Below are 57,671 nucleotides of genomic sequence, written 5' to 3'. Positions count from 1 at the left end.
GACCATCTTTACTCGAGATCTCGCGCTGTTGCTCCGGGCGGGATCGCGCCTCAACGATGCGCTGGAGCTGCTGGCCGACGACGGCGACGTCGGTCGTCTGCACGCGGTCATCCTCAAGATCAAGACGGCCATCCTGTCTGGTGAAAGCTTCGCCGACGCGCTCGGCCGGCATCCGACCTTGTTTCCGGCGATGTATGTGGCCCTGGTCCGGGTCGGCGAAATGTCCGGCACGCTCGACAACATTCTGGAGACGCTCGGCAACGAGCGCGCGCGGGCGGAGGCACTTCGCCAGAAGGTGATGGGTGCTCTGCAGTATCCCGCCTTCGTCCTCTTCGCTGCGGGCGGGGTCCTAATCTTCTTCCTCGCGTTCGTCCTCCCTCAATTTTCTGCCGTTTTGCGCGACTTCAATGCGAAGACAGATCCGATGATCGAAGTCTTCCTCGTGCTTTCGGATCTGCTGAGAGGCCACCTTCCCGAGCTCTGCGTCGGTGGTGCAGCGATTGTCATAGCCGGCTGGCTCTGCTGGCGAAGGCCGGCGTTTCGCGCGGGCTTCATGACGCAGATTGCCAGGATGCCGATTGTCTCGACCATCTTCCAGTTTCACCGAACAGCGCTGTTCTGCCGGAACCTCGGCATCCTTCTGGGCAGCGGTGTGACGCTCACTGCGACCTTGCGTATCCTCATCGACATCATGACGACGACGGGTGATGTGCCGGTCTGGAGTGCGATGGCGGACCGGGTTCGCCACGGTGGCAAGCTATCGGACGCGCTGACTGCGTCTGCCGTGTTGCCGTCGGTCGCACTGCGAATGCTGCGTCTCGGCGAGGAGACGGGACAATTGCCAACGCTCTCCGCGCGTGTTGCCGAGTTCTACGAGGCGAAGCTGCAGCGACAGCTCGACCGTATTGTCGGCATTATCGGTCCCGCCGCGATCGTGCTCATCAGCGTCGTGGTCGGCGGCTTGATCGTTTCGGTGATGACGGCACTGCTGTCGGTGACACAGATGGTCGGATAGATGAAAGGCGAACGATGAGCGGGTTTGCAAAAGGACGATCTCTTGCGGCGCGGAGGCGCTTGCGAGGTGGTGGTCAAGACGGGTTCACCTTGGTCGAGATGCTGGTCGTCATCACGATCATCGGCATGATCATGGCCCTGGTCGGGCCGCGCGTGCTCAATTATCTGAGCGAGTCCCGGGTCAAGGCTGCCAAGATTCAACTTCAAAGCTTTGGCAGTGCGCTCGACCTCTTTTACCTCGATGCCGGTCGATTTCCCTCGAGTTCGGAAGGACTTGCGGCGCTGGTGCAACCCGGCAGCGGCATCTCGGCATGGAATGGTCCGTACCTGAAGGGCGGCAGCGTCCCGAACGACCCGTGGGGAAAAGCATATGTGTACAGGCAGCCGGGCGAGAAGGCGCCGTATGAGATTCGTTCTCTCGGCTCGGATGGCCAGGAGGGCGGTACGGGGACGGCCGCCGATCTCACGTCGGCTCCGAATTAACGGGAAGCGCTCACAGGCGGGTTTTACGCTGCTTGAGATCGTTTGCGTACTAGCCATCGTTGCTCTTCTGGCGGCGATCTCGCTTCCTCGCCTGCCGATGGCGACGTCCCGACCCAAGCTTGAGGCGTATGCGATCGAGATCGCTGCATTGCTGAAAGCCGATCGCAATGCTGCGCTCCTGCGGCATGGCTTGATCGAGGCCCGTGTCGATGCTCCGGCCCGGACAGTAAGTTCCGGGTCGAGTTCTCGCGCCGTTACGCTCCCGGGCGATGTCAAGTTTGATGCATTGCTACCGGAGCGCTGCAACGGAAGGCCCGCACTTTCGGCGATAAGCTTCCTCGGCACAGGCTTGTCGTGCGGCGGCGCCATCCGGCTGTCGCGTCCCGGCAGCATCCTCGAGGTGCGCGTTAACTGGTTGACGGGAGGCGTCGAGATTGTTGCGCAAGACATTCAGTAACAGGGAGTCCGCACACGGCTTTACCCTTATCGAAGCGATCGTTGCGCTCGCCTTGGTCGCGATCGTGCTAGCGGCCGTTGGATCCGTGATGGCCACAAACGCGCGCGGCGCCCGCAATCTGGCGCAGCACGTCGCGTTGATGGAAGCCACCCGCCAGATCGTATCCACCATACCGCGTGGAGGCGAGCCGTTGCCCGGCGAACTCACCGGAGAAATGCTGGGACATCGCTGGCAAATGCGCACATCGCCCTTTGTTGGATCGGTTCCCGGCGTGCCCGGGGCCCGCTTCGTGCCGCAGACGGTCGAGCTCCGTGTGCGTTCGCCGTCAGGCGCCATCCTTGCGCTGGAGACGGTGCGACTGCAAGAGGAGAATCCGCCGTGACGCTCGGCCGACCGAAAGACCGGAGGCCCCAGGCGGAGGCCGGCTTCACTCTGTTCGAGGCACTGGTCGCGATCGCATTGATGGCCTTGATCCTCGGCGCGCTGGCAGCCGTCACCGGGCAATGGCTTTCGAACTGGAATCGAAGTCTGCTTCGCGTGCAACGCGTGGAGCAGCTGACGATCGCACTCGATCGTCTGAGCGAGGATCTTGCGGTAGCCCAGTACGTTTCGCCGATTGGACTCAAGAACCCGCCGCTTTTTCGCGGCACGTCGTCCTCGGTCGTGTTCGTACGTTCGGGGCTCGGTCCGAACGAGCGCGCGGGGCTTGAGTTCGTGCAAATTTCAGAAGCGGTGGATGCTCAGGGGGCGGCCCTGGTCCGTACGCGCGCTCCGTTCGTGACCTTGCCGGATACGGACTCCTGGCCGGTTGCCGTCGCGTTCAAGGACCCTGTGGTCCTTCTGCGTGCGCCATTTCGTCTGGCGCTCTCATATGCGGCGGCAGACGGGGTGTGGAAGAGCAGTTGGAGCGATCGCAGCGGCCTGCCGAGGGCCGTGCGCTTCGAGCTGCTGGATGGCGAGACCGGGTTGGCCTTGTCGACAGCGGCGAGGGTGGAGATCAATTTGGAGCCGCCGCGGCCGGAGACGCCTGTTGAGCCATCACGCCTCGAGGGCAGCCGCGTCGCGTCGGATCAGGGCCAACGGTGATGAGCGTAGCAGCCAGAATCCTGGGATCGCGCGACGGCTTCATCGCGGTGACCGCAATGTGGCTGCTCGCCGCTCTTGCTGCGCTCGCCGTTGCAGCTTCGTTGTATCTTGCACAGTCTGCGAATTCGGTCGGTGCGTACGACGCATCAGTCGAATGGACCATGCTGTCGTCTGCCGGGGTTGAGCTGGCTGCTTACCAATTGTCGACCCCGATCAATGTTCGCCGCCCGACCCGAGGTGCCTTCAGGTTCAGGCTTGCGAGCTCGGACATTGCAGTCGAGTACGTTTCGGAGGCGGCGCGCATCAACTTGAATCTCGCGCCGCGCGGCATGATCTCGGGCCTTTTCGGTGCGGTCGGCGTGCCGGCCGAAACGGCAGCTGTGTTCGCAGACCGGGTGGTCGGCTGGCGCTCGGCTCCCAATCCGTCCGGCGTCGATGAGGAAACGACGCTCTACGCCAGCCTGGGCTTGAAGTATCCGCCGCGGCGCGGTCCTTTCAATAGCACCGATGAGCTTTGGCTGGTCGCTGGTCTGCCTCCCGCCGTGGTCGAACGTGTATTGCCGTTCGTAACGGTCTACAGCGACGTGGCTCAAGTCAATGTGCTGGATGCGGCTCCGGAGGTCGTCGCCGCGTTGCCGGGGATTACGCCCGCGGTGGCCGATGCTTTCCTGAGGGAGCGCGCATCGTTGCCGCGGGACGATCCGGCGTTCGTTCTCGGCGCGCTTGGCGGCAAGCCGACCGGTGCGGGCGTCTCTGGCAGCGACGCCTATCGGGTTCGCGTGCGGATTGCGCGCAGCGACGGCAGGGTGAAGATGGCGGAAGCCATCATCAGAATTCTCGGGATCGGCGAACGTGGTGCATTCCGGGTGCTCGCATGGCACGGCGACGTTGGGTAGGACGGGTCCGCGGTGAGGAGGGATTGATGGGTATGCTGGACGATGTTTCGGCTGGATTTTCCTTGTGGATCGGCGTCGCCGCGCAATCGGTTGGCCGGCTCATCGGAACGGTGAAGGCGCCTCGCCGGGTCGAAGCGTGCGAGGGCGAGAATGGCTTGATCACGCTACGCCTGGTAAGCAAGGCAAAGTCTGGAGACGGTGCTCTGCCGCCTTGCGAAATCGCGGTTGCATCAGCGGATACGACCCGATCGCTCCCTGCGGCCTGGGCAGCTATCCTGCGCGGCGCAGAGGTCGAGCTCGTGCTGCGTCGGGCCCGTTTCATTTTCAGGCCACTCGAGCTTCCAAACCGTGCAATGGAGTTCCTCGATGGTGTCGTTCGTGCCCAGATCGACCGGCTGACACCATGGAATGCAGCAGATGCGATCTACCATTGGACCCCACCGCAGCATGTCGGTGGCGAAAATATCGCTATGACGATCGTGGCCACGAATGAGGGGTCTGCGCTTCCGCTGGCGCAGGCGTTTCTCGATCTGGGTGCGGCCGGCATAGAGATCTCGACAAACGTATCCGACAGTGAACGGTTGGCGATCTACAGGCGGCGTGCTGTGGGGCAATCGGAGTTCGGCCGCGCGCGGTTCGCCATGATTGCGATCCTGGCGACCACCGGTGCTCTCGCTTTCCTGTCAGCCAGCGCAGGCGCCTATCTTGCCGATTCATACGATGCTGATTTCCAGCAGATGCAGCAAGAGATATTGAGCCGAAGGGCGGTCTTGCGCGCAGGTCGGAACGGTACCGGTAACTCGGCCCTAGATGTGCTGGTGCGGCGAAAGCATGAGACGCCGTCGAGCGTTCTGATCGTTGAGGCGCTGTCATCGCTGCTGCCGGACCACACATATGCGACGGAAGTACGCATCGAGGGCGACAAGCTCCAGATCGTCGGTCTGACCCGCGATGCGCCTTCTTTGATCCAGATTCTGGAGCAATCGCCTCATTTTTCGAGCGCCGGCTTTTTTGCGCCGACGACGAGATCCACCAACGAGCCTGGCGAACGGTTCCACATCGAAGCCAAGCTGAAACCGTATTTCGGGACGGGCTCATGAGCATGCTTCAGCGTGTCGATTCAATCCTCACCAGGTTTCCCACGATTGCGATAACGTCGTATCTGGCGCTCGTCGTTCTGTTCACGTTTGTGACCGGGGACGGCATCATCCAGCTGTTGCAGCGTCGCGAAGCGGTCGCGCAATCTGCCGAGATACTGGAGAAAATGGGCACGAAGGGGCGGATCCAGCACCCAGCCGCGCGGCCCGACGTGAGCATCCCGGCCGGGTCTCCGTTTCTTGAGGGAGCGAGCTCTTCGGTCGCGGGCGCAACGCTTCTGCACCGCGTGACGGCCGCGACCAAGCGGGTGAACGGCAATACGCTGTCATCGCAGGTCGACCTCCAGGGGACACGTGCCAAGACTGGCTTCATCTCGGCGACGTTCAGTGTCGAAATCGAACCGGCCGCGCTGCAACCACTTCTCTATGATCTTGAGGCGGGTATGCCGTTTCTATTCATCGATGAACTATCGGTGCAGGCGCCTTCCAGTGGTACCGATCCAAAGCTTCGGATCATTCTTGGGGTTTCGGCGCAGAGGCTGCCCACAAAATAGACGTCGCGCGCTGGTCGGTCGCCCCGGCATGACGAGCCTTGATATCGTTGTTATCATGATGTCGCATATGAATGTTGTTATCTCGGCGGCGACATTGTCACGGGCATCGGTCGATGATCCGGTCCCGTCGGGGCGATCCTCGCACGGACCGTTGCGTCCACACGGCCAGCCAGCGTCCAACCCACATTAGCCCCGCGACCAAGACGGTCTGCGGGCTCATGGTGCGAGCGCGTCGGCGGTCGGCGAGGTGCGATAGGCCGGCGAGCGCGCGGAACGGCTCGATGGACAATGTCTTTTGAATTGGAGTGTTTGGCCGTGAGCTACGCGACCTTGGGTGAGAAGCTTGCCGCGAATGCGGGACGGCCGACGGGCTTCGACTATCTTCGACTAGCGCTGTCCATCGCGATCGTCGGCGTTCACAGCGCTATCACCAGCTACGGCGAGGCCGCCGGCGCTATGGTGTGGCAGTTGCCAGCGCGACCGCTGGTCGGCCTGCTCTTGCCGATGTTCTTCGCATTGAGCGGATTCCTCGTGGCTGGGAGCCTTTTTCGTACGACTTCGCTCGTGCACTTCCTCGGACTGAGGGTCATCCGGATTTATCCAGCGCTGGCCGTCGAAGTGCTGATTTCGGCGCTGCTGATCGGCCCGGTACTGTCGAGCTTTTCGCTCCGGCAGTATTTCAGTCATCCGGAGTTTTATCTCTATTTGCTCAATGCGACCGGCGACATTCATTACCTGTTGCCGGGATTGTTCCACGACAATCCTTACCCGAACATCGTCAACATGCAGCTTTGGACAGTCCCGTTCGAGCTTGGATGCTATGTCGCGCTCTCTCTGCTCGCCGCCTTGGGTATCCGGCGACACCGTTGGATGGCACCGCTCGGAACGGCATTCCTGATGGCGGCGTATTTTCTGGTCAGGGTTTTCGTCAAGAAGGAATGGGCGGCCATTGCTCTCGTTGGTGGGCTGCCTGGTCCGCTGCTCGTTGCGTCCTTTCTCGCTGGCGTCTCGCTGTTCCTCTACAAGGATCAGCTGCCCTGGAGTCGTTCACTTTGTATCGGTTCGGGCATCTTAAGTATGTCGCTTGTCGGCTTCATTCCGTTTGGCGATTTCGTCGTTGCCCCCGTCGTTGCCTACTTCACGGTGACCCTTGGTGTTACGAACGCAACCAAGATTCGTCTGCTGCAGGGCGCCGACTACTCATACGGCGTGTATCTCTACGGCTTCGTGTTGCAACAGGGGCTCGCTGCGGCCTTCCCGGGGGCTCGAGAGTGGTGGATCAACATCCTGTGCTGTGTTCCGGCGGCGGTCGGCGTGGCCGCTCTGTCCTGGCACGTCATCGAGAAGCCGGCACTTCGTCTGCGTTGGGCTTTTCAGCCGAAAATGAGGACCGAGCGCGATCTGACCGGCGCGGCGTCCTCGGAGCCATCGTTGCAGGTCGCGCAACGATCCTGACGGCGAGCGTGCGTACCCAGCGCACGGGCGGCCTCAACCTGCAATTCGAACGTGGTGCGGCTTGAGCAAGGCTGCGTAGACGCCAAGCTGCGCGTTGGCGTGCCGTCCGAAGGAATATAGTTCGGCAGCGAGCAGGGCGCCCTGTTGCAGTTCGTGATATCGGCGTGGCTCGAGCCGCGCGCAGCGTCCGAATGTTTCCGACAAGCGGCCGGCGTTGCCTTCGACGACAAAGCCGCCACCGATCTCCCGGACGTCGTCTGCAATGCCGACCTTCTCGCTCACAATCACGGGAATTCCCCGCACCAGTGCTTCCGCGGCCGCCATTCCGAAACATTCGTATTCGGAGGCGAGAACGAGAAAATCGATGCTGCGGAAAAAGTCTTCCTTGTCCTGCCTTCGCACGAATCCAAGCCACTGAATCCGATCGTCGTCCTGGGCGACGGCGCGAAGCCTCTCCTCATAGTCCTTTGGGCCGGTTCCGGCGAGAGCCAGCTCAATGTCCGGAGTGTCGAGCACGGCTTCGACGATCGTCTCGACTTTCTTCTTGGAGTGGAAGCGGCCCAGATATCCGAAGCGAATTGTTCCTGAGTTGGAAAGCCCATGGCGAAGCGGGACCGCCGGCTGGCCTTTGCCGTCGTCGAAGACGGGATGGGGGATGACTGTGGCGTTGGCGTGGGCGAGCGAATCCCGTAGCTCGAGATTTGAGGAGTAGACGATGCAGTCCGCCGCTACCCGATAATACTGCCGCAGTAATCGCTTGATGGTGAGCCGGAATGAGGATCTCGTTCTCCGCAATTCTTCTCGTGTAAGGGATTCGTGAGGTGAGACGACGGTCGCGCGGCCGGATATCTTGGCGAAGAGGACAGCGAGTATGCAAAGAGATTGCCAGCAGCCGTCCACGTGGACGACGTCGAAGGTCCTGGCGGATCGCAGTAAATAAAGCGCGCCACGAGCTACGCCTGAGAAGGCATGGACCTTGATCCCGCGCGCGATCATCCGCTCATAGTCCGGAAATCGCGTGATGTCCTTGTCGCCCGGCCGCAATGTCAGACATTCTATGTCGACATCGGCGCCGAAGACCGACACGACAGCGGCGCTGAATACGCTCGCGGGACCGCCGGTTTCCGGGTCTAAACTGGAGAGGACGCGGAGAACTCTCATAGGGCGATGGTCATGGCTTTGCACGACAAGCGGCGAGTCTCAGCCCATAGCCACGCAACCGCGCCGATTCGAACGGCCTCCATGCTGGCTGAAACAGCAACAGCATGAACGGGACGCCGTGAACGTCTCCGAGATTGAACATCTGGGGTTGAAAGAAGGTGGCGAACGCCAACGCAACCAGCCCGGCGGCCCTGGCGCACGCAAATCTGCGAAGATCGTCGTCGTGATTGGGACCGGTGAGCGCATCGTAGAGAGCGCCAAGGACGATGCTCAGCACCAGGGCGATAATGAGGCCGCCGCCGACAATCCCGAATTCGAGTATCACCTTAAGGTAGCCGTTGTGTCCGGCCGTTTCGTAAGGCGGCCGCTTGAAGCCCATCCCGAACGGATTTTGCTCGATCAACTCCAGAGCGCCAAGCCATTCGTCACCTCGTCCCGTGAAACCGGAGTCGAGGTTGCGCGCGGGGTCGTTGAGGGCAAAAATTTCTGAAATGTGCTGATGGAAGACGGCTAGGCCGGCGGCGACCATCACGGTCAGAGCGAGTAGCTTCAGGCTGAAGCGCTTGGAGGTCACTTCGAATACAGTCAACGCCAGCAGCGAGCCGATCAGTGCGAAGCGGGAGCTCACGGATGCGGCGAGCAGGAAGCTGACGATCTTCACGACAACGAAGACAGCATCCTTGCGAAACTGCGATAGGATGAAGGCGGAGAGCATGACCGTGCCGAAGGAGTTGGGATGAATGGGACCCAGGTGTCGCTCGCTGGGCCAGCCAAACAGAGCGACTGCGGTTACGCCGAATCCGGCAAATATGATCGAGGTCTGTGCCAGGCACTTTGCCACGAGTTCGGTCGGCATACTGTAGAGCACGGTCAGTGCGATTATGCTGACAAGCAGCGCCACGGTGTAGGCAATCCCGGTCAGGATGGCGCTGGGATCATCGTGCAGTTGCAGGGAGAGAGACAGATAGATGATGAACAGCAGGGCGAGCTGGGCCGGGCTAAGTCGTCGGACAAGATCGGACGAGGGACCGAGCAGGAACGCGATGGCCAGGTAACAGATGCCCCCCGCGACCTGAAACAGCAGAACCTCGTTTCCGCTGCCAAGCGCCGCAGAGGCGCTCAGCAGCGGGAAGGTCAGCAGGAACGCCCATGTCAAAAACGATCCGGCCATGATCGTGTCGCGGTACCGGGCCAGGTTCATGATGAGGCCGTCCGGAGGGCCGCTTCGGTGTCGCGTTCGGCCGTCATTGCAGCGGTGGCGGCTATTCGACGGCTTGTAGCGGCGTCAGAGGTGGCTTTGACAAACAGGAAATCGGCCTGAGTGGGCCCTACGCCGGGGGCGACCGAGTGGTTGAACACGCCGCGCAAGGCGAACCCACGGTCCGCCAGGAACGCGATGATTTCGCCGACCAGGGGTTGGTTCTCATAGAGGCTCACGAAGGATGCCTCGGTGTAGATCGTATCGATGTATGGCAGGATGTCAGCCGCACCGTTTAGTACGTCCAATTCGCCACCCTGCACGTCGAGTTTCATCAGAACGGGTCGGGCGAGCAGGCGGACATCGATGACGTCGGCTAAACGCTCGACCGGAACGGTTTTCGACGAGGTGAGCTCGACGCCGTACATCTCCTGGTGGTCCCGGCCGGGTTTGAGGAGGGACGAGGAATCGAGCCTGGACGTGAGATAGAATTGGGCCTGGGTGGTCTTGGCACCTAGAGCTACCGGGTAGTATTTGACGGGTCCCGTGACGACCGACTTGAATACCTCGAGCTCGCTCTCGATCGGCTCGAAGGCGTGAATCTCGACGTCAGGAAAGAGGGATCGTGTGACGAGAGAGAATTGACCCTTGTTGGCGCCGACGTCGATGACGCTTCCGACATTCACGCAGCGAAGGGCCTGCCCGTGCTCGATGCCGGGCATGACGCCTCTCGTGAGCGCGGGCCAGAACCTGGGCGAGAATACCGCCCGCAGGTACTTTGCGATATGTAGAATGATAAGACCCTCTTTCGTGATGATATTGCTATCGCACCGGTATGTCGCTTCGGTGACATCGCTGCATGACGGTTTGGACGAGAGGGGCACGGTACCGGCGGTTGCGCGGCTCCGCGAGTTTGGTTCAAAGATCGATCAAGCGTTTGCCGGGGCGTTCGATGCTTTGGCGCATGAAAACGAACCCGAAAATGTGGAAGGCAAGTTCCCCGATCAAGAAGGCGTAGAGATTGGCATAGGACACGAGAAGATAGCTGATCGCGGTGCCAACCGTGCAGGCCGCGGCCGTTATCGCGGCGAGGCGGGTATATTGCCCCAACGCCAGCATGGCTTGTGCCATCAGCAGGGATAGCGAGATGGCCAGGATCGTCGGCGCAAAGATCAGGAGCGTCTGGCCGGCGGCGCTGAAACGATTTTGTGGGACCAAGTACGATAGGGACGAGACGATCACGGCGCCGGCAGCCAAGGCGATCGCAGCGTGCAGTGACATTTTCTGCGCCGCAAAAGCCATCGAAAGGTGCAACTCCGACCTCCGAGAGGTCCGCTCGACCAGACCCGGAAAGTCGACGCGCAGGATGACGGCCACGATCATCGTCAGGGCTGCGATGATCTGCCTGACATAGGTGAATACTGCCGTCATCTCGTGCCCGAGGTAGGTTGCGCTGAGCGCAAGCTGGGCACGCAGCAAGAGTTGTCCGGGCAGCAACTGGAACAGCATGGCGGTTCCATTCTTGAATGCCCGGGCCAACCCGCCGGGGGCGACGCGACTGATTCCGATCATCCAGCCGCAGCGCCTGAGCGCTATCCACTGCGTCAGCACCGTCGCGAAATAGCCCGCAGAGAAGGCGCTCCCGAGTAGCCATCCGGCTTGTTCTGGCGGGATCACCCGGGCAAAGGCCAAGGCCGCCGCCGAGGCGGCGTATGCCAGTGCGCTCGAAATTCCGCTGACGCCTGACCGCCCCAGTCCATCGAGGAGGCCAGCCACATTCGATGCCCAAAATAGCAGGCCGGGGAGGGCGCATAATACGTATGCCCGCGAGAAAGCGCTCGGCTCCATCATCATGACGTAGACAGCTGCCGCAATCGCCATCAGCGCGACCATCGCGAGCCTGAACGCGATGGCCTCGGTAAACGATCGCCGTAAGTCTTCGGTGGTGCTCTGGCCACCGGCACGGCGCGCCATGTCGCGTGCCAAAATCGTGCTCGTGCCGCCATCCGTCACGATGATGCCAAGCATCGCGAAGGAATAGTGGGTACCGAACGCGGAAAGTAGATCGAGCCTGCCCTGCGCAACCAGCAGGCTCTGCACGGCGAAGATCATGCCCTGCCCACCACTGAGCCCGGCGATAAGCAGCGCCATGTTTGTCAGATGTGACGGGCGATTGATCGTGTGTGCCGGTTGTACCGCTGATTCTGCGGTGAGCCGCCGCATCCGGCGTCCGATCAGCATGCTGTTCTGCTCTTGCATATCATATTGGCAAGACATCGCGACGGCCACCCGAGGTGGCCGTCGCTGACTGCAGGATGCTGTTGTAACCTTGCTGTGTGACCAGGATCAGTTTTCGCTTCTGTTGTTGGTCTGAACAGGCTCTTCCTTGTGCTCGATCTTCGCCTCGGCGCGCAACTTTTCAATGAGCTCGATCTGCGACTTTCGCATCACTATCTCCTTGACCCGGCCGCGCATTTGCTCGAATTCAGGCGGTTGCCTCGTGCGACGATCCTCGAGCTTGACGATGTGCATGCCGAAAGCGGTCTTGACGAGTGGGGTGACTTCGCCAGCCTTCAACTTGATCACGGCATCGGCATATTCCTTGCCAAGTTCGTTGATGCCGCGCCAACCGATGTCTCCGCCATTCGCCTTGGCCATCGTGTCTTCGGACACGTCGGCGGCAACCTTCGCGAAATCCTCGCCCTTGGCGATCCGGTCCATGGCTTGGCCGGCCTTTCCCTCGATCAACTTGATCGCGTCTGGATCTTTCGGAGCCGAAAACCGGAAGACGATCTGCCGCAACTTCACCTCGACTTCAGGGGACTTCTCCACAACATCGTCGTAGGTCTTGCGTACGACATCGTCGGTTGCTGCCCGCGTCGCCGTCACGGCGAGCAGCTGGTTCATCAGTCCCTCGTTCCTGGCGTAGGTCATCCGGCGCTGAAGTTCGGCCTCGTCGCCGATCTTCTGGCGCGTCGCCTCCGCCGACAGCAGCGTGGTGTCGATGAGCATGGAGATCACCTGCTTGCGGCGCTCCACGGGATCCATCATGGGCAGGTTGCGGCCGATTTCGATGTCAGCGATGATCACGTCGCTCTCGCGGATCTCGGCTCCGTTCACGGTGACAATCACCCGATCCGTAGTTTCGGCACGGCTGTTCGCGGTCGCTGCCAGAAACGCCAGGAAGATCACGGCTGTCGCTGTTCGGATGCCGGTGCGGGCCTTTGCGCCGGGCGCAAGTGAGATATTCACGGGAAAGTCCTCCTCGATACGCATGCAGGGCGGAGGCCCCGCCTGCGAAAATTGAAATGCCGGTTTACGGCAATCCTGCCAGCAGCAATTGCTCGTTGCGGGACGAAGCCATGCCTACCTCGCAATTGTTTAAAGGGCGCAACGTCACGCGCGTATGTATCTCGCAAGACATCTCAGTGACGGTTGTTGCACCTATCATATTGCATCATAGAGAAAGGCGTATCACGAGATTGGCCGATGCGGTGCGCAGGATGGTGTGATGCGACAACGGTGCAGTTCTGTCTGCATCGCCGCCGACTCGCAGCCAATATAAATATCCACAAGGTAATTTCCGCGACGATCGCAATCGGGTTTGCGTGATGTTGACTAGGCTACATCGAATATCATGTTTCACAAAATGCAGATCAAACGATCACATAGTTACGTTATCTGTTCGCCGCCACTTAACACCTCGCCATTGGCCGGTGTTGTGGTTCAACAGGAGGTTAGGACATGAGACTGAAAGGCTATTTCCTGGCGGCCGGCGCCCTCGTCGGTGCTGCTGCTGCAAGCCAGCCTGCCCACGCGCAGTTCGCGTACGGCGCCGGTGCGACGTTCCCAGCAGTGGTCTATCGCAGCATGATGGACTGCTTGTACAATCAAGTTCAGGGCTCGGCCGGTTTGCCGGGACCTCAGGCAATTTCGTCGGCCTGCCCGGGCGTCAACGGGTCAGGCTTCGGCGGCCTTATTCTCTACGCGCCGGTTGGTTCGGGTAGCGGCAAGACCTCGCTGCGCAACAACGCTGCTTCGGGCACCGTGTCTGGCAGCAACACCGTTCCCTACACCGACGCGTCGATCGGCGTGACCGGTCTCGGCAGTTACGATGGCCTGCAGTTCGCCGGCAGCGATGACATCATCACCCCGGCGGACGTGGCCGCCTGGAACACGGCCGGCAACCCGGCCAAGTACGGCAACCTGATCCAGATTCCGGCTCTGGTTGGCCCGGTCGGCATCGGCTTCAACGGCAAGGACGGCACCGGTGCGACCCTGAACATCGTCAACTCGATCCCGACGGGCGGCTCCAGCGGTCTCAATCTGTCGCGCACTGCGCTGTGCGGCATCTTCTCGGGCCACATCACGAAGTGGAGCAACTCTGTCCTGACCGCGCTCAACGGCGGCACCAGCCTCGGCAACGGCACGATCACCGTCGTTCACCGCGGCGATGGCAGCGGCACCACCTTCCTGACCTCGAACGCGCTGGCGGCCCAGTGCCAGTTCGAATTCGGTGCCAACAGCGAGACCGACGCTACCATCGTCTCGTACGCCTTCCCTTGGACCGACAATAGCGCCGCTGCCTGCCCGTTCCCGGTGGCGCATGGTGCTAACGCGTTGAACTGGCCCGATACCATTGCCGCCAACAGCGGCAAGGATCAGTGCGGAACCACTGTCACCGTGACCGGCTCCGGCACCTACGTGTCGGCCACCGGCAGCGCGGGCGTTGCGACCGCTGTCAAGACCACCAACGGTGCCATCGGCTACGCCTCGCCCGACTACTGGGCTCCGGTGATTGCCGCGAACCCGAAGACGGCGAACCTGCAGGGCCAGTGGGACCTGACCGCCAGCACCGGTCAGTTCCACCCGCCGACCTTCCAGGGCGCTCAGACGGCGATGGCCTCGTCCAACCCGGTGTTCGACTCGACGACGATCCTCAACCCGCTCGCCTGGAGCGTGCAGGGTGTCGTCCCGAATCCGACGCTGCCTGGTTCGTATCCGATCGCTGGCTTCACCTGGCTGGAAATGTATCAGTGCTACAAGCAGCACCCGAACTCCGTCAACTCGCTGACCTGGTTCCGCACGTTCATGAACTACATGTACGGCAGCCCTGATGCGCACAACATCATGAACGCGAACGGCTTCGGCGAACTGCCCTACCCGTGGCTCAATCAGGTCAGCGCCCTCCTGACCGATACGGTCCATGGTCCGAACTTCGTGGCGGACTCGACTGGCTGCACCGGCAAGGTCGGCGCCCTCTAATCGATCTCCCGTCTGATCGAACAGCAACGCGTGCGCCCGGCAATGCCGGGCGCATTGTCTTTCGGGGACGAGAAAGTTCATCGGCAGCGAAAGTGTCGGTGCCGGAGAGGGGCTTGACCGAGATCTTCGAGGTCGGCAGCGTGGCGCCACGCAAATCGCGGATGGTCGATCCGTCGATGAAGGCCAGGCGGCAACGTGGCGGAATTGAACATCGCCGTCGTGATGAAAACGCTACGCCTTCCGCTTGCCTCGAGAAGGAGCCAACTGCATCGCGCGAAAGCGTAGGGCTATCGCATATGACGGCTGGAGGCTTCCGGAAAGGCTCGGCCTGAAACGGCGCCGAGAGGCGGACTAGCCGGTTTTCTCGCCGCCGATCTGAAGCGGCCGCTAGCGTGTACGAATGTTGCTGTTTGCCGGGGCCGCGGCTGGTCGGACCGGCGGAGCATCACTCTGCGCTCGGCCGAATGCGGACAGCAACGAAAGCTCGTGTTCGAACGTATTGATGATCGCGACGCGATCCCAGTTTTGCTCGGCACGTCGCCGCGCGGTGTCGCCCAGCCGGGCACGGAGAGCGTCGTTGATGGCCAGGCTCTTCACGGCTTCTGCCAACTCGTGAGCGTCTCCCGGTTGGGCGATGAGACCTGCGCCATTGACTTCGGATGCGATCCCGCTTCCCGCGCTCGCCATCGCGACGATCGGCCGGCCGGACGCCAGCATGCCCGCAAGCTTTGATGGCATGACGAGATCGGCCGCCTGTGCCAATTGCGGAAGCAAATGAATGTCTGCGGTGCTTAGCAATTCGGGCAGTCGCTCCACGGGCTGCAAGTCCAGGAAATGAACATTGCCGAGGCAAGCGGCAGCTTGCAAAAGCCTCTCCTTATGCGGTCCGTTACCGCACAGGAGGTACTTGATTTCCGGGTGCGTCTCATGCGTCGCCGCTGCGGCTTGTAGCACGAGCTCGAGGCCCTGCTTGTTCGACATCGCGCCCGAGTAGAGTGCGACGATATCGGTCGGATTCAAACCGAGCTCCGTTCGAAACGACGTCTGCCGGCTCGCAGGAACGATCATGCTCGTGTCGACCCAGTTTCTCAACTCGCGCAGGCGATCGGCGCTCAGGCCCTTTTGCAGGAGTCGTTGGACCATCTGGGGCGAAATGGTCGAGACACGGTCGAAGGCCCTGATCACCGTCCGCTCGAAACCGAGCAGCGCGCTCTGCAGCGCAGCGTTCTTGAGCAATCCGAGCTCAAATGCCGCGTCGATCTCCAGATCCTGAACATGCAGCCACGACCTGGCTCCAAACATCCGTGCGGCGACGATCGCTGCCGACGCGGAGAGAAGAGACGGCGCCACCGACAGGACGACGTCTGGTCGCCAGAACGCCATCTTCGAAAGCAGCGGACCGCAGCTCGACACGAGGTACGAAGCGTGGTGAAGCAACCGTTTGCTTCCCGAAGGTTGCTCCGGCACGTAGATCGGCGCGCGCGTGACGATCACGTCGTGAAGCGCCTCGCTGCTATACCAGCTCGAGCGATACTCGGCGGGGATCTGCCATTGCGGATAGTAAGGCGGTGCCGTGATAACCTGGAGCTCGTGACCGCGCGCGGCAAGTCCTTCGCACAGTTCTGTGGTATATTTCGCAACCCCGATGACATCAGGTGCGTAATTGATGCCGACCACCAGTAATCGCATTAACGTGTTTCTCTCAAGGGTGGGATGCAGGGGTTGGCGCCCGCCATTCCTGAGAGCGTCAGTTAATGCAGTGTGAATTGAATGTTTCGATATCATAAATCGCGTGACAATATGATAACAATGATATCACATTCGGTGTCTCGCCCGACTGTGTGAAGTGCGAGGCGGATGACAGGCGGGATTGTCGCTGCGGACGAACGATCGTCGCGCCGGACGATGGTGCTGCCTGCGCTCCGCGCAAGATGTCAGGAGAGAACCTGCCGCACGGCTTCGGCGAAGCCCGCGATCGGAGGGCGCCCGGCGGCAGCGAACCTCATGCGGCCTCCGTTCTGAGATATCGTCCTCTGGCGGCGAGGCGCCCGGCGAGGCGCAATGCCAGCGCCACAGCCACGAAAGTCGGATTGGCCTGACCCGAGGATGGCAACACCGAGGTCGATGCGACGTGGAGATTCTCGATGTCATGAGCCCGGCAATGCGGATCGACGACGCTGTGCTGTGGAGAAGTCCCCATGCGGGTGGTGCCGATCTGGTGGAATCCATCGCTGGCCTGGCGAGAAATACTGGCGATGCGCGCCGAAATGTCGGTGTCGAAATATTCCAGTTGCGCCAGTCCGGCACGGCGTAGCGATTGATCGAGCAATTCATGCGCAGCTAGTGCGGAGCGTGCATCCGCTTCCGTATACCGCAGATCGATGTCGAGAAAGGCGAGCCCAAGCGCATCGGTACGCTGCGAGAGCGTCACCCGGGAATCGTCGTGCGGTGCATGCTCGGCGTGATAATGCAGGCAGTAGCGCCCGTCTGAACTGCGCATCAGGAATCCCGGCTTGCGAGGCCGCGAGAGAGTGCGCGCCCAGAGGATGGTGCCGATCTCCCGGGCAGTCGACGCAGGCGAGCCCAGCATGTTCGCAAAATGTCGCATCCACGCTTTCGGCCGCGGGCCGACATGGCTCTGTCGAACGGCTTCGGACACGAGTCGTCGACCGATCGGGGGGATGGCCAGCGCAAGCCAGACCAGTGATAGTGCGCCGTTGCCGTGACCAGCCCAATGAAATGGCGGATTATCCGCCCAGAACGCGATGTTCAGCAATTCGTGCCGCTGCTGTGCCTCAGGCCTGATCGTGAAGCGGCGTCGCGCAAAGGCCCCGTCGTCCAGGAAGAAATCGTGATGGGGCGCGGTCGTCGGATCAGCCAGCGACAGGCTCGAGATCTTGCCGGAGATATGCCCCATGTAGCCGCGGCCGAGTGGGCCATCCCGGCCGCCAAGCGCATCGGGCCATCTGCGCTGGACAGTCAGCAATAGTCGCGTCGTCTCGAGTCCGCCGCATGCAAGAACGACATCGTGCGGACGAAAGAGAACGGTCTTGCCGGGAGCCGATACCATCAAGTTCGCGACGTAGCGACCATCATCCGACAGCGTGATTGCCGTGACGGTTGCTCCCAGCACGACCGTAATGGCCGAAGAATTCGCCAGCTCAAAACGTTGTCGCTGCCCCATGTTGATCTCGGGGGTCCACCGCTCCAGTTGGTCGAACCGGACATCGCCAATGTCGGTCCAGCCAGCCGCAGAAGATTCGAACCGCGCGGGCCCTACGCCGAAGAACTCCGCTGCCGCCGAGTACCATCGGCTGATCTCGTCATGCGGAATCGGCCACGTTGCCGCACTGGCATGCGGCCGCTCGGCGAAATCGATTTCGTCGAAAGGTACGCAGCGTCCACCCCACCAGCGAGACGTCCCGCCAAGGCCGCGACTGGCTGCGACATTGGGGGCGGCGTGCGTCATCGTGGTACGGTGGCCAGTCCCCAGGGTCGCTGCAAACCGGTCGGGATGTTCAAAGCCGGATTCGAGTAGCAGGACCGAAAGCCCTTCACGCGCGCAGCCTTGGGCCAGCGCAATGCCGACCGGACCGGCTCCCACCACGCAAACATCGCACGCAGGGAGTTCGCTCAACTGGGAGAATGGGATCAGCATGACATTTGGCCAATCGAGCGGGGAACGATCGAACTGCTGGCGCAACGCTTCGCCGGGGCGCTAGGGAGGATCATTGTGCTCGCACTGGCTACGATAGCTAATGATATGGATGACTGCAATGCCTGTGCAAGCTTCGTACGAATAACGTGGATTAAGACCTCTCACCTTATCTCCACTTGATGCGGCGTACTTGTAGTTTTGACGACTTTGCAATTCTCAACGGAAGATGTCGTGGTCTCGATCTCTCATGAATAACATCATTCAAGTGTTACATTGGCTTGCTAACCACGTGACATACGTCCGACCGTGCGTTCACGACGAATAGTTGTTCGGCGGTCTGGTGTTTTCCAGATTCTGGTATCAAGGGCAGGCGGTGATGGCGTTCACAGAGATCGGTTCGGATGGACCGGTGGCCCGTAGCAGCGCGGTTAGCGCAGTCGGATCCGCACGTTGGCGTCGTCCGACTGTTACGTTTGTCGGATTATTGCTGCTCATCTGGCTGATCCTTTACGGCCTGCATGCTCTGCTGCCGGAGATTCAGTCCGGCGCGATGGCCATCTACGCGGCCAAGTCGGGTCGCTTCGTCAAGCAACAGATGTTCGGGCCAAGCGATCGCGTTCGGATCATGATATTCGGCGATAGCAGGGTCATTACGGGCTTCTACCCGGGTGAGTTCGACAACTCCTTCGGCGAAGGCGTTCGATCTTACAATATGGGTTTGCCGGCCGAGCGACGCTTCCTGCCTCAGCTCGAGGCCGCGCTGGCTCAAGGTAATGTTCCGACGCACGTCCTTCTGACCTACCCATGGGGCGACGAGGCCGAGCCCGCTCCGCGTTTCGCGTTGCTTCGCGACGACAACAAGCTGATCAATGCGCTGCTGCCCTTTCGCGCGTTTCCGCGCGACGTGGTGCTTTTTGCCTACAATTACCGTTTCAGATTTGCTGAGGGCATTCGCTACACCGGGGCCCAGATCGATCAGATGATCGTTGATCGCGGCTGGTATTTCATCCGGTGGCAAAGTCATTTCGCGAATGACGCGCTCCCGGACGACTTCGCGATCCCATCGGATCGGTCGCGGCAGATCGACGCGCGAGAAGTGCCAGCCCGTTCGCTGGTGCGCGATCGGTTGATGCAGCTTGCCAGTCAGTACGGCTTCAAGGTCTTGCTGGTTCCCGGTTATCACCGCGACCGCGAGTTCGCTGCGGCGCCCGCTACGGATGCCGATCGCGACACTGTCGTCTTGAACTCCTCGCCGTTGGTGCGGGTCATCGGTCCGGACTATTTCACCTATCCCACCCGGTTTTTCGCCGATCCCGTGCATCTCAATCCACGAGGGCGGTCGATCTACACGGCGGAGCTCGCGGCGCTGCTGAAGAAGCATCAGGCGTTCTGATGCTGTTCAACTCCTTCGAGTTCGTCGCCTTTTTCGCGGCCTTCCTGGCGGTCTTCTTCACGGCGCCGACCCGCCTCCAGCCGTACACCCTTCTGGTCGCGAGTTATGTATTCTATATGAGCTGGAGGCCGTCCTTCGCGTTGCTTCTGGCGTTGACGACGGTCGTCGACTACACGACTGCAGTCGTGATGGTGCGAAGCCGATCTCAGGCGGCACGGCGAGCCGCGATGCTGACCGCATTGACGATCAACCTCGGCATCCTCGGCACCGTCAAATACCTCGACTTCATGATCACCAACGCGATCGGTGTCATGGGACTGCTCGGCTACAATCTGTCGCACGAGACGCTGGGGTTGGTGCTTCCCTTGGGAATCTCATTCTACACGTTTCAGTCGATCTCTTATACGCTCGACGTCTACCATCGGCGCGTCGAGGCGGAGCACAATTTCCTCACCTATGCCCAATATGTCAGCTTCTTCCCGCAACTGATTGCCGGACCGATCGAGCGGGCCGCGCACATGTTGCCGCAATTCCGTATCGGGCATCGGCTCACCTACGACAATCTCACCTCTGGTCTGTTCCTGGTGGGGTGGGGACTGTTCAAGAAGATGTGCATCGCCGACGCGATCGGGCCCGCGGTCAATAGCATCTATACAAGCCCCGCGGACTACGCCGGGACCTATCAGATCGTCGCTGCGGTTCTGTTTGCAATCCAGATCTACTGCGATTTCTCCGGCTATTCGGACGTCGCCCGCGGAACGGCACGGATCATGGGCGTCGATCTCATGATCAACTTTCGCCAGCCCTATTTTGCGACCAGCCTGCAGGAGTTCTGGCACCGCTGGCACATTTCTCTGTCGACTTGGTTCCGGGACTATTTGTTCATTCCTCTCGGGGGTAGCCGCGGCGGGGAATTGAGCGTTGCGCGCAATCTCATGATCGTATTCGTCGTCTCCGGCATCTGGCACGGCGCCGCCTGGACGTTTGCCGCCTGGGGGACGATTCACGGCGCGGGCCTTGTGATCGAGCGCGCCGTGATCAGGCTTGTCCGACCGGAGATCTGGCTGGCGGCGCCGGCGCGGCGGCTCATCGGCTGGTGCTGGATGATGATCGTCGTGCTCGTTGGATGGGTCTTCTTCCGCTCATCGAGCATCGCGAACGCGATCGATGCGCTGCAAAGCATGACGCAGCTCGGCGCCGTATCTTATTTTACGTTCAAGATGCTCAATCTGGCCAGCGTCGAGATGATGATGCTGATGATCTCGCTGACCGTACTTCTCGTCGTCGATTTTCACCTTGCATTCCGGGCCGGGCGTCTGGAGGCGCTTGGCTGCCGGCGCTGGGTCTCGACAGGCGCAGGCATCGCAATCGTCTATTATATCCTGTTGTTCGGTGTTTTCGGCCACCTCGAGTTCATCTATTTTCAGTTCTGACGCGACGGCCCCGCCGGCTACCTCCCGATCCGCGGCCTGATGTCGTTTCGCCTCGAAAGCGATGTGGCGACGCCGCCGTCGACTTGCAGTCCGACGCGCGATGGCCCGATGGCATTGGCTTCGACGACGACGTCCCGGATGCCGGGCGATGCGGAGGAGAAACCTTTGAGCTCGATATGGGCATCTTCCTCGAGCTTGTTTCCGCGAATGATGATGGCGCGGGCCAGCGGTGGCCAGCCGGGCCGGCTTTCCGTCTGATAGGCGTGAACACCGATCGCGGCTTCTTCGGAGAACGCCTCGCGGGCGGGCCCGGCGCGATAGACATTTCCTTCGATAATGCGGTTGCCGAGCAACTGAACTTGCCAACTCGGCTGAAGATGACCGTACGACAGGCCGATTGCGAAGAACCCGCTGCTTCGCGTGGCGCGATTGTCCGCGATCACATGGCCGATCGCGGTGCCGAAGCTCTGGGCGGCCACTCCGGTGTCCTCGAACGTGTTGCCGATGATCAAGTAGTTCTGCTGGGCCTGAACGATCGTGACCAGGGATGTGCTGTCCAGGGCTGCGGCGAGTGGCCTGTCGAGAGTTATCTCGCTTTGCGGCGTAACGGTCGTCTTTTGCGGCGCCAGGATTCGGGCATGCTGCCCTGCGCCGCGACCGCCGACGACCATGAGCAAGGCGCCCGCCCATTCGGGGCTGACCGGAGTGCCCTTCCACTCGTCAAGGAGCGTAAGCCGGTCCTTGCTGGAGGTCTGCGCGTGACCGAAATAGAAGCCGGCAGGGCCATCTGTGGTCAATGCCTCGCGGTCCCATCCGTATATGCCCATGATCGCGTTGCCGCCAAAGAACACGTTTTCCGACGACGCGATCCAGTTCGAGACTGTGCTGATGGCCCCGCCGGTCGCCTGGAGGTCGATCGCGGTGATCCGGTTGTTCTCGAAGATCACGCGACGGGAGCCCATGATGGAGTAATTGCCATTCCGGCCGTTACCCAGCGTGTTGCCTACGACCGTGGCATCGCTCGCCTTGAACAGCAGGAGCGAGCTGCCGGATCCGACGACGTCGCAGTCGGTCACCTCGAGTTGCTTGCCGCTCAGTCGTATGGAGACAGGGGCGGACGACCCCGGAAAGATGCGGTGCCAATCCGCCATCCGCTTGTAGGTTTGCTCTGGCGTCATCAGGCCACGAAACGCGTCCGCACGAATCCTCACCCGCCGGATCGCGATATCGGACGCATTTGGTGCCGCGAAATCTCCCTGCACGAAACCGCCCGATACGACGTGCAGGTGATTTGATGCATATATCGTCAGGTCCTCGATCGCAAAGCTCGATGCTCCCTTGATCAGGGAATCGGGAGGGCTTTCGAAATCGGGCCATACCAGATTGACCAGATCGGTCCGCTCGCCCCGGAGCGTGATCGTTGGCGGAAGAACCAGGCCTTCCGTTATCAAATAGCGCCCGCGTGGGATGTAGACGGTTCCGCCGCCATTGTCGCGCGCCGCCTCGATCGCCTTCCTGAACGCGGACGTGTTGTCCTTGCGGCCGTCGCCAATCGCGCCGAAGGCGCGCACGTCGAATTCCTGCGGCGGCGTGTCCGGTCCGATTGCCTGGATGATCACCTGGCCGGCATCACTCCATCCGCTGTTGCTGCCGTCGCCGTTGAACAGCCGCAGGCGATACGAGCCGGGCGGGGTTGGACCCGGAATCTGGAACCGGGCGCGCCACATTCCGCCCTCGGCCAGCACCGCGGTCACAGCGGCTCCGCCGGCCTCCGGAACCAGCAGCAGGCGGGCGCGGCCCGGATGTCGCACGATGTTGCGACCGAAGACTTGCAGCCAGCCGCCGGGCACCGTGGATTGTCCGAGCTGGCCCTGAGTCCAATACACCGTTGGCCTGTTGACGCTGATCGTGATCGATCCCTCGGCATAACGCAGTGTCATCAGATAGATGCCCGACGCGAACTGCGCGGGCACGACCACCTTCAACGATTGCGGATTTGCCTGAAGGATTTCGACGGCGGTTTCCACGGGGGCCGGCGAGGCCGTGCCGGCGTCGGGCTCGCGGGAGACGGTGACCGCCGTGACGGCATCGAGTTCGGCACCGGTGACGAGAATGGTCTCGTCGGGTCCAACGGGATCGTTGAACCAGAATATCACCGGCTGCGCGCTCACCGGCTTCGCCGCGAGGAGCAGCATGATGATCAAAGACAAGAAGAGTCTGGCCAGCATATCGATTGTCTTCAGCCGGCACGCGTATCCGGCGGCAAGGTGTCTTCGCCTGTCAACCGTCGATCGCCAGGCCGGTGAGGCGGCGGAGCTCGGCACGTATCAGTTGGGGATCCTCGATGCCTGAAATCGCAAGTTCCAACTCCTCCACCTTTGCTCCGACCAGGAACCTGTACCAGAGGCCTTGGAGCCCGTGATAGACGAGGCCTTCTTTTCCGTCGAGAAATCCGAGCTGGAAGATCACGCGAAACAGGAAATAGCCGGGCGCGCTAATCCGATAGGAAATGTGATTATAGATATTTTCCTTGATCCAGCGCGTAACAGCCGCGCGCCGCGAACCTTCCTGGGTGACGAGGTCGACGTCGCGCCGAAACAGCTGCCGACGTTGATTGATGACGTCGATCGCCTCGCGCGTCGCATATTTGTTGTGTTTGTCGATGAAGAACGTCAGGTCGTTGAGATTGCAGTCGGCAAAACCGCCTTCGAAAGTTACGGCCCGACCGCCTGATAGGATGATGTGCTCATCCATCCAGCGGTCCTCGATGCGACCCTGGCCGCGGCGCCAGATGCGCAGGAGCACGAGCGGGTAGCGGCCGCCATGGCGAATCCAGCGGCCGAGGAAGATGTGCTTGCGCTTGAGATTGACCCCGGCGATGTCCGGCGCGAGCTTCGGAAGCTCCTCGCGAATGGTCGCCGCGAGATCGGCTTCGATCACCTCATCGGCGTCAAGGCGCATGATCCATTCCGCAGTGATCGGTGCGTTGTCCAGAGCCCATTGAAATTGTCTGGCGTAGTTGATGAACTCGTGCTGGATGACGGTCGCGCCCGCAGCCCGAGCAATGTCGACGGTGTGGTCGGTCGAGAGGCTGTCGATGACGAATACCTCACGGGCGATCCCCGCGACGGAGGCGAGGGCGCGCGAGATGTGTCGCTCTTCGTTGCGTGTCAATATAACAACCGCCAGATTCATATCATGTTACACATGGTTTCTCACAGGCGCGTTGTAACGCCCGGCGTCTGCCACTGGAGGGCCGATGGTGGATGAAGGACACGACGGACGCCCTAACATTCGTGCTTGACCATTTGGTGACGTATCTCGAGAGTGACAGGATTTTCGCCCGGCGGATCGACACTGCTGTCACAAAAGTAACAACGAATGGAGTTAGTAGCCTCCTCTGGCCAGTTGAGCGTGGCTGCTCGTCGCCTCTGGAGCAGATTCAAACGCGAGGACGATTGGTCAGATGAGCCTGGGCGAGCGATTTTCTGAGCCGCGCAGTTGGGCCTTCGAGGAAATGTTCGGGCGAGGGCAGTGCGCCAGCAGACCGATGGCATGCTGGGCCGTTGTGCTCGTCGGTAGCCTCGTGCCAATTGCGATCTCGGGAGAAGCAGCAGCTCAGCTCTTCACCGCACCGGTGATGATCGACCATTTTCAGGATGTTCCTTCGCCCGTGCCGCCTCCTGCGCTTGCGTCGCCAGTGCCGTTTCCGAAGCCGGCGGCCCCACCTCCAACGCCCCAGGCGGAGCGTGACACGAGCCCGAATCCGCTATGGACCATCCCGGTGCTGAACCTGAAGGCGACAAGGGAGCGGCCGTTGTTTTCTCCGACGCGGCACCTCGCGCCGCTGGCAAAGGCTCCGCCGTCCGCTCCGCCTGCGCCGCCCCCACTCCCGCGGCCGCCGGAGCCGGAAAAGCTGCAGCTAACGCTGATCGGCACAGTGGTGGGTGAGGGCGGACAAAGCCTTGGCTTGTTCGTCAATTCGGCCGACAACAGTTCCGTCAAGCTCAAGATCGGCGACAGTCACCAAGGCTGGGTCCTGCGTGAGCTGTCGCCTTATCGCGCCAAGCTGGACAAGGGTCCGCAGAGCACCGCTCTCGAATTCCCTCGCTCTGTTCCGAAGCGAGACGTCGCCGCCGTAGCCCCGCCTGTTCCCACTCCTCCGGCGGCGATCGGACAGCCGTCAACGGCAGTCGCTCCGATCAACATCGTCAGACCACAGCCGCCGGCGGCGCCACAGGTCAATCCATTTCAGAAGTTCTGGTCTCGGTAAAAGCGCGCGCCGAAACGCCGCGGGGCTGCCGATCGGACGCTCCCCGATCGTAGCGGGATTGACGATTTTGATCGACCGATCAAATCGATATCATGCGCTCAATCGTCGCACTCGTTGACCGAGTCATCTTAATCATGTAACTCGAGAAATGTTAAATGTTGTACAACGATACATTTCCGACATGATTATGTTAGTAAATAATCGGTAAAGGCGGTGCAAAGCTGCGGCCTCTCAGGGGCGCGCGTACCGCATGTGGTCTCTCGGCGTGTTCGAGTCCGGCCATGAGGAGTCGATCGCACCGTGACCAGTCCCAATCTCCCCCTGCCTCAAGGCGGATTTCGTCGCGCTCTGAACAAGTCGCTGCTGGGCAGCGCCAGCCTGCTGGTCCTGATGCTGACCGGTCCCGGCGAAGCGCGAGACCTCACGTCCGCCGGCAGCGCGATCTCGGCGACGGCGGCCGCACAGCAGGCGGCGATGGCCGCCGCACAACAGGCCGCGGGGGCGGCGAACCAGGCTCAGGCTTCGCTCGCACGTGCCGCCGCGGCGCTGGCTGCAGCGCGGAAGGTGCAGCAAGATGCCGCTGCCGCCGCGCAGGCCGCAGCGTCGGCGTCGTCCGTTCGGAACGGTCTCGGCGTAGGCGGGCTTCTGCCGGGTGGCGGCACGGCTGACGATCCACTGGCCGGAATCAAGGCGGACCTCAAGAACGGGACAACGACGACTTGGCTTGCCGCGGGCTTGCCGATGCAAACGACCACCGCCTCCGGCGTGACCGTCGATATCACGCAGACGCAATCGAGAGCGATCCTGAACTGGCAGACGTTCAACGTCGGTGCCAAGACGACCGTCAACTTCAATCAGTCCGGAACCGACTGGATCGCCCTGAACCGGGTGACCGATCCGACCGGATCTCCCAGCCAGATTCTCGGTCATATCAACGCGATCGGTACGGTCTACGTCATCAATCGCAACGGCATTATCTTCGGTGCCGGATCGCAGATCAACACGCATTCGCTGATCGCATCGACGCTCGATGTCGGCAAGCTCGGCAATACCCGGGAACAGCGCGACGATTTCTTCGTCAAGAGCGGCATCGCCGGCGCAAGCCCTCCCAACTCCTTTTCGATCTTCGATGACCAGATGGGAGCTCAGACCACGAAGATCGGCGGCGACATCGTCGTCGCCCCCGGCGCCTCGATCACGACCTCCGTGGTGAGCCTGGATGATCCCGGCTTCATCTACCTGTTCGGCGCCAACGTGACCAATGCCGGACGGCTCAGCTCGCCGGCCGGCGAGGTTGCGCTGGTGGCCGCGCGCGCCATCGATCTCGTGTCCCACGGCTACTCGGTGTTGCCGACATCCGTGGTCGGCTTGAATCCGGACGACGCAACGGGTCAGACCAAGCTCCCGATGAACGGCACCGAGTTCAGGATTTCGCCGTTTGCGGCATCTTACGCGGAGGCCGGTAAGGGCATCCCGGAAGGGTATCCGACCAGCTTCAGCTATTTGGCGGGAACGGGGCAAGTCAGGCACGAGGGCCTGATCGAAACACCGCGCGGCAACACCGTCATGGAAGGGGACCGGATCACCATCGGCAGCCTGCATGCCGATCCCACCGATCCCTCCAGCCAGCTCGTGCACGGCGCTGACGGCAACCTCGTGCGCGGCGTGATCTCCGCCGATACCAGCATCGGCCGCAACAGCCTGGTGCTGCTGCGCGCGGCGACCAGCGTCGATATGAACGGCGTCATCAGCAGCCTGCCTTATAACGACGGCACGCAACTATCTAGCGGATCGACGACCGGCAGCACCGTCCAGTCGTTCCGGCCGGCTTATATCGAGATGTCCGCACAGGCTGCGGTCACGCTCGGTTCCGATGCGCTCATTTCAGCTCCGTCCGCCTATGTCGCGCTCCGTGCCATCAATCTGGGCAGCGCCAACTCCGCCGTGTTCACATCGGGAACGATGTTCACCCAGGGTGGACTGGATGCGACGGCCAGCAACATCCAGGCGGGCATCGCCGGTCAGCAGGTGCTGTTGCAGCCCGGCGCCACGATCGACGTCGCCGGTTTGGAGAACGTGGAGCTGCCTGCCAGCTATAATTATGTCTCGTTCCAGCCACGCGGGCTCGAATTCGCCGACATGCCGCTGCAGCGCAACGGCGCGCTGTTTGGCCAGACGCTTTATTTCGACATCAGGTCCTCGGGCACGCGCAGCGACCAGACGACATGGGTCGGCACGCCTCTGGCGGACGCCAGCGGATATGTGGCCAAGGTCGGTCGCAGCATCGACCAGCTGATGACCACCGGCGGGACAGTCGCTCTGACGACCGATCTCGTCGCGCCGCCCAGTGGCGGGCTTCCGGGCGTGACCCAGAGCGCAGGATCGGTGATCAACGTCGCAGGCGGGAGCGTCAAGTTCCTGCCGGGCACGGTGCCATTGACGCGATTGATCGGCGCGGACGGTCGCATCTACAGCATGGACAAGGCCGATCCGAACATGACCTATGTCGGACTTGCCGGTCAGTTCACAGTGGACCATTCGCACTGGAACGTGAAGGAGACCTGGTACACCGGGACGACACAAAACGTGGCCGGCTATGCCGAGGGGCACGACGCCGGCAGCCTGACCGTCACGACCGTCACAGCATCGTTGCAGGGAACGACGTTCTTCGGCTCGGTCGCGGGCGATCGGCAGATCGCCTCCGGACAATTGCCCTTGCAGGGGTCCCTGGCTCTCACGACGCCGTCCAGCGTCGTGATCGGAGCAGGTGGCTCCAATAATTTCGCGAGCCAGAGCCAGGTTCAGACGACGCTGTTGGCCGATACCCTGTCGGGCTACGGATTGAGCGCCTTGACAGTGAAGTCGAACGACTTCGCGCTCACGTCGGGAAGCTCGCTCAGTCTGGCCGCGGGCGGCTCACTTTCGGTGACCGCGGGGCTGATCGACGTTGCCGGCGACGTCACGGCGAATGGCGGCAAGATCAAACTGACCACGGATCAACTCAACCTGGCCAGCGGCGAGTTTTCTCACTTTTTCAAGGCGCCCACCGCCACGTCGGGCGGCATCCTTGCCGCCAACATCTATGTCGAGGGAGCACTGGACGTCAGCGGACGGTTCGTCAACGACACCGGTCGTTTCGACAACAGTGGCGCCGGACCCGCTTTCATCGATGGCGGCAGCATCTCGCTCACGACAAACAAGAACAGCAATGGAATTAAGGATACGACCGGCAGCATCAAGCTCGCGGCTGGCAGCTCGCTCGACGTTTCGAGCGGCGGTTACATCTCCCCGCAGGGAAAGCCCAAGACCACCTCGGCTGGCATCCGGGCCGGCAAAGCCGGAAGCATTTCGCTCAAGATCTATCAGGGTTACGAGTTTGTCGAACCGAGCGCATCGGGAGTGCCCATCCGTCCGACGTCGGGATCCGTGGCCACGATCCAACTCGACGGTGCGCTGCGCGGTTACGGGTTTGAGAACAACGGCAGCCTGACGCTGGGCAGCGTCGACACGCTGCGGATCGGTGGCGCGCTGCAAACGGGCGAAGCGTCCTCGATCTGGATCAACGGCAAGCCGTCAGTCGTGCCGGTGTCGCTGTTCAACGATGGTGGTTTCGGCTCGTACACGTTGCAGTCGATCTCCGACGACTGGACCGGTGCGTCCGCGCGCATCATTGTGTCGGCCGGAACGGGCGTGAAGCTGCAGCAGCAGAATCTGTCGAGCTTTGCCGACTTCAGCCAGGTCCCGACCGGCGGAAAGCCGACCGTCACCGCGTCGCTGCCCGACAATCTGCGCCAGCCTGTGAATCTCACTCTTAAGGCCGACAATATCCTGCTCGATCAGGGCGCATCGATCGAGACGGATCCGAAGGCCAAGATCACGATCACCGGAAGTCCGAATTTCAAGGGTGGTTCTGAACAGGCGACCGCTGCTTCCCAGGTTCTGCTGCTCGGCCGCATCACCGATCACGGCGGCACGGTGTCGATCAACGCGCAGAAGACCTGGCTCGGCTCGCAGGCGCGGATCGACCTGTCGGGGACCGTCGTCGCCAATTATGGCTTCGGCACGGTCAACGCGGTTGCGGCCAGCGGAATGCTGCTGGCAGGCGGCACTTTCTCCGTCGATGCCGCCGATCCAGCGACGACGGCCAACCCGTCGCTGTCGGGAAGCTATGTCGTGGCCGAGAGCGGGGCGGTGGTCGACGTCTCGGGCTATGCCGGTGCAATCCAGATCGCGAACTCCGGCGCGACGTCGTCGGTCTGGTCCTGGAGCGACGCCGGCACGGTCAGCATCAACAGTGGCGCGCTGTTGTGGGGCGGGAGCTTCCTCGCCAAGGGAGGCGTGTCGCCGACGACAGGACAAAGCGATTCGCGCGCGAACGGCGGGACGATCCTCCTGGGTGGTGGCAACGTCACGCTGGCGCAGGACTCGCAGCCCGTGATCGACGCCTTGAACGCGGTCGGAACGCCTAGCGCGTCAGGCAATTTGCCGACGCTCGCGAGCAACCCGTCGCTTGCGAAATTCGACAACGTCATCTACGCGTCGGTCCGTCGATCGAGCGCGCCCTCCGGCTCGGGTTCCAACGACGCTCTCGCCGCCTTCGATAACATCTATCTCTACAGCGGATCCGCGTACGGCGGCGCGGCGCGGATCTTCAATGATCTGCCCGGCAATTTCTACGGATCAGTTGCGGTACCGGCGCTGGGCGTGCTTTCGATCCTGCCGGGTGCCAACGGCACCTTCACCTGGGACGTTGCGAACCGGCTCCACATCGCAGCCTCGACGATCGGCGTCGCTTCGAACCAGGCGTCCGACGTCAAGATCGACGCGCCCTATGTGCTCCTGACCGGAGGAGGCGGAGGCGCAAGTTCCGGCAAAGGCAGCCTGACCGTCACGGGTCAGACGATCGACGTCGTGGGCGCGGCCTTCCAGGGCTTCAGCAACGTCGCATTGAAGAGCTCGGGTGATCTTCGTCTGGGCACGCCCAAAGTAGTCGACGGCGTGGCCGATCCCAGCAACGCGGGCGCCACGCTCGACGCGTCACGATTTGCCGGGAAGCTGGTCGCCGGCGGTGACCTCTTGCTCTCCGCCCAGCGCATCTATCCGATCTCGGCGGTCGATTTCACCATTCAGACGCCTGGCAAGGTGACGTTCGCAGCCCCGGCCGACAGCCATACGCAGATCCCGCTTTCGGCGGGAGGCAGCCTGACCGTTTGGGCTTCGACCATTCTTCAGAACGGCAATTTGTTCGCGCCGCTCGGCAAGATCACGCTGGGAAATCTCGATTCCACCGTCTCGTCGATCATAACCTCGCAGGTCACTCTCGGCGCCGGTAGCCTGACGTCGGTCAGCCTTGCCGACACCGTCGTGCCATACGGAGCGACGTCGGATGGCGCGGCCTGGTACTACAACGCCAGCGTCAATCCTTTGGCTACACCTCCCTCCAAGGGATTGGTGCTTGCGGGAACGAATGTCGTTCGGGGCGACGGTTCGACGATCGATCTGCGCGGTGGTGGCGACTTGCAGGCGATGGAGTGGATCCAGGGTCGAGGCGGCTCGCGTGACACGCTGACGACGACACCGGCCGGACAGACGGTGTATGCTCTGGTGCCGTCGACCAGCGACGCAATCGCCGCATTCGACATTCACTTCGCCACCGCACGCAACGGCACGGCACCGGGCGACACCATTCCATTGCCGGGGACCCAGATCACCATAGCGGGCGGCAACGGCATCCCGGCGGGCACCTATACACTTTATCCCGCGCATTATGCGACCCTGCCAGGTGCGATGCGTGTGGTCTATTACGGCGACAATACCGCGGGAAGGGTCGCCAACGGCACGAAGCTGCCCGACGGAACGGTACTCGTCAGCGGCAACTACACCCAGTCGACGGTTCCCGGAAAGCAATCGTCCGGTTCATCGCTGTTTGCCATCCAGACCGAAACGGTTTGGAAGCAGTACAGTGAGTTCAGCCTGAATGGCGCCAACAGTTTCTTCACACAGCTCGCCAGGAAACAGAACGCTGTGGTGCCGCGCCTGCCGATGGACGCAGGGCGCCTTTCGGTGATCGCGCAGCAAACCATCCTGCTCAACGGCGTTGCCCTGACGCAGCCGGGACGCGATAGCAGCGGCAATTTGGGCCGTGGCGGCGAACTCGACATCAGTGCGCCGCAGCTCGCCGTGGTCGGGCATGCCGACTATGCCAAGGGCGGCATCCCCGCCGGCTATGTCGGCCTCGACGTTGCCCAGCTCAACGGTTTCGACAGTATCCTGATCGGCGGCCAGCGCAGCGACACGTCGAAGGGCACGCTGATCACGCCGACGGCGAGCAACGTTCTCGTCGATACCGATGGCGAAGCCTTGACCGCGCCGGAAATTCTCCTGGTCGCCCAGGTCGCCAAGCCGACCCAGTTGCAGGGAGTCCCCCAAGATCTGGATGCCCAGGGTACCGGCGGGACGATCGCGATCGAGAACCAGATCTACGCCCCGTCGCCGACCAGCGGCGTCGTGAAGATTGCGGCAGGCAGCATCGTGCAAGCGACCGGGACAGTGAACTCCGGCGCGGGTCGGTCGTACTATTTCGCTGATCCGAAGGCCGATTTCGCCGGGTCGAACGGCAAGGCGACGACGGCGCAGGACATCGCGACGGCGCTGGGCGGTACGCTCGATGCGAGCGGCACGGTGATCACCGGAGCCGACCTCTCCAAGCTCAGCTACTTCCTGAAGAACGCCGACGGCAGCTTCCTGACCAATCCCGACGGGAGCCTCTATCGCCACGGAGGAACGATCGGCGCGGACGGCTTGAGCGCCTTGCAGAACTACTCCTATCAGACCACCGGGCTCGGGGCGATGTTTGTCGCCACCAACGACAGCACGCTGAAGGTCTCGGGCCCGAGCGGTGTGGCGCCCCAGTCTCTGACCATCCGGTTCGCCGCAACCGCCGATCCTCGCGCCGCGGGCGTCGTCGGCGGCGAGATCGTTCTGCCGGCAGATGCCGGCAGGGTTGCCATCGAATCCGGCGTCAGCATCACCTCCAAGGTGCTTACGCTGCAGGCGACTGCTTCGACCAGTTCGGTGGTGGCCAACAGCAACGATCTTCACCTCGGCCAACTCAACATTGTCACCCGAACGATCGGCCTTGGTCCGGCAGTTCCGGTGTTCGACAAGAGCGCGGTGCTGTTCAACCAGCAATTTGCTGACGTCAAGTCGCTGTCGCTCAAGTCTCTGTCCGGTGTCATCACGATGTTTGGCGACTACAACCCCGGTGCGGTTACCAACCTCACCTTGGACACGGCCAAGGTGGTTCGTGCCGAAGGCGCCGGTAGCTCAACCGTTTCTGTCGCCAGTGGAGGCACTGTTCAGCTCATCAACAGCAGCGCGACGACCAGCGACGACAAGACGGTATCGCCGGCCAACAACAGCTATCAGCTGACGGTTGATGCCGCGAACATCGTGCTTGGCGGTGGCGACCAGTCAATTCTCGGTTTTGGCGGGGTCAACCTGAATGCAAGCAACCAACTGCTTGTCGCCGGCGTGGGAAGCATGACGCTTGGCGCCACCGGAGAGGCAGTCGACCTACACGTGTCGACGCCGAGCATTCTCGTCGCGAGCGCCAGCGGCGCGGGCGGAAAAACCTTTGCGTTCTCTACGTCGGGCAATTTCAACCTCGACAATGGCGGATTGATCGGCCCGATTCCCGATCGGCCGACCGACAGCGCCGAGATTAACGGCAGCGTGACGATCAAGGCCGCGAGCATCGCGGTCGACAGCATCATCCAGGCCCAGGCCGGTAGCATCACCCTCCAAGCAACGTCCGGGGATGTCGGGCTCGGGTCAGGTGCGCGTCTGGCGGCCGGCGGATATGTTAGCACGCTGGTAGACGTCACGACCTATGTGGCAGGCGGCAAGGTCGTGCTCCAGGCAGACTCTGGCAACGTTGCGGCGGCTGCAGGCAGCATCGTCGATGTGTCGCAGCCGGCACTCGGACAGGGATATGGCGGCGAGATCAACGTAGCGGCTCTGGGCGGCACTGCAAATCTTGCCGGCGTGTTGCGTGGTGGCGGCGGATCCGGCCTGGGTGGCCGTTTCAAGCTGGACACCAAGGGCGCGGTCGACCTGACCACGCTTGCAGACACGCTGCTGACGGGAGGTGTGACAGGGGCGATCGACATCCATACCCGAACCGGCAACCTCGTATTGGCGCAGGGGCATACGCTCAAAGCCAACGCGGTCACCCTGACCGCGGATGACAAGACATGGTCGAGCCCGGCTAAGCCGTCCGATCCCAACTTCGGCCAGGTGATTATCGCCGGCCGGATCGACGCCAGCGGCTACGCAGGCAAGACACTCGACGGTACCGGCCAGGCCGGAGGGCAAGTGGCCCTCTATGGCGCCAACCAGGTCCTGCTGACCGGCAGCAGCGTGATCGACGCCTCGACGGCGCACACGGATGAGCGCGGCGGCGACGTCACGATCGGAATCGCTTGGGCTGCGAGCGGGAAGATCTTGCTACAGACGGGTGCTCTGATCGACGTCTCGGGCGGCTCGAAGGGGGGCCTGTCCGGCGGCACTGTGACGTTCCGCGCGCCGCGCGACGGCAACGATGACGCGAAAATCGCAGCGATCGACGGTGCAGGCAACGAGCTGCCCACTATCCAGGGCTTTACGATCAAAGGCGCCCGCGCCGTCAACGTTGAAAGCTACGTCGCCTTCGATACGACGAGCAGTTCAGCTGGTCTCGACGGCTCCACCCTCGGCTGGACCGGTATCATCGATCCGGCCGGGTGGTACAATCCCGATGGTAGCCTGGCGACGAGCGGAGCCTGGACGAACATCACCGGCTGGCAGATCTCCGGCTTCACCACGAACATCGGGTTCAGGGCTGTACCCAACGTTGGCGTGGTGTCTGGCGGCGGAGGATCCAATGCAACGGCCGTGGCCGTGATGGGGGTCAACGCCAACCAGACCGGTTTCTTCAATCCGAAGCTGAACGCGGCAAATCCCTCAAATTCGGTGATGCCCGCCAATAGCAGCGGCATTCCGGTTGTATTCCCGACGCCGCCCGGGGGCGTAGCGGCCAAGGGCACCGCTTCGACCGATGCTGCCGGCGTGATCACCATCACCATCACCGATCCCGGTAGTGGCTATACCAGCATTCCGACGAGTGTGACCATCGGAGGCGCGGCCACCAGCCTTTCAGGCGGCTCGCTTCAGGTCGTTTCGGTGACCATCACGAGCCAAGGAAACAAGGCTTACGACACAGGTTCCGCTCCGACCATCACGTTCACCGGATTGGGAGCCAACACGTTCGGCGTCGCCGGCAACGCTACCGCCAGCTTTTCGCAAGGGTCGAACTTGGCGGGAACGACAGCAAACAACGTCTTCACGCCGGCCACGCCGAATTATCTTGCGTGGAAATCGAGCGGGGTCTTCCAGCAATTCGACCCGAGCAACCTGGGAAGCGCGACGTTCGTACCGGACACTCCAAACGGAAAATTCTTTGGGACGACGTTGCCTCAAGTCGTCAGTGGGCTCGTCCGCAATGCGGATGGGAGCTTCACCAAGCAGGCCTGGGCTTTTGGCGGTAAGAGCTACGGCTTCGACAATCTGTTCAACCGCCTTCAGCCGCTGGTGTCGGAGCTTGGCGCCGACGTCGTGCACGTCCAACCGGGCGTCGAGCTCGTGAATTCCACCGGCTCGATCACGGTCAAGGACAACTGGAACCTCGCGGCGGTATGGCAGGTCGGAGGTCTTCAGACGGCAACGAACGCGTTGACTGGGGCGACATTCCAATATTTCGATCCCGCTCAGAGCTACGCAAATTTCATCTATCGGTTGGCAACGCCGTGGGGTGGTCTTGATGCCGGCGCATTGACGCTCCGCGCCAAGGACGACATCAAGGTCAACGCCTCGATCTCGGACGGCTTCCTCCAGACCGGCAATTATCTCGATCCCAATTACCAGAACTGGGTGGCGTCCTATGTGAGCAAGTACGGCAGATCCATCGGCGACAAGTCCAAGGCGACGTATTACCCGTACTATCTCAGCACCGCGTCCGCCGATCTCGTCCCGATCGCGCCGTACAATGCAGGCGGCAACGTTATCAGTCCTACGGCCAAGGATCTCGCGGTGGCGGATCTGTTCCCGCACTCCCTCAACGTCTGCACGATCGATTGCAGCCAAGGAAACGTCGAGACGATCGTAAATCCCTCGTCCTGGACCTATCGGCTTGCCGCGGGCATCGATGCCAGCGCGCCCAGCGCCAATCCAGTCGCGACGATTTCGCTCGCGAACGCATTGAAGGGCAACGGCGGTAACGGGACCGGAAGTGTCATCGTCGACCAGCACACCAGCTACTCCCAGGGAGCTCTGGTTGCCAACGTCACCTCGCAGGCCAGTTCGGTTTCCGTCAATCTCCCGACCATGGTGCGGACGGGGACTGGCAGCATCGACGTCGCGGCCGCGTTGGACGTGAAATTAGCCGATCAGACTGCACCGGGCGTGATCTATGCAGCTGGCGTCAACACGGCAAAGGCAGCGAACCCCTACAGCGTGACGACGACAGCCGCAGGATCGAAGCTCACCGTCGTCGATCCGGACGGCTTCTTCGAGCCGCAGGTCTTGACCTACGGTAATGATGCCGTTGCCATCGCTGCCGGCTCGACCATCTATGGGGGCCCGCCGACCGCGGCGGCGTTCCCGCAGAATGGCGGCGATGTGACGATCGATGCGCAACATGACGTCATCGGCTACAGCGGCAGCGGCAACAAGACCTTGCAATACTACCAGCCCTGGCTGCTTGCGGTTGCCGGGCTGACGCCGGCCAACAGCGCTGCGTCCGGCGCGGCGGTCAGCCTGTACGGCGCGGGCGTGTTCACACCGTCAGGAACCGGCATTGCGTCGCAGACGGCCTGGTGGATCCAGTACGGTAGCTTCGACCAGGGCATTCTGAGCGCTGGTGGTAATGTGACAGTCGCCGCTGGGCATAACCTCGTCGATGTCTCGGTCTCGTTGCCGACGACGGGACGCGTCAGCGGTGGCCTGTCGGCGAATAGCGTGCCGGTCACACATCTCTACGGCAGCGGCAACATGGTCGTCCGCGCGGGCGGCGATATTCTTGGCGGTTCGTTCTACGAAGGCTCCGGACACGCCAGCATCATCGCAGGCGGTTCGCTCGGCCAGAACGCAACGATCTCCCGATTCGCCTCGAGCAAGCTTCAGCTCGCAGACGTGCCATTGCTGGCGGTCGATACCGGGCAGATTTCGGTGACGGCAGGGGCGATCGCGATAGCCGGTGTGATCAATCCCGCCGCGCTGAACGCGCAGAGCCCGACCTTCGCAAATCCGCTGGAGCAGGGGACACCGACCCAGCCCCTCTACATGACGACCTACGGCCCCGACAGCAAGGTGAGGGCGGTGGCCACGACCGGCGACCTCACGATCAGCATCGCCCCGACCGCTATCCGTGACGGCACCGCCGCCGCGATCGTCAACGCGGCGCCGTCGACATACCCGGCGAGCTTCGAAGCGCTGGCCCTGAACGGAAGCCTGGTGACGACGGGAATAGCCCAGGCGCTCAAGGTCAACGGTGTGGTCATCCCGATGCCCGGCATCGTGCTGAGCCCATCCGAGCAGGGCACGTTCGAATTGCTGGCAAGGAACAACGTCGACCTGACGTTCGGTTATCCGGACAACACCTTCCTGCTCAACTCCACGCCCAGGCCGTTCATCTCGGCCGGTCCGGCGCTGCTGGACGCCGCCTTCGATCCGTTCCAGCCGAACTTCGCCATCGACGGCCTGCTCGACAGCAACAGCCGCGCGCGCACCAATCCGGTCCTGGCACACAAGGACGATACGACGGATACAACGGCGCGGATCTATGCGGCGACCGGCGATATCAAGGGGACCGGAACTTACGGCGCACGTTACCAGGGCGATGCGTTTGCTGGATACCAGCGCGCCGAGTTCAACCGACCGACCAAGATTTACGCCGGTCACGATGTCGTCGATCTCAACATGATCGTGCAGAACATCCATCCCTCCGACGTGAGCTCGGTGGTTGCCGGGAACGATATCTACTATACCGGCTATAACAACGCCGGCGGGTTGCAGGTCGCCGGTCCCGGATTCTTCGTGGTGCAGGCGGGCGGCAATCTCGGCCCGTTCCTACCCGCCGCACATGACCTCGCATCTCAGGCGGTCGTTCAGGAAGGCATCGCGTCGGTCGGAAACGGCAGCACGACGCCGGTCGGCGACATCTATATCCAGCGCACAAGCGGCGGCTCGGTTGGCCTCTACAATGCGGGGCTATACGGCCCGATCAGCAATCCGCGTCGCAACACCTTGCTGACGGCCGAGGCCGGTACGAACCAGGGTGCAGACCTCATCGTGCTATTCGGTGCCAAATATGGTGCCGACTATCAGGCTGTGATTGACACCTATATCGATCCGAGCAACGCAACCAACATAGACCATAACTATCTGACCGAATTGCGAGCGTTCCTCGCACGGATCGGTATCGCGACGAGCAGCGAGCAGGATGCCTGGAACGAGTTCATCAACGCCGACAAGCTCCCGGTTCCACCGGTTAGCCAGGATCTGAAGCAGGTATTCGTCGATCAAGTGTTCTTCGCCGAGCTGAATGCCGTTGCGACGAGCAAATTGTCCCGCGCGGAAAAATATCCGATCGGCTTCAAGATGATCAATACGATGTTCCCGGCGAGCCTCGGCTACACCGACAACCCGCTCGATCCCGACGTGAAGCCGGCCCAACTCGTAAGGACGGGCGACCTCAACCTGCTGCACGCCACCATTCAGTCCCGGTTGGGTGGAGATATCTCCATCTTCGGTCCGGGGGGGTCGATCCTGGTCGGGCCGCTCGCCATCGAGCCCAATCCGAATCTCAAGCTGCGCGATCTCGGCATCCTCAGCCTCGGCGGAGGCGCTATCCGGTCCTTCACTGACGGCAATGTCCAGGTGAACTCGAGCCGCGTGCTCACGACGCAGGGCGGTGACATTCTGATGTGGACCTCCAATGGTGATCTGGACGCCGGCCGCGGCTCCAAGACCACCGTATCGCAGCCGCCGCTGCAGGTGCAGTTCGACTCCAACGACTACCAGACCGTCGATCCCGGTGGGTATGTCAGCGGAGCCGGCATCGGAACCCTGCAAGCCTCGCCCAAAGTGGCCGCGTCGCCGCTCAGGCTGCTGACGCCGCGCGGCAGCATCGACCTTGGTGACGCCGGCGCTCGCTCGTCGGGAGACGTGCTCCTCGACAGCCAGCAATGCTTCAATTGCAATAACCTCGCCGCATCAGGCCAGGTCACCATCACGGCCCAGCCAAATGTGTCGGTCAACGTCGGCGCGCTCACCTCAGGCTCCAATACGGCCGGGGCGGCAGCCAAATCCGCCGACACGCCGACGGCGGGCGGCGGAAATCAAAACCGGGCCACGATCTTGATCGTCGAAGTTGTCGGCTACGGTGATGGCGGCAACAATCAGGACGCGCCGTCCGGCAACGAGAACAAGCCTTCGGACGGCCCATCCGACAATAGCCGCAAGAAGGATGATGGGGGAACTTGATCGACAGATGATCGTCTTGGGGACATTGCTGGTGGCACGGCGCTGCAACTGGCCGCCGCGCACGGTCATGCCGAGGTCGTCAGGACGCAGGAATGGCGGGCGGTCGGCAGAGCCTTTACCCGCGTGATCTCGTCGCAGCTCCGGCGACGGCGTGCATGTTCCGTGGATCACATTGCAATAATATCGCCGGTCGTTGGTAAGTTAACCAGATTTAGGCACGCGCAGGGCCACCCAGGATGATCGAAATCCATCTTTAATTCGGTTTCTAAATTTTATTTAAGCTTAGTCACAGTAACGATAAGAAACGCCTTTAGATGGTCTGACACTCGCTTCGATGTTTCCTCTGGGGCTACGGAAGAAGTAGTAAGCGAGGCCTATTGGGGGCTGGCAATGCGTTTAATTCGTTCGTGCGAACGATTTGATTTGGATTCTGTACGGTCCGAGAGCTGTGCAACAGTATACGACCTGAGCGAAAGACAAGATGCTAGCATCCGCTTTCGCCGGATCGACACGTTGAGGCAGGAGAACGAACTCCTGATCAGGATGATTTCTGTCACCCGTGTCGAGATTGATCATCTTCGGAAGCTGCTGAACGGCTCGTGAGGACCCGCTGATACCCTTGATGGGGCAGAGCGGGCGGGTCGTGATCGCGATCGAATTGAGGCCGGGTTCGTTCGGCCGGTTGCGGTCTGCTGTTTGCGCCACGCCAGGACGCCGCCATCGCCGGGCTGGGATCATCCTCACTCCATGTTTTCGTGACAGCGGCGTGTGCGACGTCTTCTAGAAGGGGCAGGACATCAGGCTCGGCTGGATCGCCGGAGTGCTGCCGCCGCCGGCGTCGCGAGGCGCACGGCCCCCTTTATTCAACTTCGGTTCGAACGCGTTATGATGCGGTTGAAGAGCTTTCTTGCGATCGCATGCAGCCTCGCCTGTTCGGTGATGGCTGGCGGGTGTGGGTTCATTCCGATGGCGGGACCTGCCAGCCTCGACGTCAAGACGGAAAGCAGCCAGACGCTACCGTTTTCCGTCGTGAAGCTGACGCCAGCCATATTGCAAGTGCTCGAAAAATATGAGCCGGACGGTCTTCCGGGTGCTCTGCGGGACAGTCGTCCGCCGGCCAGCATTCGGTTCGGAATCGGTGACATCGTCAGCGTTACAATTTTCGAGGCGGCTGCTGGCGGCCTTTTCGTGCCGCTCGAGGCCGGCGTTCGCCCGGGCAATTATGTCAACCTACCAGACCAGGCCGTCGACAATGATGGCAACATCACCGTTCCCTACGCTGGAGCGGTGCGGGCGGCCGGGCGCACCAACGTGCAGATCCAGGAGGATATCCTCCAACGCATCAAGAAGCGGGCCATTGACCCGCAGGTCGTGGTCACGTCCAGCCAGCAGCGCTCGTCGCTGGTCAGCGTGTTCGGCGAGGTCAAGGCACCCGTGCGCTTTCCGATGCCCGCCTCCGGTGCACAGGATCGGATTACCGACGCGATCACGAGGGCAGGAGGCATCAGCGGCGCCGGCTGGGAGACGTGGGTCGTTATGGAGCGCAACGGGAAGCGGGCGACAATCCCCTTCGCCAACCTCGTCTATTGGCCTTCCACGAATATCTTCGTCCAGCCGGGGGATCGGATCTATCTGTATCGCGAACCGATGAAGTTCCTGGCTTTTGGTGCGACCGGCCAGCAGGGCGAATTCAATTTCGATGCGTGGCGGATCAATCTGACCCAGGCCGTGGCGAAGGCCGGCGGCCTGCTGGACTTGCAGGCAGACCCCGGCTCGGTGTTCGTGTATCGCCGGGAACCCCGTGAGGTTGCCCAAAAGCTTGGCATCGACTGCTCGAAGTTCGATGGCGAGACCGTGCCGGTTGTCTTCAATGTCAGCTTTCAGGATCCGGCCGGCTATTTCCTGTCCACCAAGATGCAGATGCGCCCGTTCGATGTGGTCTACGCCGCGAATGCACCACAGGTGGACATCACAAAGGTTCTGAACTTCATCAACACGACATTTGTGACGTCGGAAAACGGCGTCAATCTCGTCAATGATGTTTTCGTCGCCCAGATCAACAGCAAGTTGCGCTAAGGGTGTCTGATGCGCGGAAATATCATGACCTTCTCACTCGCACGACGTATTGTATCGAGGTATTGAAGCGACGTGTCTCATATTCCGACAACCGGTCGCGCGGGGACTTCGGGAATTGGAGCATCATGGTGCGAATGAAATGCCAGTCGTGGAGGCACCGCATCGCTATCGCGTGCGTTGGCGTTGCTGTCCCGGCGATCGCCCCGGCCCAGACGGCAAACGTCGCTCCGGGCGCGGGGCACCGCTCTGAAAGCACAATCATCGGGGGGCAACCCAAGGCCTCGGCCGTGGAGCGCTGCGTCGACGTCAGAATCGGCGACGAAAGTGCGTTTGGCTGCATCAATCAGCAGCTGCGGCGCGAGGTTGACCGCGTCAACCCCTCACTCAACCTGCCACCAATCGATGCGCGCTCGCCAGATGTACGGGTTGGGAACGTCAACGAGGCCGGCGTTCGGCAGCAATACGGCTCCAACTATGGACGCTCGGTCGTTCCCTCTCGGCCGTCTGTACCGGCCTACGCCCTGCCGCGTCGTTGAGGAATGTGCCGATGAAGGGCCGGTGTGTGTCTGATGGAGGATGCCGATGGCGCTCTACGGCGGCGGTGTTGCTCGCTGTGGCGCTGACCGGCGAGACCGCAGCCCAGTCGATCGACGCGATCGCAGCGAGCGAGGTCGCGCCTGCCACGGAAGGGACCGACCTTGACAATCCGCAACCGCTCAATCTCGAGCGGTTCGAGGTGAGGCGGCTCACCGCGGCGGATCTGCCGCCGGGCAGTCCGCTTACCGGCTACGGATTTCCGCGCATGAGCGCCGCATTCGGACGCGACTGGCGAACGGGTCGCAATGAATATCGGGCGATCGTCGAACACGAGTCTGCCGCGTTCGGTCTTCCGCCGGCGTTCGTGGACGCCATCATGGCCGTCGAAAGCCGCTACAATCCCGGCGTCGTCGGCATGGACGGAGAGGTGGGGCTGATGCAGGTGATGCTGCCGACGGCGCGCATGCTCGGCTTTTCCGGCGGCGCAGCCGAGCTCGCTGCGCCCGAGGTCAACGTCCACTACGGTGTCAAATATCTCGCCGGTGCCTGGCGGCTGGCCGGGCAGGACATCTGCACGGCAGCCATGAAGTATCGGGCCGGCCATGGCGAGACGCGGTTCTCCTATCTGTCGGTCGAATACTGTCAGCGCGTCCGCCAGCACCTGTCGGCCAACGGGGTGGTCGTCACCGGCTCGGTGCCGCAGCCGACATTTGGCCGCACGCCGGGTGCCGGAACTGGTCCGCGCGCTCGTTCGTTGTCGGCGCCGGCTACGGTCAATTTCGCGGCGCTGAACGCCCGTCTTCGCGGAATGACGGGTCGGGGAGCCGCATCGGGCTCGCCGTGACCGGGACGTGGCGGATCAGGCGCGCGGCTTTCGTCTCGGTTTGCGGCGCGCATGGTCCGGATTCGCAACTGGCCCGTTCGCGAGGGCGGCGCCGATCGCACGCCAGCATCTGACCGCGTCACGAAACGCGTTCTCATGTGCCTGACTCCTGGCGCGCCAATCCATGATGCGCTCGACGTCTGCGACCGTTGCATCGCCGGAGTTCAAGTGCACGACCCATACTATGGCGTCACGAACCAAGGACTCCGACGGGTCGGGATGTTGGTCTCTCTTGGGCACGACCCAGCGCTTCCCCGCAGATTCCGGTCGGAAGCGGTTTGCCTCGGACGACCTGTCTCTGAACGTAAGACGATGCGGGAGGCTGAAAACCGAATTTGTCGCGAGCAGGACGCTTCAATCTGTGGGCGCAGTGCTCGATGGCCTGCTTGAGGTCGGTCTCGATCGTGCGTACGGTCACTCCGAGGAGCTCCGCGATCTCGCGATTGGTCATTCCCTCGACGCGCGACAGCAGCAGCGCGCGGCGGCGGCGCTCCGGCAATTCGGCAATGGCCCGCCTGAGCAGCTTGATCTCCGAGCGGTCCTCTATCACACGCGCCGCGTCCGGCTGGTCGTCGGGGATTTCGAGGAGAGTTTCAATCTCGCTCGTTGTCAGGCGGCGGATTTCGCTGCGGCGGCGATCGTTGGCGATGTTGAGCGCGATGCGAAAGAGATATGCCTTTGGACTGCGGACCTCGGCGATCTCGCTGATCTTTTCGAGGCGCAGATAGGTCTCGTGCAACACTTCCGATGCATTTTCCGCCGAACCGAGCCGTCGCGACAGGCGCCGGTTGAGATCATGATATTCGGCGAGCAGAAGGTCGCGCAAAATTCCCAGATTGTCCGTGGCCATCGTACGCCCCACTCAACGCCGCCCCAAATTCGAGCGGACCGTAGTGAGGCGCGACAACGTTATTGTGACGTTTGTATCATTGCGTTATCGAGATATTTTATGTTCGGTTATGTTGCGTGAAATCATCACATTGCCTGATCTCATAATGTAATGCGTCATTTCGAGTTTTTTTTCGCCGCAGCTGCGGCCACGGCGTCTACCGGATATGGGCGCCTGACCGACCTAGCCGGTCGCAAATCAGGCTGCCCGAGAGTGCGCTGTCACGATGGAATCGTCCGACAGGCGAGAACGAGATCGAGGGCTGCGTGAATTCGTGGAGTGTCAGGGCGTGGGCCGTGCGCCATCCGCGTCGCGCAAGCCCGCTGTCGCCGCTGCCTGAGTCGTGCGACTACGGCGTTGCGCAGACGACGTTGCGCACGGCGCTCTGTTGCGTGTCACTGTTGGCGATAGGCATCGCGCCGTTGGCAGCGAAGCCCGGCGAAATCGACGCCGATGCCGGGCGCAAGCGGCCGGCGGCGTCCTCAGACGCTGGCAAGGGCAAGGCCGAGCCAGCGCAGGGTGGTCAGCCCGCGCCGGCTGCCGCGAAGACGGACAAGACGGCGCCGCAGCCTCGCTTCGACATCGATGAATTCCGGGTGGAGGGGGCAGACAATCTGCCGCAGATAGAAGTCGAAGGCGCTGTCTATCCGTTTCTCGGGCCCGGCCGCACCTCTGAGGACGTCGAGAAGGCGCGTGCCGCGGTCGAGAAGGCCTACCACGACAGGGGTCTTCAGACCGTCAGCGTATCGGTGCCGCAGCAGGATGCGCAACGCGGCTTCGTCGTGTTGAAGGTCACCGAGAACCGGATTGGACGATTGCGCGTCAAAGGATCGCGCTATTTCGACCTCGCCAACGTCAAGCGCAGTGCGCCCTCGCTCAAGGAGGGAGCACTCCCCGACTTCAAGCAGGTGACCAGCGACATCGTCGCGCTCAACCGCTGGCCGGACCGGCGCGTCACGCCCGCGTTGCGGGCCGGCGCCACGCCCGGAACCGTTGACGTCGATCTCAATGTCGACGACACGTTGCCGCTCCACGGCAGTATCGAACTCAACAATCGACAGAGCCCCAGCACGACCGCGCTGCGCTCGAGCGTGTCGATGCACTACGACAATCTCTGGCAGCTCGGTCATTCCATGACCTGGACTTACCAGATGGCACCGCTCAATCCGAAGGACGCCATGGTCATTTCCGGGTCCTATCTGGCCCGGACCGACCTCGACTGGCTCAGTGTTCTGCTTTACGGCCTGAAATCGGATAGCTCGGTCGCGACCGTCGGTGGTGCCAATGTGGTGGGCCCGGGACAGGTGATCGGTGGGCGCGCAGTGATCACGCTGCCGACGAAAGGCGAGCTGTTCCATACGCTGTCGATCGGCGTCGACTACAAGAATTTCGAGCAGACGCTCACGCTCGGCCAAGACGCCTTCAGCTCCCCTGTGACCTATGTTCCGGTCGTAGCGGCCTACAGCGCGAGCTGGCAGGCGGACAAAAGGCTGACTCAGCTCAACGCGACGGTCACCGCGGGCCTGCGCGGCGTCGGCAGCAGTCCGGGCGAGTTCGATGCCAAGCGCTACAAGGCCACCAGCAGCTTCGTCAGCCTGCATGCGGACATCTCGCATACCCAGGACCTTGCCGAAGGCTTCCAGCTCTACGCCAAGCTCCAGGGACAGGCTAGCGACCAGCCCCTGGTCTCCAGCGAGCAGATCAGCCTTGGTGGCCAGGACACGGTGCGCGGATATCTCGAGTCCGAGGTGCTCGGAGACTTCGGCGTTGCCGGCATGCTCGAACTGCGCAGCCCGAATCTTGCGCCTTATATGGAGCAGAAGCTCCCGAACCCGACCGGCGATCCGGTCAAATACAACGCGTTCGACGAGTGGCGGTTCTTCGCCTTCGCCGATGGGGGCCACACGCGAATCCACGAACCGCTCGTCGACCAGCAATCGCACTTCGATCTTGCGAGCTATGGCGTTGGCATGCGCATGAAGACCCTGCGCTACCTCAACAGCGTCGTCCTGGTCGGTGTGCCACTGACCAATCAGCAGACCACGCTCGCCAACCATCCCAGGTTCAGCTTTCGCGTGTGGGGAGAATTCTAGATGTCGCTCCGTCGCTTCGGATCAGTCGCGCGCGCCGGCCTGAGTGGGCCGGCTCTGCTCCTATTCGCCCTTCTGGTCATGCTGTGGCCGGGGCCGGCCGCTGCGTGGTGGAACGATCAGTGGACGCTGCGCAAGAAGATCACCATCGACACCGGCCCGTCGGGCGCCGGCATCAGCGATGCGATCGGCGCCACGCCGGTGCTGGTGCGTCTGCATGTCGGCAATTTCCGCTTCGGCGCGGCGAAGGAGGATGGCGGCGATCTTCGCTTCGTCGCGGCCGACGACAAGACGCCACTGAAGCACCATATCGAGAAATACGACTCGCTGCTCGGCGAGGCGCTGGTCTGGGTCGGCGTTCCCGATCTGAAGCCGGGCGCCAAGAACGACATCTGGCTCTACTACGGAAACCAGAAGACGCCGGCTGCGGTCGATGCCAAGGGCACCTACGATCCCGATACACTGCTGGTTTATCATTTCAACGACCGCTCGACGCCGGCGCAGGACGTCACGGCCTGGGCGAACATTGCGCAGAATGCCGTGCCGAGCGCGGATGGCGCCATCATCGGCCAAGGCGCGCGCCTCGACGGGCAGACTGCGCTCATGCTTCCGGGCTCGCCCTCGCTGGTGGTCGCCGAGAACGGTGAGCTCACCTGGTCGCTCTGGATCAAGATGACCGCGCCACAGCCTGGCGCGGTACTGTTTTCGCGCAGCGAAGGTACGAACGGACTCACCGTTGCATTGGACAACGGCGTCGCTTACGTGGAAGTGGCCAATGGTGGCAGCGCGCAGCGCAGCGTCGGTGGCGCGGCAATCACGGCCGGGACCTGGCACCAGATCGCCTTCACCGCAAAGGGCGCGCAGATCACGCTCTACGTCGATGGTAACCAGGTTGCGACGCTCGCCGCCGGTCTTCCCACCATGACCGGAGTGGCGCAGCTCGGCCGTGCCGCATCTGCGGCGGCTCCGGCTCCGGCAGGGGATGCGGCTGCACCTGCGGCCGATGCGGCTCCGGCCGCTGCCGCGCCGACCGGCGCTGCCGCCGGCTTTGCCGGTGATATCGACGAGTTCCAGATCGCCAAGGTCGCGCGCCCGGCCGGCTTCATCAAGCTCGGTGCGATCGGACAGGGCCCGGATCAGGCCAAGCTGATCTCATTCAGCGTCGACGAGGAGAACGCGGGCTGGTTCAGCGGCGGCTATTTCGGCGTGATCCTGCGCTCGGTGACGCCGGACGGCTGGGTCGTCATCGGCCTGCTCGGGATCATGGCGTTGATCAGCTGGTACGTCATGGTCGATCGTGTCTCGTATCTGAACAGGGTCTCGGCCGGCAACACGATCTTCCTCAAGCATTTTCGCGAAACCTCGACCGACATCGGAGGGCTGCTCCAGCTCGACAACCAGGAGAATGATCCCAGTTTCGGGGGCGAGCTCGGCAAGAAGCAGCGCAAGGTGGTCCATGCCGCGCCGCTCTACCACCTGTTCGCGGCCGGTGCGCAGGAGATCCGGCGCCGCTTTGCGGGTGGCGGTTACCGCCGGCTGTCGCCGCAGGCAATCCAGTCGATCCGCGCCGTGCTCGACAGCGGCTTCGTGCGGGAGAGCCAGCGCCTCAATCGCCTGATGGTGATGCTGACGATCGCGATCTCGGGCGGTCCGTTCCTCGGCCTGCTCGGCACAGTGGTCGGCGTCATGATCACCTTCGCGGCGATCGCGGCCAGCGGCGACGTCAACGTCAATGCGATCGCGCCGGGTATCGCGGCCGCGCTGGTCGCCACCGTCGCAGGCCTCGGCGTCGCGATCCCCTCGCTGTTTGCCTACAACTACCTGACGATCCGCATCAAGGATGTCAGCAGCGAGATGCAGGTCTTCGTCGATGAGTTCATCACGCGGATCGCTGAGTCCTACGAATTGCCGGAAGAGCCGGTGAAGCAGGCGGCGGAGTGAACCCATGCAAGTCCAGTCCGAAAGCAAGCCGTACGACGACATCAACATCACGCCGATGCTCGATCTCGCCTACGTGCTGCTGGTGATCTTCATCATCATGACCACGGCGACCGTGCAGGGCATGAAGGTGAATTTGCCGAAGGCGAGTGCGGCGCCGTCGCTGGCGCAACAGACCACCAAGGCCATCACGGTCGCCAATGACGGTAAGCTGTTTCTGGACACCATCCCCGTGACGCTGCCCGAGCTCGAGCAGCGACTGGTGCAGCAGCGTGCGCTCACGCCTGAATTTCCGATCGTCGTGCGCGGCGACAGCCAGACCCAGTACCAGAACGTCGTCGACGTGCTCGATCTGCTGGGCCGCCTCAACTTCACCCAGGTCGGCATGGCGACCAAGCCGTCGGCGAGATGAGACGGGACGATGGCGTGGGACGACGACAGCAACGACGACGACGGCCCGCCGGCATGGCGGCGCTATCTGCTGCTCGGCGGCTCGGCGCTGGTCGTCATCGCGTTGGTAGTCGGCGTCGTCATCATGGTGATGAGTGGCGACAAGGATCCGCCGCGCAAGGTGAACGAGCTTCAGGTGACGATGGTGCTTCCGCCGCCGCCGCCTCCGCCACCACCGCCGCCTCCGCCCGAGCAGCAGCCGGAACAGCAGCCCGAGCAGAAAGTGATGGAGCAGACCCCCGTTAAGGACGTCGTCGAAGAGAAGCCCGTCGACATTCCCAACGACGCACCGCCCGACGTCGGACCGGATCCGACGCCGGGCCCACCGGATCTCGGTCTCGGCAACGGGCCGGGCAGCGGTGGTCTGGCACAGGGCAAAGGCCGTGGCGGGGGCGGCGGCGGCAGCCGCTTCGGCTGGTACGCGAGCATGCTCCAGTCGCAGATCGAGGCGCGTTGGCAGGCGAACGAAAAAACGCGCTACGCCATGATGCAAGCCGAAGTGAAGGTGTGGCTCGACAGTACGGGCAAGGTCACTCGGGTTCAATTGTCGCCATCGACGGGAGACAGCGCGCTCGATGCGGAGATCCGGGATCAGCTCGTGGGGGACATGCATGTGCGCGAGCCGCCACCCAAGGACATGCCAATGCCGATTATCACTCGCTTCAGAACCCAAAGCCGGGGCTGAGCGCGATGAGACGAACAACATGAGTAAGTCGAGAGCAGAAGAGGTTACGTCATGTGGCGTGAAATGAAGACGCGAGAGCTGGCGGCGACGGCCTTGATGCTGATCGCGACCGCAGCCCCCGCCGCGGCGCAGGACGATGGGCTGCCGCAGGGCAAGCGTCCGACCGTGTCGCGCGATGCGCCGCCATCGTCCAATGCGACGGTCAACCTGATCAACCTTCTCGTGAAGCAGGGAACACTCACCGAGGAGCAGGCGGCCACGCTGGTCAAGCAGGCCGACGACGAGGCCTATGTCGCCCGCCAGGCCACGCGCGATGCGGCTGCCAAGGCCGAGGGCGCCGAGAAGAAGGCAACCAGCGCCGCCGATGCAACATCGCCGCCTGGCACCAAGCGCGTCACCTACGTGCCCGAACTCGTCAAGAAGCAGCTTCGCGACGAGATCCGCGCCGAGGTGATGGCGAAGGCCGAGAAGGAGAATTGGGCCTCGCCCGGAAAATATCCGGAGTGGGCGCAACGGATTCGGTTCTACGGCGACATCCGCACGCGATACGAAGGTGATTTCTTTCCGTCCGGCAACGGACCGATGCAGAACTACAATGCGACCAACACTGGCGCACCGTTCCTGGAGGATAACGCGAACGCGAAGAATCCATATTTCCCACCGAGTTACAATACGACCCAGGATCGCAACCGCTTTCGCTTCCGGGCTCGGCTCGGTGCCGACGTGGATCTATTCGACGGCTTTGCAGCGGGCTTGAGAATTGCCACCGGCGAGAGCAGCTCGCCGGTGTCGACCAATCAGACTTTCGGCGCCAATGGTGGAAATTTCTCGAAATACGCGCTTTGGCTGGATCGCGCATTCATCAAATATCAGCCGCTTCCGGATTTCGCGGCTTCCGTCGGGCGGTTCGACAATCCCTTCTGGTCACCCACCGACCTTGTCTGGTACCGCGATATCGGCTTCGACGGTGTCGCCGTGCAGGCCAAGCATGAAGTCTTCGAGGGCTTCACACCGTTTGCTGCGGCCGGTGCCTTTCCCTTGTTCAATACGGACCTGAATGCGTCGTTGAACATCGCGGATAGCACCAGCACAGCCAGTTCCGTCCGCCTCCCAAGCCATGACAAATGGCTGTTTGGTGCGCAGGCCGGCTTCGCAGCAAAGCTGGATCCCGCGACCAACCTGACCTTGGCATTCGCGTACTACGACTTCACGAACGTGAAGGGGCGCCTTTCCAGCGAATGTTTCGTCTACAACGCCAGCGACATTTGCAACACAGACTATCTGCGGCCGCCCTTTGCCCAGAAGGGCAACACCTATATGTGGTTGCGCAACGTCCCGGCCGTTACGACGACGCTCGGTTCGACCGTGAACTATCAATATTACGGCCTTGCCAGCGACTTCCGCCCGGTCGTCGCCAGTGGTCAACTCGATCTCGCGCAGTTCAATCCAGTCCATATCATTATCGACGGTGAATATGTCTGGAACACCGCGTTCAACAAAGGCGCCGTCGCAGCCGCTGCAATCAACAATTTTGGGCCGGGATCGGGCGGCGTGAATGGCCCATTCAACGGCGGGGACAAGGGTTGGCTTGCGCGCCTTACCGTGGGCGACAAGGAGGTCAAGCATCTCTGGGATTGGAACGCGTTTGTCGGCTACAAGTATCTTGAATCGGATGCAATGATCGACGCGTTCGTCGATTCCGATTTCGGGCTCGGCGGCACCAATCTGAAGGGATATTTCATCGGCGGCAATGTCGGCCTCGGCGAGAATGTCTGGGCGACGGTGCGTTGGATGAGCGCAAACAACATTACCAGCCTCCCTTACGCCGTCGATATTGTCCAACTCGACCTTAACGCGAAGTTCTGACCATGCGCAGGCTTGTTCCCCTTGTCATCCTTCTGGCGTTCGGCGGACCGATGGTCGCCCATGCTGATCAGGAAAGCGATCGCTTACGCGAGGCGCTGCGCAGTGCGACGGCCCAGACACGCGCGCTGGAGGATCAACGCGCGGCCCTGCAAGCGAGGGCGATTGCCGCCGAGCAGGAACGCGATCGCCTGAAGAAGCAGAACGAGACCTTTCGAGCCCAGGTGAAGGAGGCCGAGCAGGCTTATCGGCGGGCGGTCAAGGATTTCAACGATCGGATATCCGAGCGTGACGAAGCGCTCGAGAAATGGAAGGGCGCTTATGGCGAAGCGGCCTCCGTGGCGCGAACCAAGGATGCCGAACGGACCAGATTCGAGGGCGAGGCCACGGCCCTGAAGGCAAGCATGAAGGCCTGCACGACCAAGAACGTCAACTTGGCGAGGACGGCCGACGAGATCGTCACGAAATACGAAGCCATGAACCCGCTCGAGAAGGTGCTCGACCATGATCCGGTCTTCGGGCTGAAGCGCGTCGAACACCAGAATGCCGCGCAGGACTATCGCGACAAGATCATCGAACAGAAGGTCAATCCATGAGGACGAAGTTTTTTGGCCGTGCCGTGCTGGTGCTGATGATGAGCGCGGCAGTGTCGACCGTTGCGGTGGCGCAGACGCGTCAGGGCAACCAGCCCGCGCCGGCCCGTGCAGCCGCACCTGCGTCGCCGGCCCCGGCCGCGTCACCCAGGCCGCCGGCACCCGCTGCCGAAGAGGGCGCCGGGGTGAAGGGTGGTGAGGTGGTCGCCCGCGTCGGCGACAGCGACGTAACGGCGGAAGAGGTGCGCGCAGCGATCTCTTATCTCGATCCGCAGCAGAAAAGCGCGGTGGCACGCGATCCCGGGCTTCTCAACCAGACGGTGCGCGCCATCCTGGCCAACCGCCTCGTGCTCAAGGAGGCGCTCGGCAAGAAGTGGGAGCAGCAGCCCGCTGTCGCGGAGCAACTCGCGCGGGCGCGCGACAGCCTGATCGCCGAGACCTACCTGCAATCCGTCACGACGCCGCCAGACAGCTATCCAAGTGAGGCCGATATCAAGAACGTCTATGACGCCAACGCCACCGCGCTGTTGGTGCCGCGCCGTTTCAAACTCGCTCAAATCGTCGTCAATGTCGCGAAGGACGCGGACAAGGCTGCTGAAGAGGCCGCGCGCAAGAAGTTGGACGAGGTCGTCAAGAAGGCGAGGCAGGCTGGCCAGGATTTCGGCGGCCTCGCACGTAGCTCCTCCGATGACGCCTCGACCGCCGAACGCGACGGGGAGGTCGGTTGGGTGGCCGAGCCGGACTTGCGGGCCGAGATCCGCGGCCAGGTGATCGGCTTGACGAAGGCCGGTATCGCTGATCCGATCCGTCTCGATGATGGCTGGCACATTCTCAAGCTTCTCGACACCGAGGCCGCGCGCACACGTGCGCTGGCGGAGGTCCGGGACATGCTGGTGCAGCGTCTGCGGGCCGAGCGCGCGGAAGCAAATCGTCGCGCCTACATGTCGGAGTTGCTCAAGCAGTCGCCACCGGTCGTCAACGAGATTGCGCTCTCCAAGCTGCTCGAGGCCAAATAGGAGAGTTGTGGCTGATCGAAGCGCGTCAACCGTTGATGTCCGGCGGCTGCAGCAGCGGCTGCATCGAGCGCCCGCGATCGAGGTTGATTGTATCGTTACCAAATAACAAATCATCATAATAATGATATAGGCGACATGCTACCGGGGGCGAGCCATCGGAGCATTGCGCGTGACCGATCTCAGCCAGCCCTCGTCCGTCCTGCAGAAGCGATCCAGACCGCGGATCACCATTCCGTTTGCCGCAATAGAACCGCTGCTTGCCGCTCTCGACGTCGCGATCATCGTCATCGCGGGAGAACTCGGCGCTGTCCTCTACCAGGTGACACTGGGCAGCGGGCTCGCCGAAATCGGCGCCGCCCCCACGGGCTTGGGGCTGGTCGCGAGCCTCGGCTATGTGCTGATGGCGCATTGTCTCGGACTTTACCGCTATAGCGATCTGTTCGGACGGCCGCGCGACGGCCGGCGGATCTGGGCGAGCTGGGCCGTTGCGATCCTGATTCTCATCGTCGTCCTCTTCCTGTTCAAGGCTGGCGCTGACGTCTCGCGCGGCGCGGTCGTCGGGTTCTTTGCGCTGGGGGGCCTCGGGCTGGTGTCTGCGCGACCGATCGCCAAACGCTGGCTGGGCGGATCGCTGATGAAAGGCTCCATCCGCGGCAGGCGTGCGGTCGTGATCGGCTGCCGGAACGAGCTGGCGCTGCAGGCGCCGGACGTCCTGTTATTCCGCTTCGGGATCGATGAGGCCGCTCGCATCGTGTTGCCTTCGGGCCGGGAGGCGGGCTGGATGCCTGCGCAATTCCAATCGAGTCTGGTCGAGCAGGTGCGGGAAACGCCGGCGGACGAGATCGTTCTTGCGCTGCCTTGGTCGCAGCCACATGAGATCGAGCATTTGCTGAAGCTGCTCAGAGTGTTTCCGCTCCCGGTCCGCCTGTTGCCCGATCGCGACGTGTCGACGGTGCTCGGCCGTCAAATGTCGATGCCGCAAGCGCTCTACATGGTCGAGGTGCAGCGTACCCCCCTCATGCCGTTCGAGCGCTTCGCCAAGCGGGCGCTGGATATCGTCGTCGCGGCTCTCGCCATGGTCATGCTGACGCCGCTGCTGATACTGGCTGCAATCGCCATCAAGCTCGAATCGAAAGGTCCCGTGATTTTCCGGCAGCAGCGTCACGGCTTCAACGGCAAGCCCTTCATGATTTTCAAGCTGCGCACCATGAAGGTTCTCGAGGATGGTGCAGCGGTGGTCCAGGCGACTCAGAGGGATCCGCGCGTCACAAGGGTTGGCCGCGTGCTGCGCCGGAGCAGCATTGATGAGCTGCCGCAACTCTGGAACGTGCTGCTGGGTCACATGTCCATCGTCGGTCCGCGTCCGCACGCGCTGGTTCACGATTACGAATACGGCAGGGTGATCGCGAACTATGCGTTTCGCCACCACGTGAAGCCGGGTATTACCGGCTGGGCGCAGGTTCAGGGGTACAGGGGCGGAACGCCTCGCCTTGAGCTGATGGAGCGTCGCATAACGTTGGATTTGTGGTATGTTAACAATTGGAGTCTAATACTTGATGTTACAATAATACTGCGAACGGTGTTCGAGCTAACTCGGCAACGGAACGCGTATTGAGGGTGTCTGCTGTCGATTGGATGTGACGATTACCGATTGCTAACTTGACCTGTCTCTTCTGCAGCATTTAGCGTGATCTTGATTGATTTCCGACTTGTGTCAGGGTCACAAATGCAGCTTGCTCACATGATGCATCGTCTTGCCGGTCCTGCCGGCGAGATGAATTTGCGTTGGCCTATTGAAATGATTGGGGATTTGGGATTACTAACAATGCCTTGAACGCAAGATTCGACCGGAGCGGGACATATGGTAGGCAAGAGGCATGCCTCTGGAGAGATCGCGGCCAAGCTGGCGCAGGCAAACGATCTCGCCTTGAGGGGCAAGACGCAGCGAGAGATATCCAAAGCTCTCGGTGTGAGCATAATGACCTATCACCGCTGGAAGAAGATGGAGCCAGTCGCCGGTCCTCCTGAACTGGGGGGAAATTCCCTTTCGAGGGGGCAACCTGGCGCGGTCGATGCCGATGCGGGTGCGATCAAGCGGTTGGAGCTCGAAAACGCGCAGTTGCGCCGGCTCGTGACCGACATGCTGTTGGAGAAGCTGAAGCTGGAGGATGCACTCGGCGCCCGACAGGAAGCCCGTCTTCGCCGTCCGGACAACGGTTGACGCTCCGGCGGGGGACCTCGGCCACGATCCTGATCAGCCGCGGGGATAGTAGCCGTTGAGGTAGGCGCCGGGTTGCTCGAACTGGCCGAGGATCTTTAGGTTCGCCTTGTTCAAGACCACGCCGAGCAGGCGATCGCGCAATTCCGGCTCGGCCAGGAGTTGCCTGCGAACGGAAGTGACCCTGGTCTTACCCCATTCGACGACAAAGACGAGCGAGTTGACTATTGGCAGGACCGCGCGAACGTCGACCACCGGTGCAGTCGGCGGAAGGTCGATGATGACATAGTCGAAGCGCTCGCGCAGCGCGTTGATCATGCCGTGGAAATCCGGGGACGACAGGACTTCATCGGCGTGAAGCGTGGCTTCGCCTGGGGCAACCGGGAGGAGCGCCAGTCCGGAGCCGCGCTCTTCTCCAATCGCCGCGCCGAGATCGATTGCGCCGCTCAGGACGTCTAGCCATCCCTTTGATGGCTGCGGGCTGATGGACCGGGCCAGGGTGGGGTTGCGCAAATCGGCATCGACCAGGACGACGCGCTTGCCTGCGTCGGCCATCAACGCGGCCAGGTTACTGGCGATCGTCGACTTGCCTTCGTTAGGAAGCATCGAGGTGACGCCGATGACCTTGTTGTCCCGGACTGAAGCCTCGAGCGAAGCTCTGATTTTGATCGCGCGAAAGGCCTCGGCGAAGGTCGAGAGCGGGTCGTCGGCTGCCTGCCGCATCAGCGGGTCGACAAAATTATAGATTGGTACCGCCGTTTCTGAAGTGCGATCGGCCCGTCGCAGTGAATTCTGCAAGGTCTCGATCCGCGCTGGTTTGCCTGGAGATTGTCCTAGAGCCGCGGTGTGGTTTGCGGCGAGTGGTATCACCGAAAGGCATCTGATGCCCAACTCTTGCTCGGCTTGCCGGCCAGTCCGGAACACTCCGTCGACCGCTTCCCGCAAGGCGGCGATACCGACGCCGGCGAGCAGGCCGATCGTCGCTGCGATCGAAAGTACGAAAGATGCGATCGGCTTGCTCTTCCGCGCCGGTGGTACGGCGGCGCTGATGACGCGAGCGTCCGTGATGGGGAACGATTGTTGCTGGATGGCCTCCATATAGCGCTGAAGGAAGCTGTCATAGAGGCTGTGATACACCTTGGCGGAGCTGTCGAGTTCGGCGAGACCAAGTCGGTCTCGCTGTGCCGATTGGCCCTCGGACACGAGCTGGTTCAACGACCGCTCGAGATTTTCCTCGCGGGTCTTGGCAATCTGGTAGTCACTGCGCGTGCTTGCGGCGATCCGTGACAGTTCGGCGGCAATGTTGCGGCGGGCCTCTTCCATCTGGTTGCGGACGTTCACCGCGGCCTCATGGTCCACACCATAGCGCGCCGCGATATTGGCTTCGCGCGCGGAGAGGTCGAGATATTGGTTACGCAGGCGGGTAATGACTTCGTTTTTGAGCACGTCAGCCACGGCGGCCTGGCTGACGTCGAGCTGACGGACCTGTTCGATCCGTTCCAGCCGGGCTTTGGCCTCGCCGGTCGAGGCCCGCGCCGAGGCGAGTTGGCTGCTCAGTTCGAACGCTTGTTGCTCGCCGATCAGCCGATTTGAAGTCGGGCCGCCGGCGCCATTGCCGGAACCGCCAAAATCGACGATCTTGTTCTTTTCCTTGAATTCAAGCACGGCGCGGTCCGCGGCCGTTGCCTTGGTCTTCAACTCGCCGATCCGGTCTTGCAGCCATGAGCTCGCTCGGGTGACCGTCTGGTATTTGGCTTCGAGCTGGTCTTCGATGTAGGCTTCAGCGAACGCATTGGCGACCTTGGCCGCGGTCTCCGGGTTACGTGACGAGTAAGAAATGGTCAGCGCATAGGTTTTCTCGCTGCGAGAGACCACGCGGTTGCGCAATATTTCCTCGATCGCCTGGTTTTCCCGATCCTCTTTCGTGCCTTCATCCCCGCTCGCGGAGAGGCCAAACGCGCTTTTGCCGGCCCCGATGAAATCGCGATCGTCCGCAAGGTTAAGTGCCCTGATGACCGCGAGCGCGACCTTGCGTGACATTAGAACTTCGACTTGCGAACCGACCTGGAGAGTGTCGAGTGGAACGTCGCCCTGCGGCTGCAGCTGACTTTGAAGCACCCGCAGAGCGCTGCTGTCGATCAGCAGCGTCGCGGTGGCCGTATATTGTGGCGGCGTGACCGCGAGATAAAGCATGCCAATCGCCAGGGTTGCGGCCGGTATAGCGAGCAGCAAACGATACTGGCGACGCACGAGCGCTGTCAGTTGCTCGAGAAGGACCGAAAGCGAAGGCGGCGCTTCATCCTGGCGGTGGTCGGCCCAATTCGGGCGCGATAACATGTTCATTGTCGATCAGGACCCGCGGGATCGGGGAATGAGAACCGCGTCGTTCGAATACGGCATCGCGCTCGGGGACCTCGTCCCATCGCAAGTCGGCGCTCGCATCGTCACTTTAGTCAACATGTCCCGCGACGTTTATCTTCTATCTTCGCGAAACGCGGAATTGATTGTTTCTCTAGCGGTGAAACAATACAGAAATGTAACAGAATGATATGCCGGGCCCGCGGCTGATTGATCGTGGGCCGGTCACGATGCCGTCTTCTGATGCGTTTCGGGACCTGTTGGATTGGATCTGCGGAAGGCCGTGCCGCAACGCAGTCGAAATCGGCTATGTCTATCACCGCCGACTCTTGGCAATGCGCGCGAAATCTGGACCGGGCCTTGTTGGCGTGTAGCCCACGCTTGCTTGACGAAGTCATGGCATCCGGTCGGACTTGTCGTGCGGGTGCACGAGTTGCGGTCTAACAAATGAAATGAGTTAAGTGTTATCTTGTCATAACTGACGATACATAGTCACTGTAAGTGAATGCACCTGTTTTCGTAGCGCGATCAACCGATCGCACTCGATCTTTCGACATTTCGCATGACCGCGGCTGTCGTTCTGGCAAGGAGGGGCATCGCATGGACGGCTGCACGAGCGAGCGGGCGATACCCCGTCCTACCGTCATGGGAGTCATGAGTTCTTATGAGTAAGCGGGTCGCTCTCATCACCGGCGTGACGGGCCAGGACGGGGCCTATCTGGCTGAGCATCTGCTGTCGTTCGGCTATGTCGTGCACGGCATCAAGCGGCGCTCGTCCTCGTTCAACACCGCACGGGTCGACCATCTTTACCAGGATCCGCATGTCGGCGATGTGCCGTTCCTGATGCATTACGGCGACATGACGGATTCGACCAATCTGATCCGCCTGGTGCAGCAGATCCGGCCGACCGAGATCTACAATCTCGCAGCGCAAAGCCACGTCGCCGTCAGCTTCGAAAGCCCGGAATACACCGCCAACGCCGACGCCATCGGCGTGCTGCGGCTGCTCGAAGCGATCCGCATCCTCGGCATGGAGAAGGAGACGCGGTTCTACCAGGCCTCGACCTCCGA

Annotated in this window: 39 protein-coding genes and 1 pseudogene (1 of these 40 running past the window's edge); 28 read left to right on the top strand and 12 right to left on the bottom strand. The window is 62.0% G+C overall.

Annotation, left to right across the window (positions count from 1 at the left end; all coding sequences use genetic code 11):
• The 10 genes and pseudogenes from YUA_RS0133990 to YUA_RS45895 form a co-directional block, all read left to right on the top strand.
• Positions 1-1,015, top strand: partial view of a type II secretion system F family protein gene (locus YUA_RS0133990; protein WP_027534681.1) — the 3' portion only. Its footprint begins 188 nt before the window's first position; only the last 1,015 of its 1,203 coding nucleotides appear in the window; the start codon falls outside the window, past its left edge; it ends in the stop codon at positions 1,013-1,015.
• Between the two features lie 14 nt (positions 1,016-1,029).
• Positions 1,030-1,497: a type II secretion system major pseudopilin GspG gene (gene gspG, locus YUA_RS0133985; protein ID WP_027534680.1), complete on the top strand. Its 468-nt coding sequence runs from the start codon at positions 1,030-1,032 to the stop codon at positions 1,495-1,497.
• Positions 1,442-1,573, top strand: a pseudogene (locus tag YUA_RS52825) (type II secretion system protein); the annotation flags it as partial. The gene gspG and the pseudogene YUA_RS52825, both read left to right, overlap by 56 nt.
• Before the next feature lie 72 nt (positions 1,574-1,645).
• The gene (locus YUA_RS52820; RefSeq protein ID WP_371259932.1) at positions 1,646-1,954 is read left to right on the top strand and encodes a type II secretion system protein GspH; all 309 of its coding nucleotides are present in this window, start codon (positions 1,646-1,648) and stop codon (positions 1,952-1,954) included.
• The gene (locus YUA_RS0133975) at positions 1,935-2,336 is read left to right on the top strand and encodes a prepilin-type N-terminal cleavage/methylation domain-containing protein (RefSeq protein ID WP_027534678.1); all 402 of its coding nucleotides are present in this window, start codon (positions 1,935-1,937) and stop codon (positions 2,334-2,336) included. Before YUA_RS52820 ends, YUA_RS0133975 begins: the two co-directional genes overlap by 20 nt.
• The gene (locus tag YUA_RS45900) at positions 2,333-3,040 is read left to right on the top strand and encodes a type II secretion system protein J (RefSeq protein ID WP_051383521.1); all 708 of its coding nucleotides are present in this window, start codon (positions 2,333-2,335) and stop codon (positions 3,038-3,040) included. The genes YUA_RS0133975 and YUA_RS45900 overlap by 4 nt, the downstream gene beginning before the upstream one ends.
• A 56-nt stretch (positions 3,041-3,096) precedes the next feature.
• Positions 3,097-3,936 (top strand): general secretion pathway protein GspK, encoded by an 840-nt coding sequence (locus YUA_RS0133965; RefSeq protein WP_245285325.1) that lies wholly within the window; start codon positions 3,097-3,099, stop codon positions 3,934-3,936.
• Between the two features lie 26 nt (positions 3,937-3,962).
• On the top strand, positions 3,963-5,036 hold the full coding sequence (locus YUA_RS0133960; RefSeq protein WP_198029555.1) for a PilN domain-containing protein: 1,074 nt from the start codon (positions 3,963-3,965) through the stop codon (positions 5,034-5,036).
• The gene (gene gspM / locus YUA_RS0133955) at positions 5,033-5,587 is read left to right on the top strand and encodes a type II secretion system protein GspM (protein WP_027534675.1); all 555 of its coding nucleotides are present in this window, start codon (positions 5,033-5,035) and stop codon (positions 5,585-5,587) included. The genes YUA_RS0133960 and gspM overlap by 4 nt, the downstream gene beginning before the upstream one ends.
• A gap of 315 nt (positions 5,588-5,902) precedes the next feature.
• Entirely contained in the window at positions 5,903-7,042 is a 1,140-nt protein-coding gene (locus YUA_RS45895) for an acyltransferase (protein WP_210164573.1), read from the top strand.
• A 33-nt stretch (positions 7,043-7,075) separates the two neighbouring features.
• Here YUA_RS45895 and YUA_RS0133945 read toward each other — a convergent pair whose 3' ends face one another.
• The 5 genes from YUA_RS0133945 to YUA_RS45885 form a co-directional block, all read right to left on the bottom strand.
• Entirely contained in the window at positions 7,076-8,203 is a 1,128-nt protein-coding gene (locus YUA_RS0133945; RefSeq protein WP_084293044.1) for a glycosyltransferase, read from the bottom strand.
• A gap of 10 nt (positions 8,204-8,213) precedes the next feature.
• Complete coding sequence (locus YUA_RS0133940) at positions 8,214-9,404, bottom strand: O-antigen ligase (RefSeq protein WP_027534673.1); 1,191 nt, start codon at positions 9,402-9,404, stop codon at positions 8,214-8,216.
• Positions 9,401-10,123, bottom strand: coding sequence for an FkbM family methyltransferase (locus YUA_RS45890; protein ID WP_156947440.1), 723 nt, complete (start codon positions 10,121-10,123; stop codon positions 9,401-9,403). The genes YUA_RS0133940 and YUA_RS45890 overlap by 4 nt, the downstream gene beginning before the upstream one ends.
• 196 nt (positions 10,124-10,319) lie before the next feature.
• Entirely contained in the window at positions 10,320-11,642 is a 1,323-nt protein-coding gene (locus YUA_RS0133930) for a hypothetical protein (protein WP_156947438.1), read from the bottom strand.
• Between the two features lie 105 nt (positions 11,643-11,747).
• Positions 11,748-12,653 (bottom strand): peptidylprolyl isomerase, encoded by a 906-nt coding sequence (locus tag YUA_RS45885; RefSeq protein WP_245285324.1) that lies wholly within the window; start codon positions 12,651-12,653, stop codon positions 11,748-11,750.
• A 492-nt stretch (positions 12,654-13,145) separates the two neighbouring features.
• Between YUA_RS45885 and YUA_RS45880 the strand changes: the two genes are divergently transcribed.
• Both YUA_RS45880 and YUA_RS50480 read left to right on the top strand, forming a co-directional pair.
• Positions 13,146-14,666, top strand: a complete 1,521-nt coding sequence (locus tag YUA_RS45880; protein ID WP_051383517.1) for a substrate-binding domain-containing protein — start codon at positions 13,146-13,148, stop codon at positions 14,664-14,666.
• 113 nt (positions 14,667-14,779) lie between these two features.
• On the top strand, positions 14,780-14,998 hold the full coding sequence (locus tag YUA_RS50480; RefSeq protein ID WP_156947436.1) for a hypothetical protein: 219 nt from the start codon (positions 14,780-14,782) through the stop codon (positions 14,996-14,998).
• A 55-nt stretch (positions 14,999-15,053) separates the two neighbouring features.
• Here YUA_RS50480 and YUA_RS0133915 read toward each other — a convergent pair whose 3' ends face one another.
• On the bottom strand, positions 15,054-16,355 hold the full coding sequence (locus YUA_RS0133915) for a glycosyltransferase WbuB (protein WP_027534671.1): 1,302 nt from the start codon (positions 16,353-16,355) through the stop codon (positions 15,054-15,056).
• Between the two features lie 313 nt (positions 16,356-16,668).
• A complete protein-coding gene (locus YUA_RS0133910) occupies positions 16,669-18,369 on the bottom strand; it encodes a GMC oxidoreductase (RefSeq protein WP_051383516.1) in 1,701 nt (566 codons plus the stop codon).
• A gap of 280 nt (positions 18,370-18,649) precedes the next feature.
• Between YUA_RS0133910 and YUA_RS0133905 the strand changes: the two genes are divergently transcribed.
• Together YUA_RS0133905 and YUA_RS0133900 are read left to right on the top strand one after the other, a co-directional pair.
• Positions 18,650-19,717: a hypothetical protein gene (locus YUA_RS0133905; protein ID WP_156947434.1), complete on the top strand. Its 1,068-nt coding sequence runs from the start codon at positions 18,650-18,652 to the stop codon at positions 19,715-19,717.
• The gene (locus YUA_RS0133900; RefSeq protein WP_027534668.1) at positions 19,717-21,150 is read left to right on the top strand and encodes an MBOAT family protein; all 1,434 of its coding nucleotides are present in this window, start codon (positions 19,717-19,719) and stop codon (positions 21,148-21,150) included. The genes YUA_RS0133905 and YUA_RS0133900 overlap by 1 nt, the downstream gene beginning before the upstream one ends.
• Positions 21,151-21,167: 17 nt before the next feature.
• Here YUA_RS0133900 and YUA_RS0133895 read toward each other — a convergent pair whose 3' ends face one another.
• The gene (locus YUA_RS0133895) at positions 21,168-23,378 is read right to left on the bottom strand and encodes a glycosyl hydrolase family 28-related protein (protein ID WP_027534667.1); all 2,211 of its coding nucleotides are present in this window, start codon (positions 23,376-23,378) and stop codon (positions 21,168-21,170) included.
• Between the two features lie 52 nt (positions 23,379-23,430).
• Positions 23,431-24,324, bottom strand: coding sequence for a glycosyltransferase family 2 protein (locus tag YUA_RS0133890; protein ID WP_245285323.1), 894 nt, complete (start codon positions 24,322-24,324; stop codon positions 23,431-23,433).
• A 292-nt stretch (positions 24,325-24,616) separates the two neighbouring features.
• Here YUA_RS0133890 and YUA_RS47270 point away from each other — a divergent pair, with 292 nt between their 5' ends.
• From YUA_RS47270 to YUA_RS45870, 4 genes are all read left to right on the top strand, one after another.
• Complete coding sequence (locus YUA_RS47270; protein WP_156947432.1) at positions 24,617-25,423, top strand: hypothetical protein; 807 nt, start codon at positions 24,617-24,619, stop codon at positions 25,421-25,423.
• Between the two features lie 300 nt (positions 25,424-25,723).
• Positions 25,724-39,004, top strand: a complete 13,281-nt coding sequence (locus YUA_RS0133880) for a filamentous haemagglutinin family protein (protein ID WP_027534665.1) — start codon at positions 25,724-25,726, stop codon at positions 39,002-39,004.
• Positions 39,005-39,889: 885 nt separating this feature from the next.
• Positions 39,890-41,080 carry a polysaccharide biosynthesis/export family protein gene (locus tag YUA_RS0133870; protein ID WP_035972464.1) on the top strand — a complete coding sequence of 397 codons (1,191 nt, stop codon included), beginning with the start codon at positions 39,890-39,892 and terminating at the stop codon, positions 41,078-41,080.
• A 601-nt stretch (positions 41,081-41,681) separates the two neighbouring features.
• Positions 41,682-42,461 (top strand): lytic transglycosylase domain-containing protein, encoded by a 780-nt coding sequence (locus YUA_RS45870; protein WP_371259930.1) that lies wholly within the window; start codon positions 41,682-41,684, stop codon positions 42,459-42,461.
• Between the two features lie 15 nt (positions 42,462-42,476).
• Here YUA_RS45870 and YUA_RS52815 read toward each other — a convergent pair whose 3' ends face one another.
• Together YUA_RS52815 and YUA_RS45865 are read right to left on the bottom strand one after the other, a co-directional pair.
• On the bottom strand, positions 42,477-42,740 hold the full coding sequence (locus YUA_RS52815) for a DUF4880 domain-containing protein (RefSeq protein WP_084293042.1): 264 nt from the start codon (positions 42,738-42,740) through the stop codon (positions 42,477-42,479).
• Positions 42,691-43,350, bottom strand: coding sequence for an RNA polymerase sigma factor (locus YUA_RS45865; RefSeq protein ID WP_063627835.1), 660 nt, complete (start codon positions 43,348-43,350; stop codon positions 42,691-42,693). Before YUA_RS45865 ends, YUA_RS52815 begins: the two co-directional genes overlap by 50 nt.
• A 335-nt stretch (positions 43,351-43,685) precedes the next feature.
• Here YUA_RS45865 and YUA_RS0133850 point away from each other — a divergent pair, with 335 nt between their 5' ends.
• The 9 genes from YUA_RS0133850 (at position 43,686) to YUA_RS0133810 (ending at position 54,245) form a co-directional block, all read left to right on the top strand.
• Positions 43,686-45,482: a ShlB/FhaC/HecB family hemolysin secretion/activation protein gene (locus YUA_RS0133850; protein ID WP_245285322.1), complete on the top strand. Its 1,797-nt coding sequence runs from the start codon at positions 43,686-43,688 to the stop codon at positions 45,480-45,482.
• Complete coding sequence (locus YUA_RS0133845; protein WP_027534660.1) at positions 45,483-47,420, top strand: DUF2341 domain-containing protein; 1,938 nt, start codon at positions 45,483-45,485, stop codon at positions 47,418-47,420.
• A gap of 4 nt (positions 47,421-47,424) precedes the next feature.
• Positions 47,425-47,829: a biopolymer transporter ExbD gene (locus tag YUA_RS0133840; protein ID WP_027534659.1), complete on the top strand. Its 405-nt coding sequence runs from the start codon at positions 47,425-47,427 to the stop codon at positions 47,827-47,829.
• Positions 47,830-47,838: 9 nt separating this feature from the next.
• On the top strand, positions 47,839-48,552 hold the full coding sequence (locus YUA_RS0133835; protein WP_027534658.1) for a TonB family protein: 714 nt from the start codon (positions 47,839-47,841) through the stop codon (positions 48,550-48,552).
• Positions 48,553-48,603: 51 nt separating this feature from the next.
• Positions 48,604-50,418, top strand: a complete 1,815-nt coding sequence (locus tag YUA_RS0133830; protein WP_027534657.1) for a putative porin — start codon at positions 48,604-48,606, stop codon at positions 50,416-50,418.
• A gap of 2 nt (positions 50,419-50,420) precedes the next feature.
• The gene (locus tag YUA_RS0133825) at positions 50,421-51,011 is read left to right on the top strand and encodes a hypothetical protein (protein ID WP_027534656.1); all 591 of its coding nucleotides are present in this window, start codon (positions 50,421-50,423) and stop codon (positions 51,009-51,011) included.
• On the top strand, positions 51,008-52,024 hold the full coding sequence (locus YUA_RS0133820; protein ID WP_027534655.1) for a peptidylprolyl isomerase: 1,017 nt from the start codon (positions 51,008-51,010) through the stop codon (positions 52,022-52,024). The genes YUA_RS0133825 and YUA_RS0133820 overlap by 4 nt, the downstream gene beginning before the upstream one ends.
• A 169-nt stretch (positions 52,025-52,193) precedes the next feature.
• On the top strand, positions 52,194-53,639 hold the full coding sequence (locus YUA_RS0133815) for an undecaprenyl-phosphate glucose phosphotransferase (protein WP_051383513.1): 1,446 nt from the start codon (positions 52,194-52,196) through the stop codon (positions 53,637-53,639).
• Positions 53,640-53,885: 246 nt separating this feature from the next.
• The gene (locus YUA_RS0133810; protein WP_027534653.1) at positions 53,886-54,245 is read left to right on the top strand and encodes a helix-turn-helix domain-containing protein; all 360 of its coding nucleotides are present in this window, start codon (positions 53,886-53,888) and stop codon (positions 54,243-54,245) included.
• 33 nt (positions 54,246-54,278) lie between these two features.
• Here the strand turns inward: YUA_RS0133810 and YUA_RS0133805 are convergent, their stop codons facing one another.
• Positions 54,279-56,579: a polysaccharide biosynthesis tyrosine autokinase gene (locus YUA_RS0133805; protein WP_198029552.1), complete on the bottom strand. Its 2,301-nt coding sequence runs from the start codon at positions 56,577-56,579 to the stop codon at positions 54,279-54,281.
• Positions 56,580-57,264: 685 nt separating this feature from the next.
• On the opposite strand from YUA_RS0133805, the gene YUA_RS0133800 reads away from it, so the two are divergent.
• The coding region (locus YUA_RS0133800) for a GDP-mannose 4,6-dehydratase (RefSeq protein WP_027534651.1) at positions 57,265-57,671 on the top strand (407 nt) is incomplete at its 3' end.

Source organism: Bradyrhizobium sp. WSM3983, from assembly GCF_000473045.1.
GTDB lineage: Bacteria > Pseudomonadota > Alphaproteobacteria > Rhizobiales > Xanthobacteraceae > Bradyrhizobium.
Note: the sequence above shows the minus strand (reverse complement) of the source record. Positions and strands in the feature narration are given on the sequence as shown.

What these genes read in the sequence shown, in the direction of transcription:
- gspG (WP_027534680.1), top strand. Translation starts at nt 1,030, where the DNA reads ATGAGCGGGTTTGCAAAAGGACGATCTCTTGCGGCGCGGAGGCGCTTG.
- YUA_RS0133965 (WP_245285325.1), top strand. Translation starts at nt 3,097, where the DNA reads ATGTGGCTGCTCGCCGCTCTTGCTGCGCTCGCCGTTGCAGCTTCGTTG.
- YUA_RS0133960 (WP_198029555.1), top strand. Translation starts at nt 3,963, where the DNA reads ATGGGTATGCTGGACGATGTTTCGGCTGGATTTTCCTTGTGGATCGGC.
- gspM (WP_027534675.1), top strand. Translation starts at nt 5,033, where the DNA reads ATGAGCATGCTTCAGCGTGTCGATTCAATCCTCACCAGGTTTCCCACG.
- YUA_RS0133945 (WP_084293044.1), bottom strand. Translation starts at nt 8,203, where the DNA reads ATGAGAGTTCTCCGCGTCCTCTCCAGTTTAGACCCGGAAACCGGCGGT.
- YUA_RS0133940 (WP_027534673.1), bottom strand. Translation starts at nt 9,404, where the DNA reads ATGAACCTGGCCCGGTACCGCGACACGATCATGGCCGGATCGTTTTTG.
- YUA_RS45890 (WP_156947440.1), bottom strand. Translation starts at nt 10,123, where the DNA reads ATGCCCGGCATCGAGCACGGGCAGGCCCTTCGCTGCGTGAATGTCGGA.
- YUA_RS0133930 (WP_156947438.1), bottom strand. Translation starts at nt 11,642, where the DNA reads ATGCTGATCGGACGCCGGATGCGGCGGCTCACCGCAGAATCAGCGGTA.
- YUA_RS45880 (WP_051383517.1), top strand. Translation starts at nt 13,146, where the DNA reads ATGAGACTGAAAGGCTATTTCCTGGCGGCCGGCGCCCTCGTCGGTGCT.
- YUA_RS0133915 (WP_027534671.1), bottom strand. Translation starts at nt 16,355, where the DNA reads ATGCGATTACTGGTGGTCGGCATCAATTACGCACCTGATGTCATCGGG.
- YUA_RS0133900 (WP_027534668.1), top strand. Translation starts at nt 19,717, where the DNA reads ATGCTGTTCAACTCCTTCGAGTTCGTCGCCTTTTTCGCGGCCTTCCTG.
- YUA_RS0133895 (WP_027534667.1), bottom strand. Translation starts at nt 23,378, where the DNA reads ATGCTGGCCAGACTCTTCTTGTCTTTGATCATCATGCTGCTCCTCGCG.
- YUA_RS47270 (WP_156947432.1), top strand. Translation starts at nt 24,617, where the DNA reads ATGAGCCTGGGCGAGCGATTTTCTGAGCCGCGCAGTTGGGCCTTCGAG.
- YUA_RS0133870 (WP_035972464.1), top strand. Translation starts at nt 39,890, where the DNA reads ATGATGCGGTTGAAGAGCTTTCTTGCGATCGCATGCAGCCTCGCCTGT.
- YUA_RS45865 (WP_063627835.1), bottom strand. Translation starts at nt 43,350, where the DNA reads ATGGCCACGGACAATCTGGGAATTTTGCGCGACCTTCTGCTCGCCGAA.
- YUA_RS0133845 (WP_027534660.1), top strand. Translation starts at nt 45,483, where the DNA reads ATGTCGCTCCGTCGCTTCGGATCAGTCGCGCGCGCCGGCCTGAGTGGG.
- YUA_RS0133840 (WP_027534659.1), top strand. Translation starts at nt 47,425, where the DNA reads ATGCAAGTCCAGTCCGAAAGCAAGCCGTACGACGACATCAACATCACG.
- YUA_RS0133835 (WP_027534658.1), top strand. Translation starts at nt 47,839, where the DNA reads ATGGCGTGGGACGACGACAGCAACGACGACGACGGCCCGCCGGCATGG.
- YUA_RS0133830 (WP_027534657.1), top strand. Translation starts at nt 48,604, where the DNA reads ATGTGGCGTGAAATGAAGACGCGAGAGCTGGCGGCGACGGCCTTGATG.
- YUA_RS0133825 (WP_027534656.1), top strand. Translation starts at nt 50,421, where the DNA reads ATGCGCAGGCTTGTTCCCCTTGTCATCCTTCTGGCGTTCGGCGGACCG.
- YUA_RS0133820 (WP_027534655.1), top strand. Translation starts at nt 51,008, where the DNA reads ATGAGGACGAAGTTTTTTGGCCGTGCCGTGCTGGTGCTGATGATGAGC.
- YUA_RS0133810 (WP_027534653.1), top strand. Translation starts at nt 53,886, where the DNA reads ATGGTAGGCAAGAGGCATGCCTCTGGAGAGATCGCGGCCAAGCTGGCG.
- YUA_RS0133805 (WP_198029552.1), bottom strand. Translation starts at nt 56,579, where the DNA reads ATGTTATCGCGCCCGAATTGGGCCGACCACCGCCAGGATGAAGCGCCG.